The 53755-nt window shown below is 56.3% G+C and carries 64 protein-coding genes (2 of these 64 cut by a window edge); 34 read left to right on the forward strand and 30 right to left on the reverse strand.

All coding sequences use genetic code 11. The features are described 5' to 3' along the window. The 3 genes in view from ACN0WX_RS02730 to ACN0WX_RS02740 are tightly spaced (each overlapping or abutting the next) and all read left to right on the forward strand, a layout consistent with a single transcriptional unit that may run on beyond the window. Positions 1–825 carry the 3' portion of an oxidoreductase gene (locus ACN0WX_RS02730; RefSeq protein ID WP_417620736.1) on the forward strand. The gene continues 147 nt to the left of window position 1, outside the view, so only the last 825 of its 972 coding nucleotides appear in the window; its start codon lies off the left edge, out of view; the stop codon is at positions 823–825. Beyond that, positions 825–1031, forward strand: coding sequence for a DUF5818 domain-containing protein (locus ACN0WX_RS02735; RefSeq protein WP_417620737.1), 207 nt, complete (start codon positions 825–827; stop codon positions 1029–1031). The genes ACN0WX_RS02730 and ACN0WX_RS02735 overlap by 1 nt, the downstream gene beginning before the upstream one ends. Continuing rightward, on the forward strand, positions 1028–1546 hold the full coding sequence (locus ACN0WX_RS02740) for a GNAT family N-acetyltransferase (protein WP_417620738.1): 519 nt from the start codon (positions 1028–1030) through the stop codon (positions 1544–1546). The genes ACN0WX_RS02735 and ACN0WX_RS02740 overlap by 4 nt, the downstream gene beginning before the upstream one ends. Here the strand turns inward: ACN0WX_RS02740 and rpoN are convergent. From rpoN to ACN0WX_RS02765, 5 genes are all read right to left on the reverse strand, one after another. Beyond that, a complete protein-coding gene (gene rpoN / locus ACN0WX_RS02745) occupies positions 1543–3051 on the reverse strand; it encodes an RNA polymerase factor sigma-54 (protein WP_417620739.1) in 1509 nt (502 codons plus the stop codon). The genes ACN0WX_RS02740 and rpoN overlap by 4 nt on opposite strands. Positions 3052–3053: 2 nt before the next feature. Next, positions 3054–3815, reverse strand: a complete 762-nt coding sequence (gene lptB, locus ACN0WX_RS02750) for an LPS export ABC transporter ATP-binding protein (RefSeq protein WP_417621193.1) — start codon at positions 3813–3815, stop codon at positions 3054–3056. Positions 3816–4046: 231 nt separating this feature from the next. After that, positions 4047–4583 (reverse strand): LptA/OstA family protein, encoded by a 537-nt coding sequence (locus tag ACN0WX_RS02755; protein WP_417620740.1) that lies wholly within the window; start codon positions 4581–4583, stop codon positions 4047–4049. Then, positions 4584–5228: an LPS export ABC transporter periplasmic protein LptC gene (gene lptC / locus ACN0WX_RS02760; RefSeq protein ID WP_417620741.1), complete on the reverse strand. Its 645-nt coding sequence runs from the start codon at positions 5226–5228 to the stop codon at positions 4584–4586. Between the two features lie 58 nt (positions 5229–5286). Further along, positions 5287–5904 (reverse strand): ribonuclease D, encoded by a 618-nt coding sequence (locus tag ACN0WX_RS02765; RefSeq protein WP_417620742.1) that lies wholly within the window; start codon positions 5902–5904, stop codon positions 5287–5289. A 222-nt stretch (positions 5905–6126) separates the two neighbouring features. Here ACN0WX_RS02765 and ACN0WX_RS02770 point away from each other — a divergent pair, with 222 nt between their 5' ends. Next, positions 6127–6504 carry a hypothetical protein gene (locus ACN0WX_RS02770; protein ID WP_417620743.1) on the forward strand — a complete coding sequence of 126 codons (378 nt, stop codon included), beginning with the start codon at positions 6127–6129 and terminating at the stop codon, positions 6502–6504. Positions 6505–6691: 187 nt separating this feature from the next. After that, positions 6692–7357: a cold-shock protein gene (locus ACN0WX_RS02775; protein ID WP_417620744.1), complete on the forward strand. Its 666-nt coding sequence runs from the start codon at positions 6692–6694 to the stop codon at positions 7355–7357. Positions 7358–7468: 111 nt separating this feature from the next. Here ACN0WX_RS02775 and ACN0WX_RS02780 read toward each other — a convergent pair whose 3' ends face one another. Continuing rightward, a complete protein-coding gene (locus ACN0WX_RS02780; RefSeq protein ID WP_417620745.1) occupies positions 7469–8035 on the reverse strand; it encodes a TMEM165/GDT1 family protein in 567 nt (188 codons plus the stop codon). 289 nt (positions 8036–8324) lie between these two features. On the opposite strand from ACN0WX_RS02780, the gene rpmG reads away from it, so the two are divergent. Then, the gene (gene rpmG, locus ACN0WX_RS02785; protein WP_417620746.1) at positions 8325–8492 is read left to right on the forward strand and encodes a 50S ribosomal protein L33; all 168 of its coding nucleotides are present in this window, start codon (positions 8325–8327) and stop codon (positions 8490–8492) included. 18 nt (positions 8493–8510) lie between these two features. Here the strand turns inward: rpmG and ACN0WX_RS02790 are convergent, their stop codons facing one another. Then, a complete protein-coding gene (locus ACN0WX_RS02790) occupies positions 8511–8879 on the reverse strand; it encodes a response regulator (protein ID WP_417620747.1) in 369 nt (122 codons plus the stop codon). A gap of 52 nt (positions 8880–8931) precedes the next feature. Between ACN0WX_RS02790 and ACN0WX_RS02795 the strand changes: the two genes are divergently transcribed. Genes ACN0WX_RS02795 through ACN0WX_RS02815 form a run of 5 tightly spaced genes read left to right on the forward strand, consistent with a single transcriptional unit; the run spans position 8932 to position 12287 of the window. Next, complete coding sequence (locus tag ACN0WX_RS02795) at positions 8932–9222, forward strand: DUF3572 domain-containing protein (RefSeq protein WP_417620748.1); 291 nt, start codon at positions 8932–8934, stop codon at positions 9220–9222. Beyond that, a complete protein-coding gene (locus ACN0WX_RS02800; protein ID WP_417620749.1) occupies positions 9215–9892 on the forward strand; it encodes an HAD family hydrolase in 678 nt (225 codons plus the stop codon). The genes ACN0WX_RS02795 and ACN0WX_RS02800 overlap by 8 nt, the downstream gene beginning before the upstream one ends. A gap of 12 nt (positions 9893–9904) precedes the next feature. After that, positions 9905–10372: a RidA family protein gene (locus ACN0WX_RS02805; protein WP_417620750.1), complete on the forward strand. Its 468-nt coding sequence runs from the start codon at positions 9905–9907 to the stop codon at positions 10370–10372. Next, a complete protein-coding gene (locus ACN0WX_RS02810; protein WP_417620751.1) occupies positions 10369–11127 on the forward strand; it encodes a glycerophosphodiester phosphodiesterase family protein in 759 nt (252 codons plus the stop codon). Before ACN0WX_RS02805 ends, ACN0WX_RS02810 begins: the two co-directional genes overlap by 4 nt. Positions 11128–11141: 14 nt before the next feature. Further along, positions 11142–12287 (forward strand): GNAT family N-acetyltransferase, encoded by a 1146-nt coding sequence (locus tag ACN0WX_RS02815; protein ID WP_417620752.1) that lies wholly within the window; start codon positions 11142–11144, stop codon positions 12285–12287. Between the two features lie 2 nt (positions 12288–12289). Here ACN0WX_RS02815 and ACN0WX_RS02820 read toward each other — a convergent pair whose 3' ends face one another. Both ACN0WX_RS02820 and panC read right to left on the reverse strand, forming a co-directional pair. Next, on the reverse strand, positions 12290–12586 hold the full coding sequence (locus ACN0WX_RS02820) for a hypothetical protein (protein WP_417621194.1): 297 nt from the start codon (positions 12584–12586) through the stop codon (positions 12290–12292). A gap of 173 nt (positions 12587–12759) precedes the next feature. Further along, positions 12760–13599, reverse strand: coding sequence for a pantoate--beta-alanine ligase (gene panC / locus ACN0WX_RS02825; RefSeq protein WP_417620753.1), 840 nt, complete (start codon positions 13597–13599; stop codon positions 12760–12762). 101 nt (positions 13600–13700) lie between these two features. Between panC and ACN0WX_RS02830 the strand changes: the two genes are divergently transcribed. From ACN0WX_RS02830 to pgmG, 3 genes are all read left to right on the forward strand, one after another. Then, positions 13701–14525 carry a division plane positioning ATPase MipZ gene (locus ACN0WX_RS02830; RefSeq protein ID WP_417620754.1) on the forward strand — a complete coding sequence of 275 codons (825 nt, stop codon included), beginning with the start codon at positions 13701–13703 and terminating at the stop codon, positions 14523–14525. Between the two features lie 3 nt (positions 14526–14528). Beyond that, a complete protein-coding gene (locus tag ACN0WX_RS02835) occupies positions 14529–14963 on the forward strand; it encodes a J domain-containing protein (protein WP_417620755.1) in 435 nt (144 codons plus the stop codon). An 89-nt stretch (positions 14964–15052) separates the two neighbouring features. Continuing rightward, positions 15053–16462: a phosphoglucomutase/phosphomannomutase PgmG gene (gene pgmG / locus ACN0WX_RS02840; RefSeq protein ID WP_417620756.1), complete on the forward strand. Its 1410-nt coding sequence runs from the start codon at positions 15053–15055 to the stop codon at positions 16460–16462. Positions 16463–16491: 29 nt separating this feature from the next. On the opposite strand, the gene ACN0WX_RS02845 is transcribed toward pgmG, so the two are convergent. From ACN0WX_RS02845 to ACN0WX_RS02855, 3 genes are all read right to left on the reverse strand, one after another. Continuing rightward, positions 16492–16614 carry a hypothetical protein gene (locus ACN0WX_RS02845; RefSeq protein ID WP_417620757.1) on the reverse strand — a complete coding sequence of 41 codons (123 nt, stop codon included), beginning with the start codon at positions 16612–16614 and terminating at the stop codon, positions 16492–16494. A gap of 26 nt (positions 16615–16640) precedes the next feature. Further along, the gene (locus tag ACN0WX_RS02850) at positions 16641–16763 is read right to left on the reverse strand and encodes a hypothetical protein (RefSeq protein ID WP_417620758.1); all 123 of its coding nucleotides are present in this window, start codon (positions 16761–16763) and stop codon (positions 16641–16643) included. Between the two features lie 374 nt (positions 16764–17137). Next, positions 17138–18229, reverse strand: coding sequence for an AI-2E family transporter (locus ACN0WX_RS02855; RefSeq protein WP_417620759.1), 1092 nt, complete (start codon positions 18227–18229; stop codon positions 17138–17140). A 194-nt stretch (positions 18230–18423) separates the two neighbouring features. On the opposite strand from ACN0WX_RS02855, the gene ACN0WX_RS02860 reads away from it, so the two are divergent. From ACN0WX_RS02860 to ACN0WX_RS02875, 4 genes are all read left to right on the forward strand, one after another. After that, on the forward strand, positions 18424–19371 hold the full coding sequence (locus ACN0WX_RS02860; RefSeq protein ID WP_417620760.1) for an MBL fold metallo-hydrolase: 948 nt from the start codon (positions 18424–18426) through the stop codon (positions 19369–19371). A gap of 35 nt (positions 19372–19406) precedes the next feature. Then, positions 19407–21830, forward strand: a complete 2424-nt coding sequence (locus ACN0WX_RS02865) for a ligase-associated DNA damage response DEXH box helicase (RefSeq protein WP_417621195.1) — start codon at positions 19407–19409, stop codon at positions 21828–21830. A gap of 75 nt (positions 21831–21905) precedes the next feature. Then, positions 21906–22841, forward strand: coding sequence for an aspartyl protease family protein (locus ACN0WX_RS02870; protein ID WP_417620761.1), 936 nt, complete (start codon positions 21906–21908; stop codon positions 22839–22841). Between the two features lie 101 nt (positions 22842–22942). After that, positions 22943–23917, forward strand: coding sequence for a retroviral-like aspartic protease family protein (locus tag ACN0WX_RS02875; RefSeq protein WP_417620762.1), 975 nt, complete (start codon positions 22943–22945; stop codon positions 23915–23917). Here ACN0WX_RS02875 and ACN0WX_RS02880 read toward each other — a convergent pair. Both ACN0WX_RS02880 and ACN0WX_RS02885 read right to left on the reverse strand, forming a co-directional pair. Then, complete coding sequence (locus ACN0WX_RS02880; RefSeq protein ID WP_417620763.1) at positions 23907–24575, reverse strand: glutathione S-transferase; 669 nt, start codon at positions 24573–24575, stop codon at positions 23907–23909. The two genes, ACN0WX_RS02875 and ACN0WX_RS02880, sit on opposite strands and share 11 nt — an antisense overlap. Beyond that, the gene (locus ACN0WX_RS02885; protein ID WP_417620764.1) at positions 24572–25510 is read right to left on the reverse strand and encodes a rhodanese-related sulfurtransferase; all 939 of its coding nucleotides are present in this window, start codon (positions 25508–25510) and stop codon (positions 24572–24574) included. The genes ACN0WX_RS02880 and ACN0WX_RS02885 overlap by 4 nt, the downstream gene beginning before the upstream one ends. Before the next feature lie 81 nt (positions 25511–25591). On the opposite strand from ACN0WX_RS02885, the gene pdeM reads away from it, so the two are divergent. The 5 genes from pdeM to ACN0WX_RS02910 are packed head-to-tail and all read left to right on the forward strand — an operon-like array spanning position 25592 to position 31279. Next, complete coding sequence (gene pdeM / locus ACN0WX_RS02890) at positions 25592–26320, forward strand: ligase-associated DNA damage response endonuclease PdeM (protein WP_417620765.1); 729 nt, start codon at positions 25592–25594, stop codon at positions 26318–26320. Between the two features lie 17 nt (positions 26321–26337). Next, on the forward strand, positions 26338–27480 hold the full coding sequence (locus ACN0WX_RS02895; RefSeq protein ID WP_417620766.1) for an 8-amino-7-oxononanoate synthase: 1143 nt from the start codon (positions 26338–26340) through the stop codon (positions 27478–27480). Then, positions 27477–28106, forward strand: a complete 630-nt coding sequence (gene bioD, locus ACN0WX_RS02900; protein WP_417620767.1) for a dethiobiotin synthase — start codon at positions 27477–27479, stop codon at positions 28104–28106. Before ACN0WX_RS02895 ends, bioD begins: the two co-directional genes overlap by 4 nt. Next, complete coding sequence (locus ACN0WX_RS02905) at positions 28103–29383, forward strand: adenosylmethionine--8-amino-7-oxononanoate transaminase (RefSeq protein ID WP_417620768.1); 1281 nt, start codon at positions 28103–28105, stop codon at positions 29381–29383. Before bioD ends, ACN0WX_RS02905 begins: the two co-directional genes overlap by 4 nt. A 57-nt stretch (positions 29384–29440) precedes the next feature. Then, complete coding sequence (locus ACN0WX_RS02910) at positions 29441–31279, forward strand: cation:proton antiporter (RefSeq protein WP_417620769.1); 1839 nt, start codon at positions 29441–29443, stop codon at positions 31277–31279. Here the strand turns inward: ACN0WX_RS02910 and ACN0WX_RS02915 are convergent, their stop codons facing one another. Further along, positions 31280–31969: a YggS family pyridoxal phosphate-dependent enzyme gene (locus ACN0WX_RS02915; protein WP_417620770.1), complete on the reverse strand. Its 690-nt coding sequence runs from the start codon at positions 31967–31969 to the stop codon at positions 31280–31282. An 80-nt stretch (positions 31970–32049) separates the two neighbouring features. Here ACN0WX_RS02915 and ACN0WX_RS02920 point away from each other — a divergent pair, with 80 nt between their 5' ends. Further along, entirely contained in the window at positions 32050–32574 is a 525-nt protein-coding gene (locus ACN0WX_RS02920) for a thiamine phosphate synthase (protein WP_417620771.1), read from the forward strand. Between the two features lie 8 nt (positions 32575–32582). On the opposite strand, the gene ACN0WX_RS02925 is transcribed toward ACN0WX_RS02920, so the two are convergent. Continuing rightward, positions 32583–33326 carry a hypothetical protein gene (locus ACN0WX_RS02925; protein WP_417620772.1) on the reverse strand — a complete coding sequence of 248 codons (744 nt, stop codon included), beginning with the start codon at positions 33324–33326 and terminating at the stop codon, positions 32583–32585. A 349-nt stretch (positions 33327–33675) separates the two neighbouring features. Between ACN0WX_RS02925 and ACN0WX_RS02930 the strand changes: the two genes are divergently transcribed. From ACN0WX_RS02930 to ACN0WX_RS02955, 6 genes are all read left to right on the forward strand, one after another. Continuing rightward, the gene (locus ACN0WX_RS02930) at positions 33676–34125 is read left to right on the forward strand and encodes a DUF3576 domain-containing protein (protein WP_417620773.1); all 450 of its coding nucleotides are present in this window, start codon (positions 33676–33678) and stop codon (positions 34123–34125) included. A gap of 27 nt (positions 34126–34152) precedes the next feature. Next, positions 34153–36687, forward strand: coding sequence for a leucine--tRNA ligase (gene leuS / locus ACN0WX_RS02935; protein ID WP_417620774.1), 2535 nt, complete (start codon positions 34153–34155; stop codon positions 36685–36687). Beyond that, the gene (gene lptE, locus ACN0WX_RS02940) at positions 36684–37205 is read left to right on the forward strand and encodes an LPS assembly lipoprotein LptE (RefSeq protein WP_417620775.1); all 522 of its coding nucleotides are present in this window, start codon (positions 36684–36686) and stop codon (positions 37203–37205) included. The genes leuS and lptE overlap by 4 nt, the downstream gene beginning before the upstream one ends. Continuing rightward, the gene (gene holA, locus ACN0WX_RS02945) at positions 37202–38230 is read left to right on the forward strand and encodes a DNA polymerase III subunit delta (RefSeq protein ID WP_417620776.1); all 1029 of its coding nucleotides are present in this window, start codon (positions 37202–37204) and stop codon (positions 38228–38230) included. Before lptE ends, holA begins: the two co-directional genes overlap by 4 nt. Positions 38231–38304: 74 nt before the next feature. Continuing rightward, positions 38305–38703 (forward strand): peptide-methionine (R)-S-oxide reductase MsrB, encoded by a 399-nt coding sequence (msrB, locus tag ACN0WX_RS02950; protein ID WP_417620777.1) that lies wholly within the window; start codon positions 38305–38307, stop codon positions 38701–38703. A gap of 88 nt (positions 38704–38791) precedes the next feature. After that, complete coding sequence (locus ACN0WX_RS02955; protein WP_417620778.1) at positions 38792–40906, forward strand: transglycosylase domain-containing protein; 2115 nt, start codon at positions 38792–38794, stop codon at positions 40904–40906. 9 nt (positions 40907–40915) lie between these two features. On the opposite strand, the gene ACN0WX_RS02960 is transcribed toward ACN0WX_RS02955, so the two are convergent. The 3 genes from ACN0WX_RS02960 to ACN0WX_RS02970 are packed head-to-tail and all read right to left on the reverse strand — an operon-like array spanning position 40916 to position 42715. Beyond that, the gene (locus ACN0WX_RS02960) at positions 40916–41662 is read right to left on the reverse strand and encodes a M48 family metallopeptidase (protein WP_417620779.1); all 747 of its coding nucleotides are present in this window, start codon (positions 41660–41662) and stop codon (positions 40916–40918) included. After that, the gene (locus tag ACN0WX_RS02965; protein ID WP_417620780.1) at positions 41649–42095 is read right to left on the reverse strand and encodes a YcgN family cysteine cluster protein; all 447 of its coding nucleotides are present in this window, start codon (positions 42093–42095) and stop codon (positions 41649–41651) included. The genes ACN0WX_RS02960 and ACN0WX_RS02965 overlap by 14 nt, the downstream gene beginning before the upstream one ends. Beyond that, on the reverse strand, positions 42083–42715 hold the full coding sequence (locus ACN0WX_RS02970) for an SCO family protein (protein ID WP_417620781.1): 633 nt from the start codon (positions 42713–42715) through the stop codon (positions 42083–42085). Before ACN0WX_RS02970 ends, ACN0WX_RS02965 begins: the two co-directional genes overlap by 13 nt. A 94-nt stretch (positions 42716–42809) precedes the next feature. Here ACN0WX_RS02970 and ACN0WX_RS02975 point away from each other — a divergent pair, with 94 nt between their 5' ends. Then, entirely contained in the window at positions 42810–43463 is a 654-nt protein-coding gene (locus ACN0WX_RS02975; RefSeq protein WP_417620782.1) for an ankyrin repeat domain-containing protein, read from the forward strand. Positions 43464–43473: 10 nt separating this feature from the next. On the opposite strand, the gene ACN0WX_RS02980 is transcribed toward ACN0WX_RS02975, so the two are convergent. The 11 genes from ACN0WX_RS02980 to ACN0WX_RS03030 form a co-directional block, all read right to left on the reverse strand. Further along, entirely contained in the window at positions 43474–43980 is a 507-nt protein-coding gene (locus ACN0WX_RS02980) for an MmcB family DNA repair protein (protein WP_417620783.1), read from the reverse strand. A gap of 89 nt (positions 43981–44069) precedes the next feature. Next, complete coding sequence (locus ACN0WX_RS02985) at positions 44070–44780, reverse strand: cell wall hydrolase (RefSeq protein WP_417620784.1); 711 nt, start codon at positions 44778–44780, stop codon at positions 44070–44072. Between the two features lie 203 nt (positions 44781–44983). Next, positions 44984–45322 carry a DUF1491 family protein gene (locus tag ACN0WX_RS02990; protein WP_417620785.1) on the reverse strand — a complete coding sequence of 113 codons (339 nt, stop codon included), beginning with the start codon at positions 45320–45322 and terminating at the stop codon, positions 44984–44986. Next, positions 45315–45794: a PaaI family thioesterase gene (locus tag ACN0WX_RS02995; RefSeq protein ID WP_417620786.1), complete on the reverse strand. Its 480-nt coding sequence runs from the start codon at positions 45792–45794 to the stop codon at positions 45315–45317. Before ACN0WX_RS02995 ends, ACN0WX_RS02990 begins: the two co-directional genes overlap by 8 nt. Before the next feature lie 9 nt (positions 45795–45803). Next, complete coding sequence (locus tag ACN0WX_RS03000) at positions 45804–46271, reverse strand: PTS sugar transporter subunit IIA (RefSeq protein WP_417620787.1); 468 nt, start codon at positions 46269–46271, stop codon at positions 45804–45806. A 129-nt stretch (positions 46272–46400) separates the two neighbouring features. Then, positions 46401–46973 carry a ribosome hibernation-promoting factor, HPF/YfiA family gene (gene hpf, locus ACN0WX_RS03005; protein WP_417620788.1) on the reverse strand — a complete coding sequence of 191 codons (573 nt, stop codon included), beginning with the start codon at positions 46971–46973 and terminating at the stop codon, positions 46401–46403. Positions 46974–47020: 47 nt separating this feature from the next. After that, positions 47021–47719, reverse strand: coding sequence for a DNA polymerase III subunit epsilon (gene dnaQ / locus ACN0WX_RS03010; protein WP_417620789.1), 699 nt, complete (start codon positions 47717–47719; stop codon positions 47021–47023). Positions 47720–47746: 27 nt separating this feature from the next. Next, positions 47747–48355 carry a dephospho-CoA kinase gene (gene coaE / locus ACN0WX_RS03015; RefSeq protein WP_417620790.1) on the reverse strand — a complete coding sequence of 203 codons (609 nt, stop codon included), beginning with the start codon at positions 48353–48355 and terminating at the stop codon, positions 47747–47749. Beyond that, a complete protein-coding gene (gene aroE / locus ACN0WX_RS03020) occupies positions 48352–49170 on the reverse strand; it encodes a shikimate dehydrogenase (RefSeq protein WP_417620791.1) in 819 nt (272 codons plus the stop codon). Before aroE ends, coaE begins: the two co-directional genes overlap by 4 nt. Further along, a complete protein-coding gene (locus tag ACN0WX_RS03025; RefSeq protein ID WP_417620792.1) occupies positions 49167–49772 on the reverse strand; it encodes a Maf family protein in 606 nt (201 codons plus the stop codon). Before ACN0WX_RS03025 ends, aroE begins: the two co-directional genes overlap by 4 nt. Next, complete coding sequence (locus tag ACN0WX_RS03030) at positions 49765–50610, reverse strand: pyruvate, water dikinase regulatory protein (RefSeq protein ID WP_417620793.1); 846 nt, start codon at positions 50608–50610, stop codon at positions 49765–49767. Before ACN0WX_RS03030 ends, ACN0WX_RS03025 begins: the two co-directional genes overlap by 8 nt. Positions 50611–50910: 300 nt before the next feature. Between ACN0WX_RS03030 and hemE the strand changes: the two genes are divergently transcribed. From hemE to rho, 3 genes are all read left to right on the forward strand, one after another. Then, positions 50911–51945, forward strand: coding sequence for a uroporphyrinogen decarboxylase (hemE, locus tag ACN0WX_RS03035; RefSeq protein ID WP_417620794.1), 1035 nt, complete (start codon positions 50911–50913; stop codon positions 51943–51945). Continuing rightward, positions 51942–52385, forward strand: coding sequence for a CopD family protein (locus ACN0WX_RS03040; RefSeq protein WP_417620795.1), 444 nt, complete (start codon positions 51942–51944; stop codon positions 52383–52385). Before hemE ends, ACN0WX_RS03040 begins: the two co-directional genes overlap by 4 nt. A 146-nt stretch (positions 52386–52531) precedes the next feature. Beyond that, a protein-coding gene (rho, locus tag ACN0WX_RS03045) for a transcription termination factor Rho (protein ID WP_417620796.1) crosses the window boundary here: on the forward strand, positions 52532–53755 show its 5' portion. It continues 33 nt past the right edge of the window; the window shows 1224 of its 1257 coding nt (coding positions 1–1224); it begins with the start codon at positions 52532–52534; its stop codon lies beyond the right edge, outside the window.

Below are 53755 nucleotides of genomic sequence, written 5' to 3' on the forward strand. Positions count from 1 at the left end.
CTGGCGGGTGCGGGTGCTACGGTGATCGTACCGGTTCGCGATCCGGCCAAGGCGGAGGAAAATCTGTCCACCATCGAGGGTGATATCTCGTCCGCAAAAATGGACCTTGCCGATCTCGATTCGGTGCGGACCTTTGCCTCTTCTGTCTATGACAGTATCGAAGCGCTGGACCTGCTGATCAACAATGCCGGGACCATGGCCTGTCCGCTGGCCCGCGTCGGACCCGGCTGGGAAAGCCAGTTCGGCATCAACCATATGGGCCATTTCGCGCTGACCAAGGCGCTGTTGCCACTGCTGGAAAAAGCCGATACACCGCGCGTCGTTGCGCTGTCGTCTGTCGCCCACAAGCGCAACGGTATATTGTGGGATGACATCCAGTTCGAGCATGGCGACTATGACAAATGGGTCGCCTATGCCCAGGCAAAAAGCGCCAATGCCCTGTTCGCCAATGCGCTCAGCCGCCGGATGCAGGGCTTTGGTGGCCGGGCCTTTTCGGTCCATCCGGGCGGAATATTCACGCCCCTGCAACGCCATTTGCCGGTCGCGGAACAAGTGGAAATGGGCTGGCTGAACGAGGATGGCACGATAGCGGCCGCGGTAGCCGGAATATTCAAGACTCCGGCACAGGGCTGCACCACCAGCCTGTGGGCCGCCACGTCACCGCTGCTCGATGCCATGCCGGGCGTCTATTGCGAGGATTGTGATATTGCGCAGCTGATGGACGACGATTCTCTACTCTATGAACATTGCGCGCCGCATATCACTGTCGACGAGGATGCCGAACGGCTCTGGGACATCAGCGAGAAATTGCTCGCAAGCGCCTGATGCAGACGAATGACCGGCAGATGATCGAATATGCAGGGCTGCTGCAACGCGATGTCGCCGGGTTCCTGTTGCAATGCGACGATGGCACCCGCTATCGGCTTGAACTGCTGCGCACGCCGATTGACGAGGTCGAGAAGCGGGTGGTGGTGACGGGTCACGCGACCACCAGCCTGGTGCTCGAAGCAGAGGGAATCCGGCTGGCATGAGATTTGTTCGCGCCGAACTCGGCGATATTGCCGCGCTGCATCCGCTCATCGAGAGCGCCTATCGCGGCGAAAGCGCCAGACGCGGCTGGACCCACGAGGCCGACCTGCTGGATGGACAAAGGACCGACCCGGAGGCGCTGCGCGAGATTATCCTGGCGGACAATCAGGTCATCCTGCTCGCCAGGGATGAGGAAAATATCGCGGGCTGTGTCCAGCTGACCCGGCTGGTAAACCGGCTGGCCTATCTGGGGTTGCTGACCGTCGATCCCGATCGGCAAGCAAGCGGGCTGGGCCGGCAATTGCTGGTACAGTCAGAGCGGTTTGTGCGGGAGCAGTGGCAAGCCGCTGCCATCGAGATGACCGTGATCCGCCAGCGGACCGATCTGATCGCCTATTATGAACGCCGCGGCTATATGCGGACCGGCGAACATCGGCCATTCCCGCATGGTGATCCGCGCTTCGGTTTGCCAAAGTCGACCGAACTGGAATTTGCGGTGCTGCGCAAGCCGGTTTAGGCGGCCTTGCCTTCCAGCGCTTTCTGGCGCCGGCGCTGGACCGAACTGCCCAGACCCAGCGCCTCGCGATATTTGGCGACCGTGCGCCGGGCAATGTCAAAGCCCTTGTCCTTGAGCAAGGCGACCAGCTTGTCGTCCGAAAGGATCTTCTTGGGGTCCTCATTGTCGATCAGGGACTTGATATGGCTTTTGACCGCCTCCGCCGAAGCCGCCTCGCCGCCTGTGGCAGACTGGATTCCGCTGGTGAAGAAATATTTGAGCTCGAACGTCCCGCGCGCGCAGGACAGATATTTGTTGGACGTGACCCGGCTGACGGTGGACTCGTGCATCTCGATTTTGTCAGCGATGTTCTTCAATGTCAGCGGCCGGAGATATTCGACACCCTTGCGGAAAAATGCTTCCTGCTGCTTGACGATTTCCGTCGCGACCTTGACAATCGTCCGCTGTCGCTGATCCAGCGCCTTGACCAGCCAGTTGGCGTCAGCGAGACATTCGTTCAGCCATTCCTTGGAGGCCTTGTCCTGTGCTCCGTCTTTCAGTTCGGAATAATAGCTGCGGTTGACCAAAACCTTGGGCAAGGTAGCGCTGTTCACCTCGATGATCCAGCGGTTCGCGCGTTCGGCGATGAAGACATCGGGGACGACAGCCTGCACTTCGCCGCCGCCAATTTTGCAACCTGGCTTCGGATCATAATTGCGCAATTCACTGATCATATCCATCAGATCTTCGTCATCGACCCCGCAAATCCGCTTGAGTTGCGGCAGCGCACCCTTGGCGAGCAAGTCCAGATTGTCGATGAGGCGCGCCATGGCCGGATCATAGCGATCGGCATCCCGGGCCTGCAGGGCAAGGCATTCGGACAGGTCCCTAGCGCCGACACCGACGGGATCGAGAGTCTGAACGACGGCCAATATGCGCTCAATGTCCACGAGCCCGACGCCCAGTCGCTGCGCCAGTTCCAGCAAGTCTGCCTGAAGATAGCCGCACTCGTCTATCTGGTCGATAATATGCTGGGCAATGAACAGGTCTGTACCGGAAAGAATGGCTCCGGCCTGGTCCATCAAATGGTCGGTAAGTGTTGTTTCGGCGACCAGAATATTCTCGAAATCCGGCGCTTCACCGGCCATACTCGAACCCGCACCATGGCCATTGAGGCCCAGTTGACCGTCTAGTGCGCCGTCGCTGTCCGAAAGGCTATTGTTGGAAAACGGGTCCGTGTCACCCTGCATATCGAGAGCGGACTCAGATTCAGCAGGCCCGGAAGACAGAATTTCATCACTGCCCTGCGCTGGCGCTTCGCTCGCCCCTTCTTCGCCATCTCCTGCCTCGCCGCTTTCCGTCGAAAGCTCTCCGGTATCAAGCAGCGGATTTTTCTCAATCTCGTCGGAAATATATGTTTCCAGCTCGAGATTGGATAATGTTAGTAGCTTAATTGCCTGCTGCAATTGCGGTGTCATTACCAATGACTGGCTCTGCCGCAAATCGAGGCGAGGCGCGAGTGCCATGGTTAAAGTGCGAAGCCTTCGCCCAAATAGAGTCGGCGGACATTGGCGTCCGCGACGAGATCCTCCGGACTGCCGGCAAACAATACCTGGCCGTCATAAATGATGCAGGCCCGATCGACGATATCGAGGGTTTCACGAACGTTATGGTCAGTGATCAAAACGCCGATACCGCGTTCTCGCAGCTGACAAACCAGATCGCGTATGTCGGCAATTGACAGAGGGTCGATACCGGCAAAGGGTTCATCCAGAAGTACGATCGAGGGACTGGCGGCCAGTGCGCGGGCGATTTCGCAGCGCCGCCGTTCACCGCCAGAAAGGGCCATCGCTGGCGAGCTGCGCAGCTTCGTCAAACCAAACTCATCTAGCAGACGGTCGAGTGTTTCGAGTCTTGCGTCAGCGTCCGGTTCAACCATCTCGAGGACTGCCATGATATTTTGTTCGACGGTCATCCCGCGGAAAATTGACGTTTCCTGAGGTAGATAACCAATTCCGAGTATGGCCCGGCGATACATGGGGAGAGGCGTAATATCCTCACCGTCGAGCATGATCCGCCCGGCATCCGGCCGTACCAACCCCATGACCGAATAAAAGCAGGTTGTTTTCCCGGCCCCATTCGGCCCCAACAGCCCCACGACTTCGCCGCGCCCTACAGACAGTGATACATCGGACAAGACCGAACGCTTGTCATAGCTCTTGGCGATCGAAACCACCGCCAAGCCATGCTCCATGGCATCGCTGGCCATGGCGGCGCCCGGATCGGCCATTGTCGCAGTTTCAGTCACAGCAGTGTCGTTCATCATTCGTCCTTATCGCACGGGTTGCCTTGTGCATGGATCAATAGCATGCCCCATTCTGATCGGAATTGGCAAGCTTTGTGCATGGTAGACCGAAAATGGGCTTTTTCCGCAGGGAATCAACCGTCGTTGGAACTCGAGGCGGCGATGCTGTCCTTATTCTGTCACTGGACTATATTTCTGTCCTTGTTAGTCGAAACCTCAATCTTTCCGTTGCGGCACCGTGAATGTACCAGACACCCGGCCACTGGAATCCTCAGACCCGCCCGTCGAGCGCCCGTCTATTGTCGATCGACCCGATGCGAGGTCAATGATGACGCGACCGCCGGAGAGGCGATTCGTCCCTTGTGTTAGCTTTACATTTCCAACCAAGGTAATCAGCCGTCGATTGAGGTCATATATCGCTACATTTCCTGAAGCCGTGTCGCCGGCTTTGCGAATGGTGACCCCGCCCGACGCATCGATGCGATCAATCTCGATTCCACCGGCATTTCGATACGCAACGGTCATCCGCGCGGCGTTGAGCACCAGTCCGGCTTGCTCCACGCGAACGGCTCCGGACAGAACGACGCGGTCAGCGCGGTCCTGCACCTCTATTCGCCCGGCATTGAAATTCACTGGGGCGTTGCTGTTATGGCCTCCGAAAACCTGCGCGGGAGCCGGAACCGTAAGGAACAAGAACGCCGAAGCAACAAGTGCCGTGCCAGCGGAAAAGGAGAGAAATAGGTTTAATTTCATCTAAGGTCTTCTTAATCCATTTTGTTCGATCCGCAAACGGGCATTGCCATTCAAGCTCACAGTGCGAGCCGCCAAATCGGCTTCCAATTGATCCGCGCGAAATGTCCCGATATTGGTCCGCCCTTCCACTATACCGTCACTTTTCAGGGTTCGCTGCTTCAGATCAACAGTCACGTTGCTGGTCGAAAGGCGATAACCACTGGCAGCTTCGACTTGCACGGCCCCCGGCACCCGCACGTTTTCCAGGTCCATATCATAGCTGCCCTCGCTTGAGCGTATTTGGGCCGGGCCATCTTTCAGCAGAATCCGGGCGGAGAGATCCTTTAGTTCGACGATAGCTTCTTGCGAGCTTTTCTGCACAGCCGAACCGGCTTTCAGTGAAAATGGACGACCTTCACTATCCTCACCGCGATAGAGAGCTTCAGCCACTCGCATACGCTCTTTGGCAACATCCACGCTATTTTTATCCAGAACGAAACTCAGTTCACCCGACATGGTGAAAGGGGCCAAAGCCAACATCGACCCCAACAGCCCGACTCCAACAGGAAGAATGAAACGCAACCATTTTACGTTGCGATCATGCTTGCTATTCGGAGCAGCAAATTCCTGACGTTTCGTCCGGATAAGCTTGGCAGCGGTCGACATGGTTTATCTATAATCCCACAATCAGTTTTTACAGCGCTTGAACAAGACGGTTTGTCGTTCAGGCATGCGCAAAAATATCAATTTCCGGCCACCCAGCAATATCCAGTCGGGCACGGTCGGGCAAAAAATCAAAGCAAGCCTGCGCCAGGGCAGTGCGCCCTTCCCGCTCGAGACGGATTTCGAGCTCATCCTTCAGCCTGTGGAGAAAGCGAACATCTGACGCGGCATAGTCGCGCTGAGCCTCGCTGAGTACAGGGTTCCCCCAATCGCTAGATTGTTGTTGCTTCGAAATATCCTGGCCGAGCAATTCTCGGACAAGCTCCTTCAGTCCGTGCCGATCCGTATAGGTACGGATAAGCCGTGAAGCTATTTTCGTGCAGAACACCGGCGCTGCCATGACGCCGAGATAATGTTCAATCGCGGCGAGATCAAAACGCGCGAAATGATAGAGTTTCAAACGGTTCGAGTCGGCGAGAATGGCGCGGAGATTGGGAGCAGCATAGTCACTGTCAGGACCGAAACGCACAAGATGCTCATCACCCTGGCCGTCTGAAATTTGTAACAGACAGAGACGATCCCGATGGGTTTGCAGCCCCATAGTCTCGGTATCAACCGCAACAGATCCCTCACCAATTACACCGGCGGGTAGATCTTCCTCGTGGAAAAAAACTGTCATTATATATTGCCTGTCTATTCTATCCTGGAACCAAGTTCATATACGCAACCACTGCGACGGCCTGACAAGAATTGGACTGTTGGCGATTGACCTTCGCCACAAATCCGGTGTGTAAATTGACAGTGTCGCTTCGTTCGATATGCTATGTGCCGGAGGCTTGCTGAAACAGCAAGTTTAGTTTGGCCTCAAGTGTTGCTTCGCTAAGCTGAAAAGGACGGATTAATGGCAGGACAAGTTCCAGAACCGGTCGCCTCTGGGTTTGATCTCAACAAGCCTACCATCATCGCGTTTCTATATATCGCTAGCTTTGTCGCTGGCATCACCGGCCTAGTCGGTTTCATTCTTGCCTTGGTCTGGAAACGTGAGTTGGCCGGCAGTTGGGAAGAGAGCCATTTGCAGTTTCACGCCATGACCTTCATCATCAGTGTGATCGTGGGCATTATTGCTGGAACTCTATCGTTTATCTTGATTGGCACTCCAATTCTGATGGCTCTTGTTCTGCTAGCTCTTGGAATGTGGGTGTTGATCCGCTCGGTATTGGCTTTGGTCAAGGCTCAGAAACATGAACCGATCTCCGACCCGAATACTTGGCTTTTCTAAAGCGGCATAATCCCTCCGGTTTTTGCTCAGATTATGGGACAAAAGCCGATTTTATTCGCTTGTTCGTCTATTTTTCTATATAGTTGAACCGCGCGGCAATAGGATTCGCGCGAAACAATGCTCCGGAAATCGTCCGCTGTGACATTGGAACTACTGGGCAGGGCGAATTGAAAGTGACTATTTAGGAATGGGTTTTGACAGAAACCGGCGAGGTAGAGGCCGGGACAAGCGCGATAGCTTTGGTGATGAAAACTTCGATGGATATCAAGGTGACAGCGGCCCGCCCGTCGAAAGATATACGCGGCCGGACAACGATTTCAGCGGTGGCAGACGGGGCGGCGGCATGCCGGATCAGGTCGTCGGCGAAAGCACCGGCACCGTAAAATTCTTCAACGCGCAAAAGGGTTTTGGCTTCATCGTGCAAGATGGCGGCGGCGAAGATGTTTTCGTCCATATCAGCCAAGTCGAACGCGCGGGCCTGAAAGGTCTCGCTGAAGGCCAGACATTACGCTTTTCTCTGGTAGACCGCGGTGGAAAAGTTTCCGCTTCCGACATCCAGATCGAAGGTGATCTTATTGAAGTTCAGGATAATAGAGGGGCCCGCGAAGATCGTGGTGGCGCGCCTCGCAGGGAACTGACCGGAGAAAAAGCCACCGGTACTGTTAAGTTTTTTAACGGCAGCAAGGGCTTCGGATTCATTCAACGTGATGACGGGCAGCCGGATGCTTTTGTCCATATTTCAGCCGTGGAACGCGCCGGTATGCGCGGGCTGGAAGAAGGGGACAAGCTGGAGTTTGAGCTGGAAGTGGACCAGCGCGGCAAGACAGCAGCAGTCAATCTGATCGCAAAATAGCGGGTCAGGCTGCATTACATATTTTATAAATGGCGGGCTTTTGTCCGCCATTTTTTTGTACCCAGAAGACCGTTCGACGCTGCCCGGTCAACCTATATATTAGGGGCTGCTTCAAATAATCCCCCATGCGCCAAGCGCCAATATGCCTCCGATCAGGAGGAAGGCGCCGCCGCCTGCGTACCGAATGGAGCGTATCGGGATATGTTCCGCCAATTGGCGCCGCAACAAAATCGCAGGCACACAAGCAATCATGACCCCGATCCATCCTCCGGCTGCAGCAAATGCCCACATGTCTGTTCGTGCGGCGGTCGCCGCGAGAATAAACTGGCCCTTGTCACCCAGCTGCAGAATAAAAAGTCCCAGAAAGGACGTCCAGAATGGCCCAAGACTCCAATTTTCCAGCAAGTCGACCGGACGCCGCCAGGCGAGCATGCCGACCCCGGCAAAAATCAGCGACAGAGCATAAAATAGCTGCAAAGGCTCTTCGCTGATCCATTGGTGGGCCGTATCGCCCAACATTGCGGAGATCACGCAATTGCTAAGCGTTGCACAGCCCAACCCCAAGATAATCGGTGCAACACGGCCATATCTTATCGCCAGCGCGGCGCAAAGAATCTGTGACCGGTCACCGAATTCTGCCAGCGAGAGAGCAAAAAGGGAGGTTAGAAACGCGTCCACTTTACAAAATGGTCACGGCTTTCCACCGAGGCGGAGCGCAACATTGGCCATCGGCGCTTCGGTCTGCAAACAGATTTCCATCATGATTCATCGCTGCGGTTCCTTCTTCCTCCGAAGACCATGCTAAAACATGGTTTAGAAAGAATGAATTCCATAGCGCTTCCTTTAACAGGTTCTTGCCGGCTTTTTCTTGACATTCGCTGTTGCAGTCACCATTAGGCCCAACAATCAATGCGGCGCCCAATCGCGTCGCTGTTTTTATTTCAGCTTCTGTCTTAAGGAATGCACCATGGCGAAACCAGCCAATGTAAAGATCAAGCTCGTCAGCACCGCTGACACCGGTTTTTTCTATGTAACTCGCAAAAATCCTCGCAATCTTACTGAAAAGATGGTGCAACGGAAATATGATCCGGTCGCCCGCAAGCACGTAGAATTCAAAGAAGCCAAAATTAAATAAGCAGCTTTTGGCCAAGCTTTAACGGTGTAGAATTTTCTGCACCGATTCGATGAATTTCGCGACCGAGATGGGCTTTGAGACATAGACCTCAGCCCCGGCGCTCAATATCCGGTCTTCATCGCCTTTCCCGGCATATGCTGTCACGGCCATGATCGGTATGATCTTGAGCTGACTGTCTTTCTTGATCTGCTCGATCAATTCTAGGCCGCTGACATGGGGCAGTTGAATATCCATCACGATCAGATTCGGTACAAAGTTGCGCGCTTTGTCGAGTACTTCGCGGCCATCCTTGACCGGCTCAACGACAAAACCATGGGCCCGCAGCAGATCGCAGAATAGCTTGAGGTTCAACTCATTATCCTCAACCACCAACACTCTTTTTGCCACGACCGGATTTGCCCTTTCAAACTTGCTGTCGACCCATTAGGCGAAAGCGGCAATGGAAACAAATCCCAATCTCGGGCCGGACGCCGAAATCATCGCCTTGCAAGCGCTCGGTTGGGTGCTGCAGGATCAGGACCGCGCGCAACGCCTTCTTGCGCTGACCGGACTGGATCCCCGGGAACTGAGATCGGGCCTGGAAGACCCCGCTATGCTGGCATCACTGCTGGGATTTCTCACCAATCACGAACCCGATCTTATCGCTTGTGCGGAGGCCATCGATATCTCACCGGCCAAACTGGCCGCGGCAGCGAACCACCTAAATTCTCCCGGAGATTTCCATGACTAAAAAACCCCTGCTGATCAGCGATTGCGATGAAGTCTTGCTACATATGGTGGTGCCTTTCCAGCAATGGCTGGACAGCGACAAGCACATCCATTTCGATTTGGAAAATGGCAGTGATTTTGCGAATGCCCTCAGGCATAAACATGATGGTACGCAGGTCCTGCCGGAACAAATATGGCCTATGCTGAAAGAGTTTTTTGACAATGAGATGCATCGGCAAGAGGCTATTGAAGGCGCGGTACATTCTATCAACCTGCTCAGCGAAACCGCTGATGTCGTCATATTGACCAACCTGCTGGATGACCGCCGGGAAGCGCGCGCAGCCCAGCTCAGGGCAGTCGGCATCGACTTCCCCGTCTATACCAATCAGGGCGGCAAGGGTGAGCTGCTGAACAATATTATAGCCGAATTCGAACCTGCTGTTACTGTCTTTGTCGATGATCTGGGTCACCAGCATGGCAGCGTCGCCAAACACGCGCCCGACGTCTGGCGATTGCAGATGGTCGGCGAACCTATCATGGCAAAACATATCAAGACAAATCCTGCTGCCCACGTCCGTATCGATTCATGGAGCAAAGCCGTGACCTGGATATCCGACAAATTTGACAATGCCGAACCGGCACCGGCGATGGACTTGTCATCGCAAGTGCTTGACCCAGCCAACCATGCGTGAGACTTTTGCCCTATGACCGACCATATTGAAAAAGCCCTGGCAGCGAAAGGCATTGACTTGCCGACACCCGCTGCGCCCGTTGCCTCTTATGTCCCTGCCGTCGAAATGAATGGATTGCTCCATATCAGTGGTCAGGTATCGATGCTTGATGGACAGTTGATCACCGGGCGTCTCGGTGACAATATGACGCTGGAAGAAGGACAAGAGGCCGCTAAAGCCTGTGGACTGATGATTGCAGCGCAGATCAAGAAGGCGACCGGATCCCTCGACCGGGTGAACCGGATTGTCAAACTCGGCGTGTTCGTAAACAGTACGGCAGACTATACCGATCATCCCAAGGTTGCCAACGGCTGTTCCGACATCATGGAAGTGATTTTTGGCGCCGCTGGACTTCATGCCAGAAGCGCTGTCGGGGTCGCATCCTTGCCGCTGGGCGTAGCGGTTGAGGTTGATGCCATTGTCGCTTTGAAACCCGAGTGATCGGGAAGCTGCTCGACGACGCACTTGCGCCAGCCCCGGCGCCTGACCGAGTAGCGTTTCTGAAAGGCCAGCCCTATGCCCATCGCGGGCTACACGGCCAAGACGTGCTCGAGAACAGCCCCGCTGCTTTTGAAGCCGCGATCAAGCTCGGCCACGGGATCGAGTGTGATGTTCAGGCTGCGGAAGACGGTCGGGCCTTTGTATTTCACGACTTTGAACTGGATCGGTTGACCGATCAGTCCGGGCCCATTGGCAAATTGCGAACCGAAGATATTGACCGGATTCAGCTGAACGGCGGTCATGAAAAAATTCCCCGCTTGCGAGAAACTTTGACCCAGATTGCCGGTCGGGTGCCTGTTCTGATCGAGATCAAATCCCGCAATTTACGGGTGGGGCCGCTTTGTCTATCCGTGCGTCGGGCCTTGGAAGGCTATGGCGGTCATGCTGCGATAATGTCATTCAATCCGCTGGTTGGAGCGTGGTTTCGCAAAAATGCCCAACATATTATTCGCGGCCTGGTGGTGACGGAGGAAGATAGCAAGAACTGGCGGGGACGGATCGCCCGCCACCGGAATCTCTGGACTGCACAGCCCGATTTTCTGGCCTATGACATTCGCGATCTGCCGTCTCGCTTTGCCGCTGCGCAGCGCGCACGCGGCTTGCCCATCGTCACCTGGACGGTGCGCTCCGCCGAACAAGAGCATATCGCGGCTACATATGCCGACGAACCGGTTTATGAGATGCCCCAGACCTGATAGCATTGCGCGCAATGTCCGATTCCCCCTCCGAAATTCTGGCCCATGTCGCACCGGATATCGCGAGTCTTTCCGCGGACCAGTGGGATGCCTGTGCCGGCTCGTCCAACCCGTTTGTCTCCCATGCCTTTCTCTCGGCCATGGAGGAATCCGGAAGTGTTGGCCCGGGAACCGGCTGGAAATCCATGCCGATCGTCATTGAGGATCAGGCTGGTGGAATTGCTGCCTGCCTGCCAAGCTATCTCAAGTCGCACAGCCAGGGGGAATATATTTTCGACCAGCAATGGGCGCATGCCTATGAAAATGCCGGCGGCCAATATTATCCCAAAATCCAGATTGCTTCGCCCTTTTCCCCGGTGCCCGGACCCCGCCTGCTTTTGCGCGATGAATCCCTGGCCGTGCCGCTGTTACGCGCTGCTCAACAATTAGCAGAAAATAACGGGATTTCATCGGTCCATGCGACATTCGTGAGCGAAGACCAGCTCCACCATTTTCGCGAAGCTGACTGGATGATTCGCACAGACAGCCAGTTCCACTGGCGCAATGACGGCTATGAGAGTTTCGATGATTTTCTCGCCGCGCTGTCTTCCCGGAAACGCAAGGCGATCCGGCGGGAACGGGCCAAGGCGCAGGAAGCAGTGGAAATTATCCATCTTTCGGGCGACGAAATACAACCGCATCATTGGGACTATTTCTGGGAATTTTATCAGGATACCGGGATGCGCAAATGGGGCCAGCCCTATTTGACCCGCGACGCCTTTGATCTTTTACACCGGAAAATGGCGGACAAATTGCTGCTGATTTTCGCCATACAGGACGGTATACCCGTGGCCGGCGCGCTTAATGTCATTGGCAAGGATACACTTTACGGACGCTATTGGGGCTGTACGCACAATATCCCGTTCCTGCATTTCGAGATTTGCTATTATCAGGCGATTGATGCCGCCATCGCCCGCGGATTGAAGACCGTCGAGGCCGGAGCGCAAGGGAGCCACAAACTGGCTCGGGGCTATCAGCCGGTGCCGACCTGGTCCGCGCATTATATTGTCGATCCGGGATTCCGCTCGGCGATTGCTGATTATCTCGAACGCGAGCGGCAGGCGGTTGCCGCCGATATTGAATTTCTGGCCGAATTGGGGCCGTTTAGAAAATCTGACTAGGTTCAGGCTGCGCGGCGAGAGGTTTCTTGCAACCAGCTACGCGCTTCCCGCTGGGCTTCGGCAATTTCACGCGCAGTCATTTCAAGCGAGATTTCGGCCCGGCAGGTCTTGCTTTCATCATGACCAGATAATGCTGCCAAATTAAACCATTTATGCGCTTCGATCAAATCGACTTCGACGCCTTCCGATCCGGTAGAATATACAACGCCCAGATCAAAATATGCATTGTCGCTGCCTTGCGCTGCTTCAGCAAGCCGGCTTTCGATCAGAAAGGCGGCGCTTTTCATGCTATTGCCCATATTATCAGTCCCTGTTTCAATCGCCGCAGTTTTTGGCGACAAAGGGACTTTCACCGCAATTTCCTAAAATAATGGTTAACGCGAATCTCAGAAAATCATTTTTACCGCATCGAAACACCATGAAATCCGGCGATTTTGGCATCGCCTATAGTTAACAAGGCCATGCCGCGGCCTTAGGAAACAGGGATATTGTCGATCAACCGGGTGCGACCAATATGAGCGGCGCCAAAAAGACGGGCGGGTGCAGCAAAAACATCCAATTCCGCTAGCGTTTCAGCGTTGCGCAGTTCCAGATAATCAATTTTGTGGAAACCGGAAGCGAGCATTCGGGCTTTGGCCGCCTCCAATATCGCTGCAACCGGGCCACCAGCCGCGATCGCATTTGCCGCTTCGCGCATCGTGTCGGGAAGCGCCACCGCATTGGCCCTTTGCTCCGCGGTCAAATAAGCATTGCGCGACGATAGAGCGAGGCCATCGGAATCGCGGACCGTCGGGACACCAATAATATCATGAGTAAAATCAAGATCGCGCGCCATCCGCCGGATGACCGCAAGCTGCTGATAATCCTTTTCCCCGAAAAAGGCAGCATCGGGGCGGACCTGGTTGAACAGTTTCGCGACCACCGTCGCTACGCCGTCAAAATGGCCTGGCCGCGCCGCGCCGCAAAGACCGTCGCTGATCCCGCTCACGCTAATTTGGGTGGCATAGCCTTTGGGATAGACCTGGTCCGCTGTTGGTGCCCACAGCAATGACACGCCGGCCGCTTTGAGCAACGCGGCATCGGTTGCTTCCTGACGCGGGTAGGCATCCAGATCCTCCCCCTCGCCAAACTGGGTCGGATTAACAAAGATAGACGCCACAACCGCGTCACATTGTTCCATCGCCACTTCCACCAGCCGCATATGACCTGCGTGCAAAGCGCCCATGGTCGGAACCAGTCCAATTTTGGCCCCGGCTTTGCGAAACTCCGCCAAAGCGTCCCGCAGCGGGTCAAGCTGTCGAACAATTTGCATGCATCACTCTTTGCGTCTAGATTTTGCTGTAAAGCTCATGTGGGCTATGCGACGGGGAACCGTCCTTCGCAAGGACCAAAAAAAGGGGTATTGTTTAAAACGTGACCGACAGTGCGCATCATATCGTCTTTGCCAATGAAAAAGGCGGGACCGGAAAGTCGACCACCGCAGTTCATGTTGCGGTTGCTCTGGCCTATCAGGGACACAGGGTCGGGATTATCGATCTCGATCCCCGTCAGCGTACATCCTATCGTTATCTGGAAAACCGCGACGCGACGATGAAGCGACTGAATATTGATATTCCGCAGCCCAATTATGAAGTATTCGAAGACGACGACCTTCCCCGTCTTGAACAGCTGATCGAACGGATGGCCCACGGGGTCGATTTTCTGCTGTATGACACGCCGGGTCGCGATGATAAATTCGCCCGCTATGTGGCAACGCGGGCGAATACGCTGGTTACACCGATTAATGACAGTTTTGTTGATTTTGACCTCATCGGGCAGGTCGATCCGGAAACCTACAAGGTCCGCAAACTGAGCTTTTATGCGGAACTGATCTGGGATGCGCGTAAAGCGCGGGCCAAAGCGGACGGCGCGACGATAGACTGGGTATTGCTGAGAAACCGGACCCAATATGTCGAAGCGCATAATATGAAACGGATTGTTGCCGCCCTTGCTGAATTATCGCAGCGCGTCGGATTCCGTATCATTCCCGGACTCAGCGAACGGGTCATTTACCGCGAGCTTTTTCCCGCCGGCCTGACGATGCTGGACAAACAACATCTCGTCCGCCTCGCTGCGAGCCATCTGGCGGCGCGTCAGGAATTGCGCGAGTTGATCAAGCATCTTGCCCTGCCGCGACCCGGCCAGAACTCGATCGGCAGCGATGATCTGGCTCTTGCCAAGCCCAAGCTGGTGGCCTGACCGGTGACGCCCTTGCTCATATTTGGCGGTGCGATTCTGGCTTGGCTGATATTGTCGGGCAAGGCGAAATCGATGACCGCCAACCAGTGGCTCGCGCTCGTTGTTGCGCTAGTAGGCGCAAATTTCCTGCGCGGCGGTAGCTGGATCATGGGCGGGGCGATGCTCGCAGGCGCAGCCTTTCTCAGTGGTTGGCGCATATTGATCCCCGCCCGCGACAATGTTGAGCCGAAACGCAAACCGCGCAATTTTGAACTGGACCGGGCGCGTTCCTTGCTGGGCGTCAGCGATGATGCCGGGTTTATCGAGATCAACGCAGCCTGGAAAGAACGGCTGGCGGAACATCATCCCGACAATGGCGGCGACGAGCAGCTGGCGAAGATGATAAACCGGGCGCGGGATATATTATTGGAAGAATTGGAAACATCTAACCATCGGTAATGAAGCTGTCGCAGTTGGACAGTAGCTCTGGATTTTCCGACATTTGCCTCCTACAAACTTTCAACAATCTAACAATCCAAGGCCCTGCTATGACCGCTCCAAACTCCCATGAATTTCATTCCACGTCGCTGCGCGAATATGATATCCGCGGCATTGTCGGCGAGACGCTGGGTGCGGACGACGCCTATGCCATTGGCCGTGGCTTCGGAACGCTAATCGCGCGCGACGGCGGCACTGCCGTTGCCACCGGATTTGACGGGCGCGACAGTTCCCCGATGCTGGAAGACGCGCTAGTCCGTGGTCTTAACGATGCCGGAGTCAATGCCATTTCCGTTGGTATGGGACCAACCCCGATGCTCTATTATGCCGAAAGCGTATTGGACCAGGTGCAGGGCGGCATCATGATCACCGGCAGCCATAACCCCGCCAATTATAACGGCTTCAAGATGGTGCTTCAGGGCCGACCGTTCTTTGGAACAGACATTCTGGGGCTAGGGACGATGGCATCAGATGGTGACTGGGACAACGGGTCGGGCACGTTTGAGCGGATCGACATTGAGGAGGAATATGTCGCACGGTTGCTGAAAAACTTCACGGGCGGAGCGTTCAAGGTTGGCTGGGATTGCGGCAATGGAGCGGCGGGTCCGGTAATAGAGAAATTAACCACTCTGCTGACCGAACGTGGTGCCGGCGAGCATCACCTGCTTTACACTGATGTCGACGGGTCCTTCCCCAATCATCATCCCGATCCGACTGAAGAAAAGAATCTCGCAGATCTTAAAGCATTGGTCGCTGAGAAAAATCTCGATTTCGGCGTGGCTTTTGACGGCGACGGAGACCGGATCGGTGCGATCGATGGCACGGGCCGGGTGATCTGGGGCGACCAGCTGCTGCAAATCTACGCCGAAGACGTGCTGAAAAGCGAACCCGGCGCGACAATCATTGCGGACGTTAAAGCGTCACAGGCCCTATACGACCGGATCGCAGAGCTGGGTGGCAAGCCGTTGATGTGGAAGACCGGGCATAGCCTGATCAAATCCAAGATGAAGGAAACCGGATCCCCGCTCGCCGGCGAGATGAGCGGACATATTTTTTTCAAACATGATTATTATGGTTTCGATGATGCACCCTATGCCGCGATTCGGCTGATTCAGGCGGCGACCAATATCGGCAAGAGCGTGACCCAGATGCGCAGCGACATGGTCGAGATGATCAACACGCCGGAAATGCGCTTTCAAGTGGACGAGAGCCGCAAATTTGCGGTAATCGACGAGGTGCTGGAGCGGCTTTCAGCGAGCGGTGCGACCGTGAATGACACCGACGGCGCCCGGGTCAATACCGAAGACGGCTGGTGGCTGCTGAGAGCGAGCAACACACAGGATGTGCTGGTGGCAAGGGCCGAAGCGAAATCGCAAGATGGTCTTGACCGGTTGATGGCGCAGATTGACGAACAACTGGCGCTTTCAGGTCTTGAGCGTGGCGAAACGGTGGGACATTAATTTACCGGCGCCAATCCGGCCCATCTATATCAGATAAAGGTCGAAACTGTGCCATTTGTGGCCGGACCGACCGAACTGATGACCAAAATCACCGTGCAGAACATCGCGGATAATCCGGCGGCTATTTCCTGGCGAAACGAAAAGCGGGGCATGATATCTTCCTTTCTGTGATTTGAATTTATGCGAACATCGAAGCCGAGTTCTGGACAGCCGGGCCAACACTTGCGGCAACCAAAACGGCGGCTGAGAAAAGAGCGGCAAAAGCGGCGACGACTGGGTTCTGGATATTTACGTTGGTCATTTTTCATTCCTTGTTAAATCTGGGCCTTCGAAACTTTCTGTTCGCGAAGATACAAACAGCTTTGCATAGGCCGTGCCAGTTTTAATATATCGCAATATATCAATGTGTTATAACCATCTGAGCCAGGAGCCTATTTCAGTCGATCCCTGTTTATGGGAAATTATCCCAACTTTTGGTTTCTTAGGCCCGCCAGGCAGCCACCTGTTCGCATATCCAATGGCGAAATTTTCTACCCCTGCTCAACCGGCCTTAGCCCAATAACGACATAGCAAGAGGGGGAGGCGGTCAGGGCAGCCGACCTTGACCTGCTAATCCGCAGCGGGAGTCAGCGGCGGTGGATTAATGAATGGCGGACGATAAAGCCCGCAGCGGGATTATTCGCTGGTCTCGCCCAATACGCCGGATTCTTGATGCATATCCGAGAAAATGCTCCAGATCGCGATAAACAAGGCCGCCACCAGCGGACCGATCACAATGCCGTTGATCCCGAACAGCTGGAGCCCGCCGAGCGTCGAGATCAGCACAACATAATCCGGCATTCGCGTGTCCCGACCGACCAGAATGGGCCGGATGATATTATCGACCATGCTGATCACGAAAATTCCGCAAAATGCCAGCACGACGCCCTCCCAGACATCGCCGGTAACCAGCAGATAGAGCGCCACCGGGACCCATACGAAGCCGGTACCGATTGCTGGTATCAAAGAAAAAACACCCATTAGCACGCCCCATAGCAAGGCGCCGCGTATATCGAGCACCCAGAATACCAGACCGCCAAGAGTCCCCTGAATGATAGCGATGATCAGACTGCCCTTGATGGTTGCGCGAATAACTATCAGGAATTTTTCCATCAGGATTTGGCGTTTCTCCTCACTCATGGGAATCATCTGTTCGATCCGTTCGGTCAGCGCGCGGCCATCGCGCAGCAGGAAAAAAGTCAGGTACAACATAACACCCAGACCGAGCATGAACTGAAAAGCCCCCTGACCGACGCTCAGCAACTGGGTCACCAGAAATTCGAGAATGGCGCTGATGGATTGTTCGATCTCAGCCCTTATGCTGGCAAAGTCATCATATCCATAAATAGCCAACTGGACCTGCATCCAGTGGGGCAGAGAATCTTCAAAGGCCTCGAACACGGATCCGAAATCAATTTCCCCCGCCTGCATTCGCAGATAAATACTCGCGGCTTCCTGCGCCATAGCCATGCCAAGCAGAATCGATGGCACAACGACGAGCAGCAAAATCAGGATCAAGGTGATCACCGCGGCAAGACTCGGCCTGCCCGGAAGATAGCCCAATAAGCCTTCATATACCGGGCGGAACAGCACCGCAACGACAACGCCCCAGACAACTGCGCCGAAAAACGGTTCAATGAGAGCCGCGAAGGCTAGCGAAACAATCACCAGAAGCGCGATCAGAAAACCCCATTCAACCCGCTTTTTCGATGGTGATTGCTCGTCCATATATTGTTGCTCTTATTGGGTCTGCTGGTGCGACCGCGTTGAAATTTCTCTGACTGGCAGATACGGGAATATTTAAGAGCGGGCAAGGATCAGGCGCGATCTCGACAATATCATTCACCTCGCTTGAACCTCTGTTCAAATCTTTTGAAAGCTGCGACAATGAAACCCTAGCGGCACAAGAGGGTGGGAAGAAGATGACGGCATATCCCTTTCAAAAAGGACTGCATGAAACCGGCAACGGTCTGTACGCCTATCTCCAGCCCGATGGCGGCTGGGGCTGGTCCAATGCCGGTCTGATCACCGATAGCGGCGAATCCTTGCTGGTCGACACATTGTTCGACGCCAGCCTGACCCGCGAAATGCTCGCCATCATGGCGGATGCGGCCGGTGTCGGTGCCGATGATATTGGCGTCATCGTCAACACCCATGCCAATGGCGATCATACCCATGGCAATGGCTGCTGTCACAAGGCCGAGGTCATTGCCTCCAAAGCCAGCGCCCAGGAAATGTCCGAGTTACCGGCAAGCCAGCTCGCCGCAATCATGGAGCAGGCGCAGGCGATGGGTCCGGCCGGACAATATCTGGTCGATATTTTCGGCCGCTTCGACTTTACCGATGTCGAGGAAAAGCTGCCGACGCAGACTTTCAGCGGCCGACACAGCCTGACGGTCGGCGACAAGAAGGTCGACCTGATCGAAGTTGGTCCGGCGCATACAGCGGGTGATGTTCTGGTCCATGTGCCGGGCGACAGGACCGTCTTTACCGGTGACATATTGTTCATCGAGGGCACACCGATCATGTGGGCAGGGCCGGTGGCCAACTGGATCGCGGCCTGCGACACGATCATCGACCTCAAGGCCGAAACCATCGTCCCGGGCCACGGGCCGATCACCGATGTCCATGGCGTCCGGCAGGTGCAGGATTATCTGCGCTATATCGACCAGGAAGCGCGAAAGCGTTTCGACGCCGGCCTGTCGGTCCGCGATGCCGCACATGATATCCGGCTCGGCGACTTTGCCAGCTGGGGTGACAGCGAACGGATCGCGGTCAATGTGTCGACCCTCTACCGCGAATATGCGGGGGATAGCGCTCCGCCGGATGTGGTCCAGCTGTTCGGGCTGATGGCGGAGTTGAAGCAATAGCCATAAAGCGCCATTCCAGTGCGACGGCCGACAACATAATCCCGCCGATCCTGGCCGACTGGTTCGCCACACGCGGCTGGGCGGTGCGGGAGCATCAGCTGGAGATGCTGGCAGCGGCGCGAGCAGGGCGTCACGCCTTGCTGACCGCGCCGACCGGGGCCGGCAAGACGCTGGCCGGGTTCCTGCCGACGCTCGTGGATCTGGTCGAAGGGGATGATGAAGGTGGCCTCCACACGCTCTATATCTCGCCGCTCAAGGCGCTTGCCGTGGACGTCCAGCGCAACCTGCTGACGCCGATCGAGGAAATGGCGCTGCCGATCACGGTCGAGACGCGCAGCGGCGATACACCGGCCAACCGCAAGGCAAGGCAGCGAGTCAGGCCACCGCAAATTTTGCTGACCACGCCGGAATCGCTCAACCTGCTGCTCAGCCAGCCGGAAAGCTTCACCCTGTTCGCCAGCCTCAGGCGGGTGGTGATTGACGAGGTCCACGCCTTTGCCACCGGCAAGCGCGGTGATTTGCTCGCCCTGTCGCTGGCGCGGCTGCAGAAAATCGCACCGGCCATGCAGCGGGTTGCTTTGTCCGCGACGGTTGCCGAACCGGATGACTATCGTGCGTGGCTCGCGCCGTATGGCGATATCGACAGCGTCACCCATGTTCGCGGCGCAGAAGGCGCACCGGCCGATCTGTCGATCATGCTGCCGGAAACACCACAAGGCGATCCGGTGCGGGTGCCCTGGTCCGGCCATGCCGGCGCTTATGCCATCCCGCAGGTGATGGAGCAGATCCGCCGCAACCGGATGACGCTGGTTTTCTGCAACACCCGCTTTCTCGCCGAGTTCACCTTCCAGAAACTGTGGGATATCAATGACGAGACCCTCGCCATCGGTATCCACCACGGCAGCCTGTCGAAGGAAGCGCGACGCAAGGTCGAAAGCGCCATGGCGACCGGCAAGATGCGCGCGCTCGTCTGCACCGCATCGCTCGATCTCGGCGTCGACTGGGGCGATATTGATTGCGTCATCCAGATGGGCGCACCCAAGGGGTCGTCTCGCCTGCTGCAGCGTATTGGCCGCGCCAACCATAGGCTGGACGTGTCATCGAAGGCGCTGCTCGTGCCCGGCAACCGGTTTGAGTATCTCGAGGCGCAGGCCGCACTGGATGCGGTCAATGAAGGCCGCCGCGACGGCGAGCCGTTTCGCGCCGGGGGGCTCGACGTGCTCGCTCAGCATGTCATGAGCTGTGCCTGCGCCGCGCCGTTTCAGGAGGACGATATGCTCGACGAGCTGCTGTCCGCCCTGCCCTATAGCGCCCTCAGCAAAGAACAGTTTGAGCGGGTGCTGAGCTTCACCCGCGATGGCGGCTATGCGCTGAAAGCCTATGACAAGTTCAGGCGCCTCCGCCGCGATACAAAGGGCGTGTGGAGCCTGACCCATCCGAAATTTGCCACGCAGCACAGACTCAATGCCGGGATCATTGTCGATGCGGCGATGATGACCGTCCGGTTCAAAAATGGCCGCAGCCTTGGCAAGGTCGAGGAGGGTTTTGCCGCCATGCTATCGGTCGGCGACACGTTTTTCTTCGCTGGACTGAGCCTTGAGCTGATCAAGATGGACAGCAGCGATGTCATCGTCCGGGCATCGAAGAAAGCCGCCATGATCCCCAGCTATATGGGGGCGAGACTGCCATTGACCACCCATTTGTCGGACCGGGTCCGGGGGTTCCTGACCGACCGCGCGGGATGGGCGCGCTTCCCCGATGATGTCCGTGAATGGCTGGAGATGCAGGACCATCGCTCGGTCATGCCGGAACCTGGTCAATTGCTGGTCGAGACCTTTCCGCACGAGAATCTGCACTATATGGTCTGCTACAGTTTCGAGGGCTGGAACGCGCACCAGTCGCTCGGCATGCTGCTGACCCGGCGGATGGAGGATCGCGGTCTCAAGCCGGTCGGCTTTGTCGCCAATGATTACGCGCTCGCCTGCTACAGCGTCGAACCTGTTACCGATCCCGCGCCATTGTTCAGCGCCGACATATTGGAGGATGAGTTTTTCGACTGGGTAGAGGGCTCGCACTTGCTCAAACGCGCCTTCCGCGAGGTAGCGGTGATCAGCGGCCTGGTCGAGCGGCAACATCCCGGCAAGCGCAAGACCGGCAAGCAGGTCACTTTCTCGACCGATCTCATTTTCGATGTGCTGCGCAAATATGAACCCGATCATTTGCTGATGCAGGCTGCCTGGGCCGATGCCCGCGCCCGAATGACGGACGTCGGCCGGCTAGGCGATCTTCTCGACCGCGCAGCCCACTCGATCGTTCATGTTGATCTGGACCGGGTTAGCCCGCTGGCGGTGCCCGTATTGGTGATGATCGGCCGGGAACATGTCGCCCAGGGTGCCACTGATGATGCGCTATTGATCGAGGCCGAAGCCCTGATCAACGAAGCCATGAAAATGGACTAGCGCGAAACATCCCATAGGCCGGAATTTGGTCAAATACCGTTTCTGGCGTAGAAGGGCGAAATGGCTTGTTCAACAATGCTATTTCCTGTCTGCGCCACATTGCTTGCGGCGCAGCCAACATCGTCCTTTCCGGTGGAGCCGGAAACCGAAGCCTATATTGCCGATGCCCTGCCCGAGCAGTTTCTGCAGCCCGATTCCGAACAAATTGCGATAGCAAAGGACCGGCTCGAACGGATGACGGTATCGGTCAGCATCGCGCATGGCGGGCCCTATGAATTCATCATTGACACCGCCTCGCAGAGAACGATTCTTTCCAAGGAAATTGCCGGCGCGCTGGCGCTCGATATCGAAGATGAGGTCACTGTTGTCGCACTGACCGGAACCACTGTCGTGCAGACCGTCTACGTGCCCAGCCTGACGCTGGGCAAGCGCAGCTATGATAGCCTTGTTTCACCCACGTTCCGCACCGAAAACATCGGGGCGGACGGCGTCCTCGGCCTCGATAGTCTGCAAGGCCAGCGCATCCTGTTTGATTTTCTCGGCAAAAATATCTCGGTCGAGGATACAGACAAAAAACTCAAAAGCCGGTCCCGCCGCGAGATCGTGGTGACGGCGCGACGGCGATCCGGGCAATTGATATTCACCAATGCAACGATCGCGGGCATCAAGACCAGCGTGATCATCGACACCGGCGGCGAGCTTTCGATCGGTAACAAGGCGCTGCAACGAAAATTGCGTCTGAAATCATCTGCTATGGCACAAATCATGCTCGCCGATGTGACGGGACGCTCGGTGGAAGCCGATTATGGTATCGCCGAAGAATTGCTGATCGGCCGCGCGCGTTTTGGCATCATCCCGATCGCTTTTGCCGATATCGCTCCGTTCAAGGCACTGAGACTGGACAAGAAACCGGCATTGTTTCTGGGGATGGACGCGCTGCGCAAATTTGACCGGGTAGCGATCGATTTTGCCAACAGAAAGATATATTTCCTGATCCCCGAAAATGCCTGAGATGACGTTCGTCGACTCGTGGCAGCATTTTGTGATATGATTATGGCAAGCGGCAACGAGACAGCTACGCTGAAGCAAGAGCCGCAAAACATGGAGAGAATATGCTGGCCCTGATGAGTAATCTGACGCCCGCTTTACTGGCGTCCGCCCTGACCATGGCCTATCCTGTCCCGTTCGGCCAGTCGGTACAGCCAGGCAGTGTCACAAATCCTGCTGGCGAGATTGTCGATCTTGACGAGGACCGCGCCGAAAGAATGACCGTTCCGGTCAGCATCGAAGGCAAGGGGCCTTTTTCCTTTGTCATCGACACTGGCGCGGAACGGACTGTGATCTCGCGCGGAATCGCCGACCGTCTGGCGCTGGAAGACGAAGATCCGGCCGCCCTGATGAGCATCGCCGGCACCAGTATGGTCGACATGGTCTATGTGCCCAGCCTGACCCTCGGCCGGAAAAGCTATGACGGGCTGGTATCACCGGTGCTGGCGGCGCAGCATATCGGCGCGGACGGCATATTGGGCCTCGACGGCCTGCAGGACCAGCGCATCCTGTTCGATTTCGAAGCGAACCAGATAGTCATTGAAGACGCGGACGAGCAACGCAATCTGCCTCGATCACGGGAAATCGTGGTGACCGCCAAGCGGCGCTCGGGCCAGCTAATCTTCACCGATGCAACCATCTCCGGAATCAAGGTCAACGTCATCGTCGACACCGGAGCCCAGATTTCGATCGCCAATAGTGTCTTGCAGAAACGGCTACTCAAGCGCGCCAGAGAGTCGGGCGACGACAAGCTGCTGATCGCGGTCACCGGCGATACGCTGGGCGTGGAATTTGGCCGGGCACGTGATTTCCGGATCGGACGGGCCCGCTTCGCCAGCCTGTCGGTTGCCTTTGCCGATGCACCGCCGTTCGAACGGTTCGGACTGGCCGACAAGCCGACCCTGCTGATGGGTATGGATGTGCTGCGGAAATTCGATCAGGTGGCAATCGACTTTCCGAGACGGAAAATCCACTTCCTGACCCCCCGCAATGCCCGTCTGCATGTCGACGAGCCACAAAACAGCCGGATCAGATCCTGACAGGATCGCTATGGGTTGGCGCGCCGCCAAAAATGGCTTCTTCATCCCCGCTTTGCCACTGCGGATATTTTTTCATTGTGGTGGCAAACAGAGGCGAGGCGAGATGGTCGCCGAGCCATTTCTGCAAGGCAGGAAGCGGCAATTGATCGAACCAGTCGCGGTCATTATTGGCGAACTGGCGGACAAAGGGGAATATCGCATGGTCGGCGATGCTGGGCGTTCGGCCCATTAGTTGCCCTGCGGTCTGGATCAGACCATCGAGTTTTTCGAGAAAGGCCAAGCCTCCGGCACGGTGGTCGAGCGGGTCGACATTTTCATAGCGGCTGGGATATTTATAGCGGTCGAGATGATCTTTGAACGGGCCATCTGCTTCCGCTATCAGCTCTTTTTCTGCCATATTGCCCTGCAACCAGTTTTCCGGATCATTGCCTTCCAATGCCCAGTGCATGATCGCCAAGCTTTCATCTATCACTTGTCCGTCGGACAGGACCAGCACCGGAACCGTCGCCTTGGGCGAAGCGGCAATCATCTCTGCGGGTTTGTCGCGCAGCACGACCTCGCGCAGGCGGACCGGGGTCTTGCTGACCAGTAGCGCCATCCGCGCGCGCATTGCATAGGGACAGCGCCGAAAACTGTAGAGGATCGGCATTTCGGTCATGCTGTGCCCAAATGCTGCCTGCCTTCTTCTGTGGCTTTTTCAACCTGGCGCTGGCGTTCGCGATAGCGGGCGCGCTGCTCGTCGCTGCGCTGGTCAATGCAATGCGGGCAGGCTTCACCGGGGACATAGTCGGGCGAGGCGCGGTCGGCGGCGTTCAGCGGCATCCGACAGGCATAGCATTGGCCATAATCGGCTTCGACCAGCCCGTGGCCAACCGCGACGCGCTGGTCGAACAGGAAACAGTCGCCCTGCCACAGGCTTTCCGTTTCGGGTACATGTTCAAGATATTTCAAAATGCCGCCCTTGAGATGCTGGACATCGTCAAAGCCCTGCGCCTTCACATAGGCTGTCGCCTTCTCGCAGCGAATGCCGCCGGTGCAGAACATCGCGATTTTCGGCTTCTTCTCCGAATCCTGCCGCAATTGCTCGGCAAATTCGTCAAACCATGCCGGAAAGTCGCGGAAGGATTCGGTTTTCGGATCAATCGCGCCCTCGAAACTCCCGATCGCCACTTCATAGCCGTTGCGCGTATCGATCACGATCGTGTCGGGATCGGCGATCAGATCGTTCCAGTCCGCCGGATCGACATAGGCGCCCTTTTCGGTCGCGGCATCGACACCCTCGACGCCCATCGAGACAATTTCTTTCTTGAGCCGCACTTTCATGCGCAGAAATGGCATCGCGCTGGCTTCGGAATATTTGACTTCCAAGTCGGAAAAACGCGGCAGCAACCGCAGACCGGCGATCACCGCATCGATCGCCTCGGGCGTGCCGGCGATAGTGCCGTTCATGCCTTCATGCGCGAGCAGGATCGTGCCCTTGAGACCATGTTCCTCGCACAGCGGAAGCACCTGTCGACGCAAGGCAGCGGGATCGTCGACCACGGCGAAATGGTAGAGGGCAGCGACTTTAACGGGAGATAGAGATTCGGTCATGGCAGCGCATATAGGGTGGTTGCCCCGGAAATTCCAATAGAGCGACTTGCATCGCAACAATGTTCATCGCATAGCAGCTTCATGGTTCCCCTTCTGTTCGCCCATCATCGCTTCGACATCGTCGCTCCGGCGGCACTCTACTGGCCCGCGAGAAACGCCCTGCTCGTCGCCGACCTCCATCTGGAAAAAGCCAGCTTCTATGCCCGGCAGGGCCAGATGCTGCCGCCCTATGACAGCCAGGAAACCCTCTCGGAACTTGCTGATCTGGTGAACGAGACAGGCGCGGCGACAGTCTTCTGTCTGGGTGACAATTATCATGATGGCGAGGGGGAGGCGCGGCTGGAGCCTGAAGCAGCGACGCAGCTCCGCCGAATGACGGCGACACTCGAATGGATCTGGATCACCGGCAACCACGATCGTGACGTCACCGGATTGTGGGGCGGGGAGGTAGTCGACGAATGGACCGGCGCCGGCCTTGCGCTCCGGCATGAAGCCACAGCCAATTGCCGGTTGCCGGAAATTTCGGGGCATTATCATCCCAAGATCCGCATCCCGGTGCGTGGCCGCCATGTTTCGCGGCGCTGCTTTGTCCGGGCGCGCAACCATCTGATCCTGCCCGCCTTCGGAACCCTGACCGGGGGGATGGCGGCGCAGGATCCGGCAATCGAGGCCTGTATCGGTGGTCCAGCCGAGGCGATTATCGGCCTCAGGGACAAGCCGGTTCATTTTCCGCTCCCGTTCCAGCATATCCTCCCGGGAAGGATCGACCAACCACAGCTTGCATTGCCTCTGGCCACGATGGGGCGCTGACTGCTAACAGCCCGCCCGTGGATCGATTCAAACCCTATCGCGACCAGCTCAATGCGCTGGAAAATGCCGGACGCCAAAGGCGGCTGTCTGTTCCCGACGGCCGGGATTTTTCTTCGAACGACTATCTCGGGCTCGCTCACAGTCCGTTTCTGAAAGAGGCCGCCCAGACCGCGATTGCCAATGGCATTGCGCACGGGTCAGGCGGTTCGCGGCTTCTTGGTGGCCATCATCCGGCACATGAGGCGCTCGAGGATTTTGCCGCCTGCCATTATGGGGCGGAAGCGAGCCTCTTTTTCGGCTCCGGCTTTGCCGCCAACACCGCCCTGTTCGCGACGCTTCCGCAAACCGGCGATTTCGTGCTCCATGATGCTCTAATCCATGCCAGCGTCCACGATGGTATGAAACTGGGACGGGCGGCCTTCAAACCATTTGCTCATAATGACTGCAATGCGCTGGAACGGGAAATACGGCTGTGGCGCGAATCCGGCGGCACCGGAACCATCTGGATCGCGGTCGAGAGCCTGTACAGCATGGATGGCGACCAGGCACCGCTCGCCGACCTGGCCCGGATTGCCGATACCCATGACGCCATGCTGGTCATTGACGAAGCCCATGCCGTTGGGGTTTTCGGCGATCGCGGAATCGGTCTGTCGGGATCGATTGGCTATCAGGAAAATGTGGTTGTCTTGCGGACCTGCGGAAAGGCGCTGGGCGGCGAGGGCGGCCTGCTGACCATGCCGAATATATTGCGCGATTTTTTTATCAACCGCGCACGGCCGTTCATTTTTTCCACCGCACCCAGTCCGCTGACCGCGCATCTTGCACAACAGGCCATTGCCCATATTGCCGACAACCCGTCGCTACGGAACACCCTGGCCGGGCATGTGGCGCACGCCCGGCGCTGTTTCGACGACCTCAGTCTGGCGGAGCAGCAGGATAGTCAGATTTTCCCGGTGATTCTTGGCGAAGACCGGCTGGCGATGACCGTCGCGACCCGGTTGCAGGACCGGGGTTTTGACGTCCGGGCCATCCGCCCGCCGACGGTGCCGACGGGAACCGCCCGGCTACGCATTTCTCTGACGCTGAACGTGTCGCAGGATGATATTCGCGATCTGGCGGCGGAATTGCACGAAGCGCTGGCCATGGCTCGAGCGGCATGACCGGAACCTTTGTCATCACCGGTACCGATACCGATGTCGGCAAGACCGTCTTCGCGGCGGCGCTGACAGCGGCTCTGGATGCCAGCTACTGGAAACCGGTGCAGGCGGGACTGGAAGACGAGACCGACAGCGAGGCAGTGGCACGGATGGGCGGAGTCGATCCAGCGCGTATATTGCCTGAACGCTTCCGGCTGAAAATTCCCGCTTCCCCGCATTTTTCGGCGGCGCGGGAAGGCGTTTCGATCAACCTGGATGATCTTTCCATTCCGCCAGTCGAGGGTCCGCTGATTGTCGAAGGTGCGGGCGGTGCGCTGGTACCAGTCAATCCGCAGCTGCTGTTTGCCGATCTTTTTGCCCATTGGGGCCTGCCGGTGATCATCGTCGCATCGACGAAGCTCGGAACCATCAACCATAGCCTGCTGACCATCGAGGCCCTGCGCAGCCGCGGCGTGACCATCCACGGCGTGGCCTTTACCGGCGCTGAAACAGCCGACAGCGAACAGGTCATCTGTCGGATTGGCAAGGTCCGTCGTCTCGGACGGCTGCCGCTGATTGCCAATCTTTCCCCGGACAGCCTGGCTACTGCTTTCACGGCAAATTTCGACCGCACGGATTTCATCGCATGAGCCTCAATATCTGGCACCCCTTTACCCAGCATGGTCTCGGCGAGCCGATTCCGGAGATCGCGCGGGCGGAAGGAGCGGCCCTCTATCAAGCCGATGGTACGAAAATCATCGACGCCATATCCAGCTGGTGGGTGCAGACCCATGGCCATTGCCATCCCACAATCATCGCCGCCATCCAGGAGCAGAGCGCCAAGCTCGACCAGATAATCTTTGCCGGCTGGACGCACGAACCGGCCCGGGAGCTGGCCGAGGGATTATCGGATTTCCTGCCCAAGTCGCTTGCGCATATTTTCTTTTCTGACAGCGGTTCAACCGCAGTCGAAGTCGCGCTTAAAATGGCGCTGGGCTACTGGCACAATCGCGGAGACGCGCGGCAGAAAATTCTGGTCATGGAGCATAGCTATCATGGCGACACGATCGGCGCGATGTCGGTCGGCGCGCGCGGCGTGTTCAATCAGGCCTATGCGCCGCTGCTGTTTGATGTCGGCACCATCGCCTTTCCCGAAGCCGGAGCGGAGCAGGCGACGCTCGACCAGCTGGAGGCTTTTTGCCGGGACAGCGACAGCCCGCCGGCCGCGCTGATCGTCGAGCCGCTGATTCTTGGAGCAGGCGGCATGAAAATCTACAGTCCGGCGATATTGGCGCAGATGGCGTCTATCTGCCGCGCGTATGACGTGCTGTTCATTGCCGACGAGGTGATGACCGGCTGGGGGCGGACCGGAAGCGTCTTCGCCTGCGAACAGGCGGACGTCGAGCCGGATATATTGTGCATGGCCAAGGGATTGACCGGCGGTGTCATCCCGCTCGCCGTGACCGCCGCCAAAGATGCCATCTATCAATCGCATTTGTCCGAAGACCGCGCCCGGATGTTTTTCCACTCGAGCAGCTTTACCGCCAATCCGATCGCCTGCGCCGCAGCAAATGCCAATCTCGGTATCTGGCGCGAAGAACCGGTGCAGCAGCGGATCAATGGCATTATCGCCTCGCATCGCGAGTTTTCGAATGAGCTGAAGCGCAAGCCGAACATCAGCGGACTGCGTCAGTGCGGGACCATATTGGCTTTTGAAATTGATGATGGCGCGGGCGACTATATGTCGGACCTCTATATGTCGGACCTCGGCCCCCTGCTCCTCGGTTTTTTCCGGGATCACAACATTTTACTTCGCCCGTTGGGTAATACAGTTTACCTTATGCCACCATATTGCATCAGTCGCGGGGACCTGAATACTGTCTATGCCGTTATCGAGGAAGCGATTGACCATTTTCGCGGTTGCTGATCCACAAGCTACGGAAAGTTTTTTGCATAAAGCTGGAAAACCCGCCAAGGACAGATCATGGAATTAATTGACTCCCTAATGGTAAAGATTGCGCTGATCGGCCTGCTCGGCATTGGTGCGCAATGGATCGCCTGGCGGACCGGCCGTCCAGCCATCGCCCTCATGCTGATTGTCGGCATCATCGCCGGGCCGATACTGGGTATCATCGATCCCGAACGCGATTTCGGAGCGTTGCAGGAACCGATCATAAAGCTGGCGGTTGCGGTGATCCTGTTTGAAGGCGGGCTTAGTCTGAACTTTCGCGAATTGAGACAGGCGGGCGGCGCGGTGACGGCAATGGTGCTCGTTGCCGGGCCGGTTGCCTGGGTCCTTGGCACCGGAGCGGCACATTATGGTGCCGGTCTGTCCTGGGAAATATCGGCCTTGCTGGGCGGCATCATGATCGTCACAGGCCCGACCGTGATCGGTCCGATGCTACGCACATTGCGGGTGCCATCGCGGGTTCGCAACATTCTGAAATGGGAAGGTATCGTCAACGATCCGATCGGTGCGCTGCTCGCCGTCGGTATCTATGCCTATATCACTTACGAGGGCCCCAATGCCAATATCGCCGTCATCAGCATGGATGTGCTGGCGGCAAGCTTCATTGCCGGATTAATCGGCGCGGGACTCGGCTTTGCCCTCACCTGGCTGTTTCCCAGAGGACTGGTTCCGGAATATCTAAAAGCTCCCTTCCTGCTGGTGACGGTGATCGCCGGCTTTGTCATCGCCGATCTGATCAAACATGAAACCGGCCTGATTACAGTCACCGTGATGGGCATCGTCATGGCAAACCGGCAAATCTATTCGAGTCAGGCACTCTACCGGTTCAAGGAAGATCTCGCGGTACTTCTGATTTCCGGTGTGTTCATCATTTTGTCCGCGACGCTGGACTGGGAAACGGTGCAGCAGTTCCGGCCACAATTTGTCATCTTCCTGATTTTGCTGCTCTTTGTCGTGCGGCCCATTTCGGTGCTGGTGGCGCTATTGTTCAGCTCGGTGCCGTGGCGCGAGCGCTTGTTCATTGCCTGGATTGCACCGCGCGGTATCGTCGCCGTCGCAATCACCGGCCTGTTTGCAATCCGTCTGGTCGATTACGGGATGCCGGGAGCAGAAGCCCTCGTACCGCTCAGCTTTGCCGTCGTCATCGCGACCATTTTCGCGCATGGCTTTTCCGCGTCCTGGGTTGCGGAGCGGCTGGGGATCGCCGAAGGCAAGGGCGAAGGAGTTCTGATCGCCGGAGCCAATCGCTGGTCGATTGCACTGGGCAAGATGCTGCAATCACTCGATATCGACGTCCTGATCACCGATAGTAGCAAATTTGCGTTGCGCCGTGCGCATAGCGAGGGTCTGAAAATACGCCACGGCGACGTGCTCGAAGAGGCTCATGACGACAATATCGACATGGGAGAGTTTCAGCATCTTATCGCCGCCACCGACAATGACAGCCAGAATCAATTGATCACCGCTGATCTGGGGCCGGAAATGGGCTATGAACAGATCAGCCGTCTGGCCAATGACAGCCAAAGCAAAAGCCGGGTCGGCCACGGGCGGCTATTGTTCGAATCCGGCGCCGATTTTGGCACTTTGCTCGACCGTGATCTGGCAGGCTGGCGGTTCAGCAAAACCAATATCACCGAGAAGTTCAGCGTCGAAGATTATCGGAAAAATCTGGAGGAGGGCGAGGAACCTCTGGCCGTTTTCAAACCGGATCGCCGACTGCTATTTTTCTCGACCGATGCCCGGCCGACCATTGAGGACGGAGATGTGGTGATCAGCTATGTCGCTCCGGATACACCGGAAGAGCGCAAAGCGGACCGGGCTGCCAGAGAAAGCGAAAAAAAGAACGATAACTGACTATGCGGCTTGGGCGGCGCGCGGTCCGAACAGCGCCGTACCAACCCGGACATGGGTGGCACCCAGCTTGACAGCAGTTTCAAAATCACCGGACATCCCCATGCTCAGGCGATCGAGGCCATGGTCGCGGGCAAGCTTCGCCAGCAACGCAAAATAGGGGGCCGGATTTGCGTTGGACGGGGGAACGGCCATCAACCCAACGACCGGAAGGCCTGACTTGCGGGCCTGCTCGAGCAATTCGGCAATCGCCGGGATATCGCAACCGCCTTTTTGCGATTCCTCGCCGATATTGACCTGCAGAAAACAGGGGATGCGGCGATCCTGCCGATCCATTTCCCTTGCCAGCGCCTTGATCAGCGAAGGCCGGTCTACCGAATGGATAGTATCGAACAGGGCCACCGCTTCCCCGGCCTTGTTGGATTGCAACTGGCCAACCATGTGCAGTTCGAGGTCGGGATATTCCGCTTTCAAAGCAGGCCATTTTTCCGCGGCTTCCTGCACCCGGTTTTCTCCAAAGACGCGATGGCCGGCTGCAATCAGTAACCGGATTTCATCGACGCTGCGGGTTTTTGACACCGCGATCAGCATGACCTCGGACGACTTTCGGCCTGCAATTCGGGCCGCTTTTTCGATTTTTCCATGGACGTCGCGGAGGGATGGATTAGCCAGCTTTATATCGGTCACAGTCATTCTCTTTCGCCAAGCATCGGTCTATAGGCCTGCTTATGTTGCGAGACCAGCCCGCATTGTCAAACCCAGGCCAAGCGGCAGTGCCCCGTATATGGCTGTTTACTGACCAGAGAAATGATCATCATCTCGCACGGGCCATCAAAAAATTGCCGCGTGGCAGTGGAATTATTTTCCGGCATTATCATTTGCCGGAGTCGATACGGCAAAGCCGGTTTAAATTGGTCCAGCAACTGGCACGCCGCCACGGTCATATGCTGATTCTGGCGGATATGCCGAAATTGGCCCGGTGCTGGCATGCCGACGGGGCGCACGGGCTGGCGCGGCACCGGTGGCAGACCGCGGGGCTCCCAAGCAGCGCACCAGTTCATAATAGCCGGGAAATCCATCAGGCCAACCGTGCCGGAACCGATATATTTTTTCTGTCACCGGTTTTCGCTACCCGGTCCCATCCCGGCCAGCGTCCGCTCAACCGTATGCAGGTTCGACGCTTGGCCGACCTGTGTAACGGTGTAGTGATATTGCTCGGCGGGATGAACAGGAAACGCTATCGCTCGCATGAAAGTGACCTGACCCATGGCTGGGCCGGTATCGATGCTTTCAGCTAATCCTGATTTTAGAAGCGGAACTGGGTTCCGACATAGACCGCCTGACTGTCCTGACGATTGTCCGTCAGCGGTGCCATCCGGTCGCGTTCGTTGTTGATCCGGACACCGGCGGTCACGTCGAGATTGCGGGTGAGCGAGTAGCTGCCACCAACATCAAGCGTATAATCTTTCTGGCTGGCGTCGAGTGCGCGCGGCGCAGCGTTGATCGGTGCACTGGCATCGATCGACATGCGCGTGTTGAAGCGGCTCTTTTTGCCGGTTTCGCCTTCGCCCAGCGTTATTTCACCACCGATTTCCGAAAGGTCAGGCAGATTGCTTGCCAGTTTCTTGACCGGAATCGCAAAGCTCTTCAGGCCTTTCGCTGTGCCAAGACTATAAGAAACAGGGGCAATTTTTGCAGCGGTCGGGATACCCGATCCGGGTGCTGCAGCGAGGACATTTTGCCGGAAGGCAATCGCGTCAGCATCAGACTTCTGGCGAACCACCACAGTGACCGAACGTTCTCCGCCACGCGTTCCGCCCGCCGGAGTGAATTTAAAACTCGCGTTTCCGCGCAGGGCATTGAGTTTATATTTGGCTACCAGATCTGGATCGGCACCCGCTACGGTGAAAGAACCCACCGAACCCAATGTTTTCAGGGATACCATGCCGTCATCACTGGAAAGTACTTTCGCCAGAGCAGGCGTCATGACAAGACCGGAGAGCGCGAGTCCCGTCGCTAACCAACCAAAATGACTACCCTTTTTCTCCATGACGGATGCGAATCCCCTATTTAGACTGGCTGATATACCAAATTCCGGCCATCCGCACGAGTCAACATATTGCTTTTGTCCGATTTTCCCAAACTAGTGGCTTTATGTTGCACATCGGTTACGTTTTAGCCCCAATAATGAGATGAAGCCTAGCACGGTCAAGATGAACCCATGATGATTAAAGACCATTCAACCGGTGTTCAGCCCGCGCTGCACAAGAGCGAAACATGCGCTTGTGCTTGCCCCTTGCGGCAAAGCATTTATAGAGAGCGCTGAAATATATTCACGTCCGGAACAAATCCTGCAAAAAAGATTTCGTTACGGCGCAAAATGCAACCAGGAGCGCTTCATGTCCCGCCTCAAACCATCTCTCATCCTGCGGTCTGCAACCGCCAGCCTGCTGACATTGTCCCTGCTTTCTGCCTGCGGCGGCAAAGAACGGCCAAAAGCGGATCTCGCCGCATCACAGGTCACCACGATCGGCGTAAACAGCTATTTGTGGCGCGCCTCGCTCGACGCCCTGTCGTTCATGCCGCTGACCCAGACCGACAGCAATGGCGGTGTGATCCTGACCGACTGGTATGTGAATCCGCAAAATCCGGGCGAACGGATGAAGATCAATGTCTCGATTCTCGATCAGGATTTGCGCGCCGACGCCCTGCGCGTCGCGGCATCCCGTCAGGTGGCCAGCAACGGTACCTGGGTCGATGCTCCGGTCAAGGCGGCAACCACGCAGAAACTGGAACAGATCATTCTCACCAAGGCGCGCGATTTGCGGCGCGGTGCGATCACCAACTAGACCTTTCTGCCATATCATGGGGCCGCAATGACCGATCAGCGATTCAATCCACTGGCGGCGGACAAACGCTGGCAAAAGCGCTGGGAAGCAGCGGCTACTTTCGAGGCGGATGACGCCAGCAGCAAGCCGCGCAGCTATGTGCTCGAGATGTTTCCCTATCCATCGGGCCGCATCCACATGGGCCATGTCCGCAACTATACGATGGGCGACGTGCTCGCCCGGTTCCGGCGCATGCAGGGCTATGAAGTGCTCCATCCGATGGGCTGGGATGCCTTCGGCATGCCGGCAGAAAATGCGGCGATGGAAAAGAAAGTTCATCCCGGTGAATGGACGCGAGCCAATATCGCAGCCATGCGCAGCCAGCTGAAGACGCTCGGCTTTGCCTTTGACTGGAGCCGCGAACTGGCGACTTGCGAACCCGATTATTACGGCCAGGAACAGGCATTGTTCATCGACCTGTTTGAGGGCGGGCTGGTCTATCGCAAGGAATCAGCGGTCAACTGGGATCCGGTCGACATGACCGTACTCGCCAACGAGCAAGTGATCGACGGCAAGGGCTGGCGCTCCGGCGCGCAGGTCGAAAAGCGCAAGCTCAGCCAGTGGTTTCTGAAAATTACCGATTTTGCCGAGGAACTGCTGGCCGGACTGAATGAGCTCAAGGCATGGCCAGACAAGGTCCGGCTGATGCAGGAGAACTGGATCGGCAAGTCGCAAGGTCTGCAATTCCATTTCCAGCTGGCACAGGCGCAGGAAGATATCGCCAGCATCGAGGTCTTCTCGACCCGGCCGGACACGATTTTCGGCGCGAGTTTTGTCGCGCTGTCGGCCGACCATCCACTGACGCAGAAACTTGCCGGCCAGAATGATGCGCTCGCCGCCTTTGCCGAGGAATGCAAAGCGGGCGGGACCACGGCAGCCGAGCTGGAGACGATGGAGAAAAAGGGCTTTGACACCGGCCTGACCGTCACCCATCCGCTTGATCCGGACTGGCACCTGCCCGTCTATGTCGCCAATTTCGTGCTGATGGATTATGGCACCGGCGCCGTATTCGGCGTGCCCGCCCATGACCAGCGCGATCTTGATTTTGCCCGCAAATATGAGCTGCCGGTCAAACGGGTGGTTTCCGATGGTGAGGAAAGCGACCCGCTGTTCGCTGGCGATGAAGCCTTTACCGGCTCCGGAAAAATCGTGAACAGCGCGTTTCTGGACGGCATGACCGTCGAAGACGCCGCGCAGACGATCATCGACCGCGCGCAGGCCGAAGGCTGGGGCAAGGCGCAGACCACATGGCGGCTGCGCGACTGGGGCGTTTCGCGCCAGCGCTACTGGGGCACGCCGATCCCGATCATCCATTGCGATACCTGCGGGCCGGTGCCGGTGCCCAAGGACCAGCTCCCCGTCGTTCTGCCTGAAGATATTGATTTTGAAACCCCGGGCAATCCGCTGGAGCGCCATGCGACGTGGAAACATGTCGACTGCCCGAAATGCGGCAAGGCGGCTCGGCGCGAGACCGATACGCTGGATACCTTTGTCGACAGCAGCTGGTATTTCCTGCGCTTTGCCAGCCAGCCGGGCGACCGGCCCTTTGACCCCGAAGTGGTCAAGCAATGGCTGCCGGTGACGCAATATATCGGCGGCGTTGAACATGCGATCCTGCACCTGCTTTATGCGCGCTTCTGGACGCGCGCTTTGGCGAGCATCGGCAAGCTGGATTTTGCCGAACCGTTCGAGAGCCTGTTCACCCAGGGCATGGTGACGCACGAGACCTATAAACATGGCGACGGCAGTTGGCTTTCGCCCGAAGAGGTCGAGAAAAATGGCGCAGACTGGGCCGTGATTGCCGACGGATCGCCGGTCACCACCGGCCGGGTCGAGAAAATGTCGAAGTCGAAGAAAAACGTCGTCGATCCCGATCCGATCATCGAACAATATGGTGCCGACGCGGTGCGCTTCTTCATGCTGTGCGACAGCCCGCCGGAACGGGACCTGCCCTGGTCGGAAGCGGGCATCGAGGGCAGCTGGCGCTTTGTTCAGCGTCTGTGGCGGTTGTTCATATCCGTAGCCGATGGAGCCGACGGAAGTGCTGGCGAGGACAAGGCGCTCCGGCGCAAACTCCATCAGACCGTGGCGGGCGTCGCTGCGGATGTCGAAGCCCTGTCGTTCAACAAGGCGGTGGCGAAGATATTCGAGCTGGTCAATCTGATCGAGAAATCCCAGCCCTCTGCGGACCGTGTCACGGCAATAAAGTCGCTTGCCCGGATCGTCGCACCAATGGTCCCCCATATTGCCGAGGAAGCATGGGCGTTGTTCGGCGAAAGCGATCTGATCGCGGATGCGTCCTGGCCGGAGGTGGACGAAAGCCTGCTGGTCGACGATGAAGTAACGATCGCGATTCAGGTGTGCGGCAAGCTCCGCGATACAATCACCGTTGCCAAGGGCATCAGCAAGGATCAGCTCGAAGAACTTGCCCTCGCATCCGAGAAGGTGCAGCGTAGCATTGATGGGGCTGAGATTAAGAAGGTGATTGTCGTGCCCGACCGACTGGTTAATATCGTAATATGAAGGCGATGATTGCCCGCTTCACCGTTCTGGTGACAGTGTCAGCGATGCTGGCTGCCTGCAACCTGCGGCCGCTCTATGCTAATGGCACAACGGGCGTCGTCGCCCAGCAACTCGGCAATGTCGAGATTGAACCGATCGCCGGCAAGGCCGGGTGGCTGACGCGCAATGCGCTCAAGGACCAGCTCGAGGCATTTGAGGGGCAGCAGGCAAAATACCGGCTGATCGTCGCGCTGGAGGACAAGATTGCCGGATTTGGCGTGCGCAGCGATGACCGGATCACCCGAGAGCGCAGAACCTTGCGCGCCCGCTATCAGCTCGTTCGTCTGTCCGACTCAGCGGTTGTACTCGATGCCACTGCCGGTTCGGATGCCGGCATTGACGTGGTCTCTTCTGAATATGCGACTCTCGCGGCAGAAGATACCGCACTGGAAAATCTGGCGACCCGCGTTGCCAACCAGATTGTGACCCGGCTGTCTCTGTTCGCCCGGAATGAGGGCGCCGTTTCGCCGGTACCATGAAGGCAAAGCCGGAAGACATTGTCAGGCGCTATCATGCCGCGGCCGATCAAGTCCGACTGATTCTGTTATGCGGTCCCAATGTCACCCGCTGTCAGGCGCTTGTCGAAGAACTGGTAAAGCCGCTGGCTCAATCGGCAGAACGGGTCGATCTGACCGTTACGGACGTGAGCGACAATTCCGCTCGGCTGAATGACGAAGCCAATTCTGCCTCTCTCTTCGGGGACAAGCGCTTTATTATATTGCGACTGAACAGCGGCGAAGCGGTGAGAGCAACGGCGGCGATTGAAAATTTGCTGGAAAGTGAGGCAGGGGGCGATCCCGTGTTTGTCATCGCACCGGGCATGGGAGACAAAACCGCGCTGGCGAAGACGATCATAGCGGCACCGGATGCCTTGATCGCAACCTGCTATGAAACGACGCCCGCACAAGCCGTCGGGGCGATCATGGCCATGGCCGGCGACGAAGGCCTGCAGTTAAGCCGGGAAATGGCGCAGGAAATCGCCGCCCTGACCAGCAATGATCTTGTGCTGGCGCGGTTGGAAGTCGAAAAAATTGCGCTATATCTTGATGCACGGCCGGAAAGTCCCAAGGCTCCAGAAGCCAATATTCTTATGCTGCTCGGCGCCGAGAATGACGAAGAGGATATCAGCCTGCTGGTCAACGCCGCGCTCAACGGAGACGCCGCGCGGCTGGCGAAGGAGATTGCCGCATCGCGCGCGCAGGGCTTCAGTGAAGTCGGCCTTATTCGAATCATGCTCCGCCATCTGACAAAGCTCGCGGAGCTGCGCAGCAAGGTCGACAAGGGCGGCACCATCGATTCCGTTGCCGGACATCCCAGCGTCTTTTTCAAAGAGCAGAAGCATTTCAAACGGCAGTTACAAATCTGGCGATCTGCCCATATCGGACGGTTGATCGAACGGGTGTTGCAACTCGAGATCGCTATGAAGAGCAGCGGTCAACCGGACCGCGTGCTGGTAGAGGATGAATTGCTGCTGATTGCCCGCAAAGCGGCCAGCAACAGATAGTTCGGTCTTCTTTGGCAGGTATGTCCTGCGCCAGATCCCTTGACCGGCTGCGATCAAACGCCCATTTACCGGATATGGAAAAAACAATATTGAGCGACGCAGAATGGCGGCAGAAGCTGTCGCCAGAACAATATCATGTCTTGCGCGAAGCGGGCACTGAACGGGCCTTTACCGGCGCTTTGAACGCCGAATATCGCGATGGCGAGTTTTTCTGCGCCGGCTGTGGCAGCAAATTGTTTGAATCACAGAGCAAGTTCGACAGCGGGTGCGGCTGGCCAAGTTTTACGGAGCCCGCTGATCCAGAAGCGGTAACGGAACTCGAGGACAACAGCCTGGGCATGCGCCGGATTGAAGTGCGCTGCTCGACCTGTGACGGCCATCTCGGTCATGTCTTTCCCGACGGACCGGCTGAAAATGGCCTTCGCTATTGCATGAATAGCGCGGCGATGGCTTTTGAACCGAAGACGGATTGAATTTTTTCCTGTCTTTCCCCGTTCAGGCTGCAGTAAGGCACTAACACGCTAGAAAATCTTATATTCGGCGGTTAGTGAGTGGAGTTATATGGCGCGGGGCAAAAAACGCAGCAAACAGCAAGAGCCAGTGCGCAAATGGCTGTGGCGGTTTACCAAGTTCGGTCTTGTAGCCGGTTTTCTTGCGGCAATCGCCCTGGTGGTTGCGGTGCTGGTCGTCCGCTCCTCTCTCCCCGGCTTTGAGGATTTGAAATCCTCCCCCAATGGTCAGATGATCCGGGTATTGGATGTGAACGGCAAGGAGCTGTTTTCCATGGGCCCCAGCTACGGCGAGTGGCTGGAATATACGGACATTCCGGACGTGATGAAATCCGCGATGGTCGCTGTCGAGGATCGCCGGTACGAAAATCACCCGGGCGTTGATCCGATTGGTATCGCGCGGTCGCTGCAAGTGCGGATGCAGCGCGGCCACTGGGCGCAGGGCGGATCGACCATCACCCAGCAACTGGCGCGAAATGTATTTCTCAACAATAACCGCACCTTTGGCAGAAAAGCCCGGGAAATATTGCTCGCACTGGCCATGGAAAGAAAATTTTCCAAGGAGCAGATTCTCGAACTCTACCTGAACAAGGTCTATTACGGCGGTGGTGCCTATGGCATTGATGCCGCATCGCGCCGTTTCTTCGCCCATAGCGCCAGAGAGCTGGACCTCGCCGAAGCCTCGATCATCGCCGGTCTGGTCAAGGCACCATCGCGCTATTCGCCAACCGCCGATGCCAAGGCAGCAATCGGACGAGCAACCGTGGTGCTTGAAGTAATGCAGGATGCTGGTGTCATTTCCGCAGCCGAGGCGGCGAGAGCGAAGCCGGCGTCGGTCAAGATGGCACCCGAACCACGGCAGAATAGTGTGCGCTATTTTACCGACTGGGCTTTACCGCAACTGGATTTGCTGATCGACGAAACGGTGGAACCGCTTGAAGTCTGGACCACGCTCGATCTGGACATGCAGCGCGCTGCAACGGCAGCCATCCAGTCTCGAGTGCCGGGCGGTGCCCAGGGCGCGCTCGTCGCAATTGACCGCGATGGTGCTGTGCGCGCCATGGTCGGCGGAACAGATTATGTGACCTCCAACTATAACCGCGCCACACAGGCCGTGCGGCAACCCGGGTCGGCCTGGAAAGTCTTTGTCTATATGGCGGCGCTGGAGGCAGGCTACACGCCCAATGATACAGTGACCGATGAACCGATCACCATCGGCAACTGGACGCCCCGCAATAGCGGTGATCGCTATGCCGGAGACATTGATGTCCGGACCGCATTCGCTTTCTCGAAAAACACCGTCGCGGCGGCGATCGGTAATGATATCGGAACCTCGTCAATTGCCAATATGGCACGCCGTTTTGGCATAACCACCCCGATCGACACCAACCCGTCGATGGTATTGGGTACCTCGGATGTGCGGTTGCTCGACATGACCCGTGCCTTTGCATCGATCAGCGCCAAGGGCATCGCGATCACACCATTCGGAATCACCAAGGTGCAGACGATGAAGGGCGATATTCTGTATCAGAGCAAATTTGATGGTAGCCGTGTGCTCGTCGATCCATGGGTCGCCGCCGGTATTACGGACCTGATGCAGACCGCCGTCAATACTGGTACCGGGCGTGCAGCCCAGATTGGTCGCCCCGTTGCGGGCAAGACCGGTACCACGAGCAGCAATAAGGATGGCTGGTTTCTGGGCTTTTCCAGCGGCTTGACGACTGGTGTCTGGATGGGCCGGGATGATGCAAAACCAGTGGGTGGTTTGCAGGGTGGGCGGGCGCCGGCAACCGCATTCGCGCAGTTCATGAAGGTAGCAGTCGCCAATCGCAAGGTCGAGAAATTCGATACCGAGCTGGTATTGCCGGAATGGCAGCTGGAGCCGGACGACGGCGAACTGTTCGGTGCACCAGAAGACGGTATATATGTGGACGAAAACGGCATGCCGATCGAAACCGGCCGTGGAATCGAATATGATCTGGAAGATGGCGAGGCCGCCGATGGTCCCCGGCTGGATCAGGATTGGATCGATTCCGTGCTTGGCCGCGGTGGCGATCCCGCTCCCCGCAAACCGGAGCCGGCTCCTGTCAAAAAACCAAAACCACAGCCTCCGCAAAACCAGCCAGAATCCCTTATTCCAGAAGCCCTGCGTTCGGAATCGCAATAGCCATCTGGTTCAGTCAACCGGCTGGGATTGTCGTTCCGCTCCCACCATATGCAAACCGCGGCCATGCTGCTTGAGCCAGCGGTCAGCCGTGCTACGATCCGATTCATATATTTGATCGAGCAATGCGTAAAAACGCGGGCTATGATCCATATGTTTAAGATGGGCCACTTCATGCGCCACTACGGATCGGCGCACATGGGGTGGTGCCATGACCAGCCGCCAACTCAGCCGGATAGACCGATTCCCGGAACAACTGCCCCAACGACGCCGCGCATCGCCCACCGCCAGTCGCGGCATATCAAAACCGGCGCGAGTGCAATAATATTGCAGATCTTCGGCAAAAATCGTGCGGGCTTGAGCCTTGGCCCAGCGAAGAATACGGGATTCGACATGCTCGGCGGGTCCGCCCAGTCGAATTTCTCCGTCCACGAGGAGCGGCGCACGCGCAAAATCCGGTGACCAGCGAATGATATGCGGTTCACCCAGAAAAGCGATCTGGCTGCCGTCCTCGATCGGAACCGGTGGTACGGCTTCGGCAAAGCGGGCGTTGAGCCAGTCGGATTTGGACTGGGCAAAGCGCAGGGCCTGATGTTCCGAAGCATAAGTGGGCAGTGTCAGGCGGACGACGCCTTTGACCGTATCTGCCGAGACAATGATCGACCGGGCCTGCTTGGAACGCCGCAGTTGGAGCGGATAGCTTACGCCACCGAGGCTGATGGCGAGCGCTTCAGAACGCGATGACCTAAAAAGGCGCATCGATAATATGCTGCTCAAGCGGTCCGGCTTTGCTTTCGGGTATGGCCTTGCCCCGGATCGACTGGCCTGCCTTATGAATCGTTTCTCGATCGCCCGAAACCAGATAATGCCATGCCGGTAACGGCAGGCCGCGGGCGCGCATTTTATACGAACAACTGTCAGGCAGCCATTCAAATTCTTCCAGCTTGTTGCGAGTCAGCCGGACGCAATCGGGCACATGAAATTTGCGGTGGCGATAATCGCTGCATCGGGCTTGCTGCAGGTCGAGCAATTTGCAGGCAATGTTGGTCATATATATCTGGCCATCGTCCTCATCCTCCGCTTTCAGCAAGCAGCATTTGCCGCAGCCATCACACAAGGCTTCCCATTGCGCGCGGTCGAGCGATTCGAGTGGCAATTCCCAGAATGGCTGGTCGGAGCCTATTTCACCCATCGGGCAATTTCATCCGCCACATCCTGCGGCGTGCCATCATAAGGCAACAAAGCCAGTGGCTCCCCTTCCGGACCGAACAAATAGGCCTGACGGCTGTGGTCAACGAGATATTCGGTCGATCCTTCGTCTTTCCGGATGTCATAGATAATCAGATATTTTTTCGCGACGGCAGCAATTTCATCGGCGCTGCCGGTAAGTCCAATGAGCCGCGGATGGAAAGCGGAAACATATTGTTTCAGCACGGCCGGTGTATCACGCTCGGGGTCGACCGAAATGAAAATTGGCTGGATTTTCTCAATCAGCGCTGGATTGTCCTTTTCAGCCTGCTTCAGTCCCAGCATAATATTGGCAAGATCGATCGGACAGACATCGGGGCAATAGCTATAGCCAAAGTAGATTATCCGATATTGGCCCTTAAACTGCTCCTCGGAGGTTTTAACGCCATCCTGGTTCGTCAGTGTGAATGTGCCGCCAATCTTCGCGCCCGCCAGCGGCGGCTCTGCGGCACCCGATGCGCCGTTATCCGGCGCCGGGTTACAGGCGGCCATGGACGTCAATAATCCCGTCAACAGGAGCATTTTTGCAAATTTGATGATATTGTTCATTACGGGGCCAGACATGGTCTGCTACTTGATCAATTTCAACAGATAATTGATAGGCAGTAATTGCAACGGATCCGGGATAAGACTTACCGGTTGAGATAATGGGGCTAAAATGTTCGATAAATATCCTTCAGCCATACTGCCATTCGGCAAATTACGCCATTTCTTCCAGCTGCTCGGGATATTGGCAGCGGCAATTTCTTTTTCGGCACCTGCCTCGGCACAATTTTCAGATAGCTATAACTTCCTGAAGGCGGTCAAGGATCGCGACGGTGAAGAAGCAACAAAATTTCTCAATCAGCCGGGGACCGTCATTGTCAACACCCGCGATCGCAGCACCGGTCAGACCGCTTTGCATATCGTCGTCGAACGGCGTGACAACGCCTGGATCGGGTTTCTCCTGCAGCAGGGTGCCAACCCCAATCTGCAGGACAAGCAGGGTATGTCTCCCCTCATGCTCGCTACCCAGTTGCGGTTCGTGGACGGGGTTAAAATTCTGCTGGCGAAGAAGGCCGATGTGAACGCTGCGAACAACCAGGGCGAGACGGCCCTCATTCGGGCGGTCCAGCTCCGTGATGCGGAACTGGTACGCGTGCTCCTTGCAAATGGAGCCGACCCGGAACAAACGGACACGCTCGCCGGACTGTCAGCACGTGATTATGCTATGCGGGATCGTCGCGCTGCAGCCATATTGGCGGAGATTGAAAAGGCGGACGCCAAAAGGGAGCCGGAAACCGAAGGCCGGTTCTTTGGACCGGAAGGCTGATCCTGACTCCCTAGCTTCTGGACTCGGGGAACATTGAGTCAGGACTGAGCCAGCCGCCAAAAATTGCTGCACGCTGCATGGCGCGACGAGCCAGTCGCATGGTTTCGGTCTTGCGACGTGCCGGGGCAAGCGCCTTGGTCGCAGCCGGACGGACCATCTCCGCATCATAGGCGTCAGCAATGATCAGGCCGGTGCGTTCCGGCAGGAAATCCGCTCCCTCGACCGGCGATGCATCAAACCCGACGGGAAGGGCCCAGTAAAAACGATCGCAATAATCCAGATATTCGATCCATTTGGCATCGCCGAGCAAATCGCTGCGCGCGACCTTGATTTCGACAATGACAATTTGTCCCTTGGCATCAATCCCCATCAGGTCTGCCCGTCGCCTGTTCCGCAAGCTGACTTCCGGCAACACCATGATATCATGCCGCTGGAACATCCGGGCGACGCCGCGCGCAACGGCCTGCGCACCGGTCAGGTCATCAGGCATAGTCAGCAAACCAAGCGAATCATCCATTGTTATCATCGCAACTGGCTAGAACATAAAAAGAACAAAATAAAGGCCCCCGTGAGGGAGCCTTCATATATTCGGTGATGTTAGGATCACTATTGATAAAAAATATGATTGTCGATCGTTGCCAGACGCTTCAGCCTCCAGCCCGGGGAAACATAGCGTGCATGAAAGAATAACGCCCCTTCAACCGAACTTTTCCAGCCATCGTTCATCGCGATCTTGGCAATCGCAACCGCATTGCGCCATTGGCGATGCCCGGTGTCGATACGGGGCATCTTGCCGCCGCGGATGAAAGAAAACTGACGGCGCTGGTACACAACACCACAGATCGAATCGGGAAAGCGGGAGGAAGCAACGCGCGCCAAAACCACGCGGGCCACAGCCAATTGTCCCTTCAGCGATTCGCTTTTGGATTCAAAATAGACGGTCCCGGCGAGACACTGCATTTCTGCATCCAATGAACCTTCTGCCGATTGCTGGCGAACCAGCTGACGCAGCGTGGTGGCACCGTCATCGATAAATTCACCGGTTTCGCTATATACGCGTTCCGCTTCGCCATTGGCAATCTTGTCCGATTCCACGACATCCTCGGGAATTTCAGCAACCACTTCTTGCTGCTCGGCAAAAACGATGGCGCGATTGGATTGATCTTCTTCCAGCAACGCCGGATCAACGAAAATCTCGGATTCCGGCGTATCATCATTGGCTTCCGATGCGAACAACGCATCGGTTGTGACGGACAGGGCCGCCACTGTAGTAAGAGCAAGCGACAGGGCGCTTGTAACTCGAAATAATTTTCTCATTAAACCTGTATTTTTATGCGGTGAGATCAGGGCGGTCTATTGATACTCGTTAAAACCACGCAAATGAGCCAAAAAACTATAAACCAAGCTCATTTCTGTTCTCCCCGTCTGCGTGTTTACCGCTTGTCCTTCCGGACGTCCCGAGCGGCAACCTGCGCATCAAAGTTGAGCGCCAAATATGGCTCTGGCTATTAAAGTCAAGTTTACTGACCCATTTGGGCGATGAGCCGTTCCGCATCCGGGATATCCAGTTCAATTAACCACATATCCGGATCAAAGCGGAATCGCTGCGCGATATAATCTGATAATTCCTTATTGTTATCAGTGGCTTGTGGCCATATCTGTTGCCAGTTAGGGGCACCATCAAGCGACGGCATATTCTCCAGAAGCCTAGAGTTCTCACCTTTTTCTACACATTGGATAAGGATGGAACCTGAGATTCGGTCGCCTTTTTTCAGAACAACCGCAAATCCGCCATTCTGATTAACCAATCGGAGAAGGGCATGGACCTTTATTTCCGCAGAAAGCCGCGGTTCAATCATCCTTTTTATAGCCGGGCAGCGACGCCAGCGGGATATGCGAGCGCATGAATGTTCCGGTCCCGCGTGCAATTTCCTCGCCGTCGGCGTCAATCAGCCGTGCGTCGGCGACAAAGACTCGGCGCTTGCCACTAACCCATCGGCCTTCCGCTCTGACCGGGCCGGACTTGAGAGGCTTCGTAAAAAGCAGATTAAACGCGGTCGTCAGGATGAACCGGTCCGAAACCAGGCTGTTGGTCGCATAAAAGGCTGCATCATCGAGCATCTTGAAATAAGCGGTCCCGTGCACCGCACCGGCCGCGTGATAATATCGCTCATCGACATCAAAAAATATGGTCGCGAGACCGGCATTGGTAATTTCGAGACGGGATTTGAACAGCTGGTTTATCGGAGCCGCTGCATAGAGCCTTTCCAACGCGCGGAAATGTTCCTGCGCTCCGCCGCCTTCCGATCCATTTGCGGGTTCTTCCGTCATCGTCAAAGATCAGGCAGCCTGCTGCTCGCGCCGCTTGTTCAGCAAGGCATAAAGGGCATCGGGTCCGGCCGCACCACGAAGTTTTGCGACCAAATGATCGTCCCGCAAGAATCGGGAAATAGCAGCCAGTGATTTTAAATGCTCAATTCCTCCTTTTTCAGGAGAAAGCAGAGCAAATATCAGATCGACAGGCTTGCCATCATGCGCATCAAAATTAATTGGTTCGGCAAGCCGGAGAAAAATGCCCACACAATGATCAAGTTCGGCCAATTTGGTATGCGGCACAGCGATCGCGCGGCCGAATCCAGTCGACCCCAGGGCCTCTCGATCCGCCAATCCCTTCGCTATCGTTTCGGCATCCAGACGATAACAGTCCTGCCCGATTCTGGCGATCGTCCGGAAAATATCATCCTTGCCGCAATCGCCAGGACAATCCCGAACGGCAGCGAGTTCCAATCGAACGGACAAAATACTCATCCTTCATTCCTCTTGTCCCGGCAGAACTCGGCCAAACCCTTATTCAGTCCAGAATTCGGTCATCGGAGCGCATCGGCTCGACCGCCAGAGACATATCATTAGCCGCCTATTTGCGGCGATGGGTCTCGATCAACTTTGCGGCTCAACCCATCCAATCGTGCCGTCTGAGCGGCGATAGACCATATTATGGGCGCCAGTGCCAGAGTTTTTGAACAATAAAGCGTTGGTATTGCGCAGATCCATCATCATAACCGCGTTTGATACGCTGGCTTCGGGAATGTTGGTGCTGGTCTCGGCAATGATCGGAGGAGACTCACCATTTGATTCATCCTCCTCTTCCTCTTCCGGCAAGTCAAATACCCGATAGGCTGCCTCTTCCTGTTTCGCGGCATATTGTGCCTGGACATGATGGTCATTGAGCCGGCGCATGTAACGGCGCAGCTGTTTTTCGATCTTGTCTGCGGCTTGTTCGAAAGCCTGATGGGCATCGCCAGCTTCTGCTTCCGCTTTCAGCATCAGTCCCTGCATCACATGAGTGACAATGTCGCATTTAAATTGCGCATGGGGTGCCTTGCCAAAAGTCGCATGGGCCGAAAGCGCCTTGGAAAAATATTTGTTGGCAATCGCATTCATCCGATCCTCAACATGGGTTTGCAACGCATCGCCAGTGTCAACCTGATGTCCTGAAACACGAACTTCCATATATATTCTCCTCTTCTTTCTGCACCGTTACGCAATGGGCGGTACAGTTACACTTTTGTCCAGAGAGCATCTTCTATGCCCTCGATAAATTTTTTGTGGCGGGCCAGCTCTTCGGCGCTCGCCAGGTGCTCACGGGCTTCTATGAATATTTTGCGCTCAACGGGTTGTGATATGGATTGCAGATCGGCTGCAATATTGTCCCGAGCCGTATCCTCCGCCAGTCCCAAACCAATCTGGCGACCACCGGTCAATTCGATGTACAGCTGAGTCAGCAATTCCGCGTCGAGCAGCGCACCATGTTTCACACGGTGACTGCGATCAATGCCATAGCGCGAGCATAAAGCATCAAGCGACAATTTGGCACCAGGATGTTTGGACTTGGCGATCGCCAGAGTGTCGACCATGCGAAACCGGGATATCTCCTGATACCCGCATAGAAGGAGCTCGGCGTTGAGAAAATTGAAATCAAACTGGGCATTATGGGCGACGAGCTTCGCGTCCCCCAGAAAATCCAGAAGTTCCTCTGCGCCGTCCGCGAACAGTTTTTTGTCAGATAAAAACACATCGGACAATCCGTGCACATTCTCGGCTGCCTTGGGCATCGGTCGTTGCGGATTATAATAGCAGTGGAAGCTTTGGCCGGTTTCGATTCGATCGATCATTTCAATACAACCGATCTCCACCATCCGGTCCCCATTTTGAGGGTCAAAGCCGGTGGTTTCGGTATCGAAAATTATTTCCCGCATAGACTCAATATCGGACCGAACTTTGGGTTACGCAAGGGAAGCTTTCAGTTTTTCGACAAGTTTTTGAACCTGCTGCCGCGTTTCGGCCTTCGGCAGGGATGTATCAATCACGGAATCGGCCCGCTGGCGCTTTTCCGCGTCCGGCATTTGGAGTGCCTTTATCTGCTCGAACCGCTCTTCGCTCATACCCGGACGGGCAAGCACGCGCGCGCGTTGCTCGTCTTCTCCCGCAGAAACCACCACGATATGGTCGATGCCCTTTTCGCCGGATTTTTCAAACAGCAGCGGAATATCGAAGAGGATCAGGGGCTGGTCGCGATGCTTTTCCAGAAAGGCGAGACGCATTTCGCCAACCGCTGGATGGATCAGCCGTTCGAGACGTTGCAAGGCTTCGGAATCACCGAGAACCGCTGCACCGAGCTTTTGACGGTTTACCCCGTCTGCATCCGTGCTGCCGGGAAACAAGGCTTCGATCGCATCGACCAGAGCGCCGCCCGGTCCCTGCAATTCGTGCACTGCCGCATCGGCATCGAACAGCGGGATACCTTCATCAACGAACATTTGCGCCACCGTGGATTTGCCCATGCCAATCGAACCGGTCAGGCCGATTATCAAGGGCTTGTTATGCTCCGTCATGCCAGCAGCAGCTTTCTCAGTTCGGCATCATCCTCCAGTGGCGGTGTGGCACCGAAAAATAATTCAAAGGCAAGTGCCGCCTGTCCGATCAGCATGTCCAGACCGTCGACAATTTCCAGTTCGCGCTGTTTGGCCGCCTTCAGAAGGCCCGTTTCAAGCGGTGCATAGACCAGATCATATACCAGGGCATCGTCCGGCAGCGGGTCGAGATCCAGCTCCAGCGGTGGCTTGCCCATCATCCCGAGCGGGCTGGCGTTGATCAGAATATCCACTGTCGGCAATCTGGCGTCCATTGGCAACACACTGCCCTTCACGGACGATTGCATCAGCAAGCCCGACGCTTTCAATCCATTGCGCGCGACGATGGTGATATCGGCAATCCCGGCCTGTTTCAGCGCGAATATCACCGCTCTTGCGGCACCGCCTGCTCCGATAATCACCGCCCGTTTGCCGGCCCAGTCCGCATCCGCAATCGGGGCCAGAAAACCGGCGGCATCGGTATTTGTGCCCGTGAGGCTGCCATCTTCCTGACGGAATATGGTGTTCATCGCACCAATTTTCTCCCGAACCCCGCCCGGATCATTCACCAGGTCCATGATTGCAATTTTATGCGGGATTGTCACATTGCAGCCGCGCCACGCCGGATCGGCGCTGCGCTGCGCGATATAGTCGGCCAGTTCGGAAGCCGCGACATGGCAGGCCCGATAGTCTGCCTTGATTCCCAGTCGATCGAGCCAGAATTTGTGGATCAGCGGAGACTTGCTCTGGGCAATGGGATCACCGATCACTTCGGCATAAGGCATATCTGTTGTCATGATGGTAAAATACCCCGGATACGAAGATAGTCGAGCAGGTGCAGTAATGGCAGTCCCATGATCGTGAACTGGCTGCCTGTGATGGCCGAGAAAAGCTGAACGCCGCGACCCTCGATTTCATAACAGCCGACGCAATGGCGGATATTGTCCCATTCCCGTTCGACATATTGTTCAATGAAGAAATCGCTCAATGGCCGAACAGAAAGAGTCGCAACATCGACGTGACGCCAAACCGGAGTGCCTTGTTCCGCAATCACAGCGGCGCTGAACAGCTTGTGCTTCCGGCCGGACAATAATTTCAGATGGGCAATGGCTTCGGCGGGATCCCCCGGCTTGTCGAGCATCATCCCGTCTTCCAGCGCCAGAACCTGATCCGCACCCAATATTATCGCGTTGCCAATCCGCCGTGACAACCGAACCGCCTTGGCCTCAGCCAGAATATCCGCGAGATTGCGAGCGGTAATACCTTCATCTTTCAGACCCTCTTTGAGCGCCTGTTCATCAACATTGGGGGAAACTGCCTCAACCACCACGCCAGCGGCTTGCAACATGGCACGCCGGGCCTGGCTTTTCGAGGCAAGCACCAGAGGCGGTTCACTCACCGCCCGGATCCTTCTTGCCATCACTGCTTCCCGCGTGCCGTTCATTGTAAAGATTCACAATAGCCGCAGCCGATTCCTCGATCGAGCGCCGTGTCACATCGATCATCGGCCAGCCATTGTCAGCGAACATACGCCGGGCATATTGGGTTTCGGCCTTGACTTTCTCTTCATCGACATAGTCGGTTTCCGGCGCCTGATTGAGTGAGAGCAAACGATTGCGCCTGACCTGCACCAACCGCGATGCTCCGGTGATCAGGCCGACAACCAGCGGATTTTTGAGATGGAACAACGAATCAGGCGGCGGCGATTCCGGTACGATCGGAATATTTGCTGTCTTGTAGCCCCGATTGGCCAAATAGATGGACGTTGGCGTTTTCGATGTCCGCGATACGCCGGCGAGTACGATATCCGCCTCTTCCCAGTTTTCCCATCCCACACCATCGTCATGGGCGATAGTGAATTGAATAGCCTCGACCCGGGCAAAATAAGCCGCATCCAATATATGTTGTCGGCCGGGCCGGGCCTTGGCTTCTTGTCCCAGCATGTTGGACAGCGCGTCAGTCACGGTATCAAGTGCCGGGACCGATGGCAGCCCCAGATGCCGGCACTCTCGCTCCAGCTTCGCCCTGATGTCGCGGTTGACGATGGTGAATATGACCAGCCCGGGATTGTCCGCAACCTCGGTCAATATCCGGTTGAGATGTTTTTCCGAGCGGACCATAGGCCAGAAATGCTTGATAATCTCGACACCATCAAACTGGGCTAAGGCTGCTTTGGCAATATTTTCCAGAGTCTCGCCGGTGGAATCCGAAAGCATGTGAAGGTGGAGCCTGTTCATCCTCTAAGCTTTGTGATTTCACGGGGGATAAAGCAAGGGATGAAAATGGGGATAACCGGACCCGGAATATTCTTCCCCGATTCCGGCAAATCCATCCACAGCGAACCAACATTGATCGATTTCATCAACAGCCTGTGGATAGCGGGGAGCAAGTTTCAGAATCGGTTCAATTTACGTTAGCACTCATCTGTCAATCTGTTTGTATTTGCGACGGTTGCGGGTTACCGCCTTTTCCACGCTCTATCATCAACATCAATCTAATATAATTACTAAGATAATATAATAGGTAGCCATCTTTCTATGCCGAACGAAAATGACTCACAGAAAATTCTGCTCCAGACCCTGCTCGGCAACAAGACCGATCAAACGCCGGTCTGGCTGATGCGTCAGGCAGGCCGCTATTTGCCGGAATATCGGGAATTGCGAGCGCAGAAAGGCGGATTTCTCGAACTTTGCTATGATGCTGAAGCTGCTGCAGAAGTGACATTGCAACCGATTGATCGTTTTGGTTTTGACGGCGCAATCCTGTTTTCTGACATTTTGATCGTGCCTCATGCGATGGGTCAAAAACTCTGGTTTGAGGCAGGAGAAGGCCCACGGCTGGCACCCAGGCTACTGGATGCGTCTTTGACGTCTCTGGAGAGCGCTCCTGAGCATTTTGAGGCCATATACGCGACGGTTCGTCGGGTTGCTGAACGGCTCGATGATAAAACAACCTTCATGGGCTTTGCAGGAAGCCCCTGGACGATCGCGACTTATATGGTCAACGGTCAGGGCAGCAAGGATCAGGCTGCGACCCGTCGCTTTGCCTATCAGGATGAAGCTGCTTTCGCCGAACTGATCGACGCGATTATAGAAAATACGGTAGAATATCTGCTTGGCCAGATCGAGGCGGGTGTGGATGCCGTGCAGTTGTTCGACAGCTGGGCAGGCTCGCTGTCCCCGGCGCAGTTTGAAAAATGGGTGATTGCACCCAATGCGGCAATTATTTCACGACTGAAGGCAGTGCATCCCGACTTGCCCATCATCGGCTTTCCCAAGGGCGCGGGTGCGAAACTAGTCGCTTATGCGCAGGAAACCGGAGCCAGCGCGATTGGTCTCGACGAAACCGTTGATCCTTTATGGGCTGATCAAAATCTGCCGAAGGACCTGCCTGTGCAAGGCAATCTCGATCCGTTGGCGCTGATCGCCGGAGGTTCGGCACTCGAACAATCTATCCGCAATATTCTCGATATTTTCAGCGACCGTCCGCATATTTTCAATCTGGGTCACGGGATTTTGCCTGACACACCCATTGAACATGTCGAAAAGCTGCTTACACTTGTGAGGCGATGAACGAATATCTGACCATGCTCTATCTCTGGCTCAAATCCGCACATCTTATTTTCGTGATCTTCTGGATGGCAGGTCTGTTCATGATGCCGCGCTTTTTCGTCTATCACCAGGAAACAGCGGTGGGTTCGGAAGAGGATGGCAAATGGATCGAGCGAGAGGGAAAATTGCGCAAGATCATTCTCAATCCGTCGCTGATCATTGTCTGGGTGGTCGGATTGCTGCTGGCTTATAATATCGGTGCGTTCAACCAGGGCTGGTTTCATGCCAAGCTGCTCGTCGTGCTGTTGCTGACCGGCTATCATGGCTGGATGATCTCCTACGTGAAGAAGCTGGCCAGGGGTGAACGGACGATGACCGACAAGACCTTGCGGATGGTTAACGAAGTGCCGGGCATAGCTGCGGCGATCATTGTCATCCTGGTGATTATCAAGCCGTTCTGATCGGCACTTGTTGACACGTAAATCACAAGGGCGTAATTAAACGCCAAAGCCCGTCCGGGCGTCTTTCCATGTGAAACCAAGACAGCGAAGAGCTGCACACATGTTAAATCTATATATAAACTCCTGACATATTTGGAAAAACTTCCATGCATTTGAAAGAATTAAAAGAAAAATCGCCCGCTGACCTTGTCTCGATGGCGGAAGAGCTGGGTGTCGAAGGTGCCTCCACCCTGCGCAAACAGGATCTGATGTTCGCCATCCTCAAGGAACTGGCGGACAATGACGAGCAGATCATGGGCGTCGGCACGATCGAAGTATTGACCGACGGATTTGGTTTCCTGCGCTCGCCGGATGCCAATTATCTCGCCGGTCCCGATGATATTTATGTGTCGCCCAACCAGGTCCGCAAATTCGGTCTGCGCACCGGTGACACGGTCGAAGGTGAAATCCGGGCACCACGCGATGGCGAGCGCTATTTTGCGCTGACCAAGCTGACCTCGATCAATTTCGATGATCCCGAGGCTGTGCGTCACCGGGTCAATTTCGACAATCTGACACCGCTCTATCCCGATGAAAAGCTCAAGCTCGACAGCCTCGACCCAACGGAAAAAGACAAGTCGGCGAGGGTGATCGATATTATCTCGCCGCAAGGCAAGGGCCAGCGAGCCCTGATCGTGGCACCGCCGCGGACCGGTAAAACCGTGCTGCTGCAGAATATTGCCAAGGCCATTACCGACAATCATCCGGAAGTCTATCTGCTGGTCTTGCTGATTGACGAACGGCCGGAAGAAGTCACCGATATGCAGCGTTCGGTGAAGGGCGAAGTAATCAGCTCGACCTTTGACGAACCGGCTACCCGCCACGTCCAGGTTGCCGAAATGGTGATCGAAAAGGCCAAGCGTCTGGTCGAGCACAAGCATGATGTTGTCATTCTGCTCGACTCGATTACCCGCCTCGGTCGGGCTTACAATACCGTGGTGCCAAGCTCCGGCAAGGTGCTGACCGGTGGTGTTGATGCCAATGCGCTGCAACGTCCGAAACGCTTCTTCGGTGCTGCGCGCAATATCGAGGAGGGCGGTTCGCTGTCGATCATTGCAACCGCGCTGATCGATACCGGCAGCCGCATGGACGAAGTGATTTTCGAGGAATTCAAGGGTACCGGCAACTCGGAAATCGTGCTCGATCGCAAGGTTGCCGACAAGCGTATCTTCCCGGCACTGGATGTCGGCAAATCGGGTACGCGCAAGGAAGAGCTGCTGGTCGAGGACGAGAAGCTCAAGAAAATGTGGGTGCTGCGCCGCATTCTCATGCAGATGGGCACAATCGACGCGATGGAATTCCTGCTCGACAAGATGAAGGATTCAAAATCC

This window comes from Parasphingorhabdus sp. (assembly GCF_048269915.1).
Lineage (GTDB): Bacteria > Pseudomonadota > Alphaproteobacteria > Sphingomonadales > Sphingomonadaceae > Parasphingorhabdus.

Excerpts from the sequence above, each read along its gene's own strand:
- rpmG (WP_417620746.1), top strand. The coding sequence starts at position 8,325 with ATGGCGAAACCAGCCAATGTAAAGATCAAGCTCGTCAGCACCGCTGAC.
- ACN0WX_RS02755 (WP_417620740.1), bottom strand. The coding sequence starts at position 4,583 with ATGAAATTAAACCTATTTCTCTCCTTTTCCGCTGGCACGGCACTTGTT.
- ACN0WX_RS02735 (WP_417620737.1), top strand. The coding sequence starts at position 825 with ATGCAGACGAATGACCGGCAGATGATCGAATATGCAGGGCTGCTGCAA.
- ACN0WX_RS02820 (WP_417621194.1), bottom strand. The coding sequence starts at position 12,586 with ATGGGCAATAGCATGAAAAGCGCCGCCTTTCTGATCGAAAGCCGGCTT.
- bioD (WP_417620767.1), top strand. The coding sequence starts at position 27,477 with ATGACCGGAACCTTTGTCATCACCGGTACCGATACCGATGTCGGCAAG.
- coaE (WP_417620790.1), bottom strand. The coding sequence starts at position 48,355 with ATGACGGAGCATAACAAGCCCTTGATAATCGGCCTGACCGGTTCGATT.
- ACN0WX_RS02915 (WP_417620770.1), bottom strand. The coding sequence starts at position 31,969 with ATGACTGTGACCGATATAAAGCTGGCTAATCCATCCCTCCGCGACGTC.
- ACN0WX_RS02990 (WP_417620785.1), bottom strand. The coding sequence starts at position 45,322 with ATGATTGAACCGCGGCTTTCTGCGGAAATAAAGGTCCATGCCCTTCTC.
- ACN0WX_RS02910 (WP_417620769.1), top strand. The coding sequence starts at position 29,441 with ATGGAATTAATTGACTCCCTAATGGTAAAGATTGCGCTGATCGGCCTG.
- ACN0WX_RS02860 (WP_417620760.1), top strand. The coding sequence starts at position 18,424 with ATGACGGCATATCCCTTTCAAAAAGGACTGCATGAAACCGGCAACGGT.
- lptB (WP_417621193.1), bottom strand. The coding sequence starts at position 3,815 with ATGGCCGATCCGGGCGCCGCCATGGCCAGCGATGCCATGGAGCATGGC.
- rpoN (WP_417620739.1), bottom strand. The coding sequence starts at position 3,051 with ATGGCACTCGCGCCTCGCCTCGATTTGCGGCAGAGCCAGTCATTGGTA.
- ACN0WX_RS02855 (WP_417620759.1), bottom strand. The coding sequence starts at position 18,229 with ATGGACGAGCAATCACCATCGAAAAAGCGGGTTGAATGGGGTTTTCTG.
- ACN0WX_RS03000 (WP_417620787.1), bottom strand. The coding sequence starts at position 46,271 with ATGAGTATTTTGTCCGTTCGATTGGAACTCGCTGCCGTTCGGGATTGT.
- ACN0WX_RS02740 (WP_417620738.1), top strand. The coding sequence starts at position 1,028 with ATGAGATTTGTTCGCGCCGAACTCGGCGATATTGCCGCGCTGCATCCG.
- ACN0WX_RS02845 (WP_417620757.1), bottom strand. The coding sequence starts at position 16,614 with ATGCCCCGCTTTTCGTTTCGCCAGGAAATAGCCGCCGGATTATCCGCG.
- aroE (WP_417620791.1), bottom strand. The coding sequence starts at position 49,170 with ATGACAACAGATATGCCTTATGCCGAAGTGATCGGTGATCCCATTGCC.
- msrB (WP_417620777.1), top strand. The coding sequence starts at position 38,305 with ATGGAAAAAACAATATTGAGCGACGCAGAATGGCGGCAGAAGCTGTCG.
- pdeM (WP_417620765.1), top strand. The coding sequence starts at position 25,592 with ATGGTTCCCCTTCTGTTCGCCCATCATCGCTTCGACATCGTCGCTCCG.
- hemE (WP_417620794.1), top strand. The coding sequence starts at position 50,911 with ATGCCGAACGAAAATGACTCACAGAAAATTCTGCTCCAGACCCTGCTC.
- ACN0WX_RS02765 (WP_417620742.1), bottom strand. The coding sequence starts at position 5,904 with ATGACAGTTTTTTTCCACGAGGAAGATCTACCCGCCGGTGTAATTGGT.
- ACN0WX_RS02775 (WP_417620744.1), top strand. The coding sequence starts at position 6,692 with ATGGGTTTTGACAGAAACCGGCGAGGTAGAGGCCGGGACAAGCGCGAT.
- leuS (WP_417620774.1), top strand. The coding sequence starts at position 34,153 with ATGACCGATCAGCGATTCAATCCACTGGCGGCGGACAAACGCTGGCAA.
- ACN0WX_RS02875 (WP_417620762.1), top strand. The coding sequence starts at position 22,943 with ATGCTGGCCCTGATGAGTAATCTGACGCCCGCTTTACTGGCGTCCGCC.
- panC (WP_417620753.1), bottom strand. The coding sequence starts at position 13,599 with ATGCAAATTGTTCGACAGCTTGACCCGCTGCGGGACGCTTTGGCGGAG.
- ACN0WX_RS02925 (WP_417620772.1), bottom strand. The coding sequence starts at position 33,326 with ATGGAGAAAAAGGGTAGTCATTTTGGTTGGTTAGCGACGGGACTCGCG.
- ACN0WX_RS02970 (WP_417620781.1), bottom strand. The coding sequence starts at position 42,715 with ATGTCTGGCCCCGTAATGAACAATATCATCAAATTTGCAAAAATGCTC.
- ACN0WX_RS02880 (WP_417620763.1), bottom strand. The coding sequence starts at position 24,575 with ATGACCGAAATGCCGATCCTCTACAGTTTTCGGCGCTGTCCCTATGCA.
- ACN0WX_RS02905 (WP_417620768.1), top strand. The coding sequence starts at position 28,103 with ATGAGCCTCAATATCTGGCACCCCTTTACCCAGCATGGTCTCGGCGAG.
- ACN0WX_RS03030 (WP_417620793.1), bottom strand. The coding sequence starts at position 50,610 with ATGAACAGGCTCCACCTTCACATGCTTTCGGATTCCACCGGCGAGACT.
- hpf (WP_417620788.1), bottom strand. The coding sequence starts at position 46,973 with ATGGAAGTTCGTGTTTCAGGACATCAGGTTGACACTGGCGATGCGTTG.
- ACN0WX_RS02975 (WP_417620782.1), top strand. The coding sequence starts at position 42,810 with ATGTTCGATAAATATCCTTCAGCCATACTGCCATTCGGCAAATTACGC.
- ACN0WX_RS02770 (WP_417620743.1), top strand. The coding sequence starts at position 6,127 with ATGGCAGGACAAGTTCCAGAACCGGTCGCCTCTGGGTTTGATCTCAAC.
- ACN0WX_RS02965 (WP_417620780.1), bottom strand. The coding sequence starts at position 42,095 with ATGGGTGAAATAGGCTCCGACCAGCCATTCTGGGAATTGCCACTCGAA.
- holA (WP_417620776.1), top strand. The coding sequence starts at position 37,202 with ATGAAGGCAAAGCCGGAAGACATTGTCAGGCGCTATCATGCCGCGGCC.
- ACN0WX_RS02870 (WP_417620761.1), top strand. The coding sequence starts at position 21,906 with ATGCTATTTCCTGTCTGCGCCACATTGCTTGCGGCGCAGCCAACATCG.
- ACN0WX_RS02795 (WP_417620748.1), top strand. The coding sequence starts at position 8,932 with ATGGAAACAAATCCCAATCTCGGGCCGGACGCCGAAATCATCGCCTTG.
- ACN0WX_RS02985 (WP_417620784.1), bottom strand. The coding sequence starts at position 44,780 with ATGAGAAAATTATTTCGAGTTACAAGCGCCCTGTCGCTTGCTCTTACT.
- ACN0WX_RS02980 (WP_417620783.1), bottom strand. The coding sequence starts at position 43,980 with ATGGATGATTCGCTTGGTTTGCTGACTATGCCTGATGACCTGACCGGT.
- ACN0WX_RS02805 (WP_417620750.1), top strand. The coding sequence starts at position 9,905 with ATGACCGACCATATTGAAAAAGCCCTGGCAGCGAAAGGCATTGACTTG.
- lptC (WP_417620741.1), bottom strand. The coding sequence starts at position 5,228 with ATGTCGACCGCTGCCAAGCTTATCCGGACGAAACGTCAGGAATTTGCT.
- pgmG (WP_417620756.1), top strand. The coding sequence starts at position 15,053 with ATGACCGCTCCAAACTCCCATGAATTTCATTCCACGTCGCTGCGCGAA.
- ACN0WX_RS03040 (WP_417620795.1), top strand. The coding sequence starts at position 51,942 with ATGAACGAATATCTGACCATGCTCTATCTCTGGCTCAAATCCGCACAT.
- ACN0WX_RS02815 (WP_417620752.1), top strand. The coding sequence starts at position 11,142 with ATGTCCGATTCCCCCTCCGAAATTCTGGCCCATGTCGCACCGGATATC.
- ACN0WX_RS02960 (WP_417620779.1), bottom strand. The coding sequence starts at position 41,662 with ATGCGCCTTTTTAGGTCATCGCGTTCTGAAGCGCTCGCCATCAGCCTC.
- lptE (WP_417620775.1), top strand. The coding sequence starts at position 36,684 with ATGAAGGCGATGATTGCCCGCTTCACCGTTCTGGTGACAGTGTCAGCG.
- ACN0WX_RS02955 (WP_417620778.1), top strand. The coding sequence starts at position 38,792 with ATGGCGCGGGGCAAAAAACGCAGCAAACAGCAAGAGCCAGTGCGCAAA.
- ACN0WX_RS02885 (WP_417620764.1), bottom strand. The coding sequence starts at position 25,510 with ATGACCGAATCTCTATCTCCCGTTAAAGTCGCTGCCCTCTACCATTTC.
- ACN0WX_RS02850 (WP_417620758.1), bottom strand. The coding sequence starts at position 16,763 with ATGACCAACGTAAATATCCAGAACCCAGTCGTCGCCGCTTTTGCCGCT.
- dnaQ (WP_417620789.1), bottom strand. The coding sequence starts at position 47,719 with ATGCGGGAAATAATTTTCGATACCGAAACCACCGGCTTTGACCCTCAA.
- ACN0WX_RS02930 (WP_417620773.1), top strand. The coding sequence starts at position 33,676 with ATGTCCCGCCTCAAACCATCTCTCATCCTGCGGTCTGCAACCGCCAGC.
- ACN0WX_RS02995 (WP_417620786.1), bottom strand. The coding sequence starts at position 45,794 with ATGACGGAAGAACCCGCAAATGGATCGGAAGGCGGCGGAGCGCAGGAA.
- ACN0WX_RS02800 (WP_417620749.1), top strand. The coding sequence starts at position 9,215 with ATGACTAAAAAACCCCTGCTGATCAGCGATTGCGATGAAGTCTTGCTA.